Annotated in this window: 49 protein-coding genes (1 of these 49 running past the window's edge); 15 read left to right on the top strand and 34 right to left on the bottom strand. The window is 34.1% G+C overall.

The window, feature by feature from the left end; translation table 11 throughout:
- The 3 genes in view from ABW636_RS18430 to ABW636_RS18420 are tightly spaced (at most 47 nt apart) and all read right to left on the bottom strand, a layout consistent with a single transcriptional unit that may run on beyond the window.
- Positions 1–523: the beginning of an SMI1/KNR4 family protein gene (locus ABW636_RS18430; RefSeq protein WP_367591544.1), read on the bottom strand. The gene continues 881 nt to the left of window position 1, outside the view; the window shows 523 of its 1,404 coding nt (coding positions 1–523); its start codon is at positions 521–523; its stop codon lies beyond the left edge, outside the window.
- Positions 524–570: 47 nt separating this feature from the next.
- Complete coding sequence (gene xerA / locus ABW636_RS18425) at positions 571–1,551, bottom strand: site-specific tyrosine recombinase/integron integrase (RefSeq protein WP_367591543.1); 981 nt, start codon at positions 1,549–1,551, stop codon at positions 571–573.
- Positions 1,469–1,702, bottom strand: a complete 234-nt coding sequence (locus tag ABW636_RS18420) for a hypothetical protein (RefSeq protein WP_367591556.1) — start codon at positions 1,700–1,702, stop codon at positions 1,469–1,471. The genes xerA and ABW636_RS18420 overlap by 83 nt, the downstream gene beginning before the upstream one ends.
- A gap of 81 nt (positions 1,703–1,783) precedes the next feature.
- Here ABW636_RS18420 and ABW636_RS18415 point away from each other — a divergent pair, with 81 nt between their 5' ends.
- Positions 1,784–2,152 (top strand): hypothetical protein, encoded by a 369-nt coding sequence (locus tag ABW636_RS18415; protein WP_367591542.1) that lies wholly within the window; start codon positions 1,784–1,786, stop codon positions 2,150–2,152.
- Positions 2,153–2,533: 381 nt separating this feature from the next.
- Here the strand turns inward: ABW636_RS18415 and typA are convergent, their stop codons facing one another.
- The gene (gene typA / locus ABW636_RS18410; RefSeq protein WP_367591541.1) at positions 2,534–4,333 is read right to left on the bottom strand and encodes a translational GTPase TypA; all 1,800 of its coding nucleotides are present in this window, start codon (positions 4,331–4,333) and stop codon (positions 2,534–2,536) included.
- Between the two features lie 132 nt (positions 4,334–4,465).
- Positions 4,466–5,008 carry a hypothetical protein gene (locus ABW636_RS18405; protein ID WP_367591540.1) on the bottom strand — a complete coding sequence of 181 codons (543 nt, stop codon included), beginning with the start codon at positions 5,006–5,008 and terminating at the stop codon, positions 4,466–4,468.
- Between the two features lie 122 nt (positions 5,009–5,130).
- Between ABW636_RS18405 and kdsA the strand changes: the two genes are divergently transcribed.
- On the top strand, positions 5,131–5,949 hold the full coding sequence (kdsA, locus tag ABW636_RS18400) for a 3-deoxy-8-phosphooctulonate synthase (protein WP_367591555.1): 819 nt from the start codon (positions 5,131–5,133) through the stop codon (positions 5,947–5,949).
- Here the strand turns inward: kdsA and ABW636_RS18395 are convergent.
- From ABW636_RS18395 to ABW636_RS18385, 3 genes are all read right to left on the bottom strand, one after another.
- The gene (locus tag ABW636_RS18395) at positions 5,936–6,301 is read right to left on the bottom strand and encodes a DUF1801 domain-containing protein (protein WP_367591539.1); all 366 of its coding nucleotides are present in this window, start codon (positions 6,299–6,301) and stop codon (positions 5,936–5,938) included. The genes kdsA and ABW636_RS18395 overlap by 14 nt on opposite strands.
- Before the next feature lie 96 nt (positions 6,302–6,397).
- The gene (locus tag ABW636_RS18390) at positions 6,398–6,913 is read right to left on the bottom strand and encodes an ankyrin repeat domain-containing protein (RefSeq protein ID WP_367591538.1); all 516 of its coding nucleotides are present in this window, start codon (positions 6,911–6,913) and stop codon (positions 6,398–6,400) included.
- A gap of 636 nt (positions 6,914–7,549) precedes the next feature.
- The gene (locus ABW636_RS18385; protein WP_367591537.1) at positions 7,550–9,061 is read right to left on the bottom strand and encodes a catalase; all 1,512 of its coding nucleotides are present in this window, start codon (positions 9,059–9,061) and stop codon (positions 7,550–7,552) included.
- Positions 9,062–9,173: 112 nt separating this feature from the next.
- On the opposite strand from ABW636_RS18385, the gene ABW636_RS18380 reads away from it, so the two are divergent.
- From ABW636_RS18380 to ABW636_RS18345, 8 genes are all read left to right on the top strand, one after another.
- Positions 9,174–10,103 (top strand): LysR substrate-binding domain-containing protein, encoded by a 930-nt coding sequence (locus ABW636_RS18380; protein WP_367591536.1) that lies wholly within the window; start codon positions 9,174–9,176, stop codon positions 10,101–10,103.
- A gap of 87 nt (positions 10,104–10,190) precedes the next feature.
- On the top strand, positions 10,191–10,796 hold the full coding sequence (locus ABW636_RS18375) for a hypothetical protein (RefSeq protein WP_367591535.1): 606 nt from the start codon (positions 10,191–10,193) through the stop codon (positions 10,794–10,796).
- Positions 10,797–10,825: 29 nt separating this feature from the next.
- Complete coding sequence (locus ABW636_RS18370) at positions 10,826–11,119, top strand: winged helix-turn-helix domain-containing protein (RefSeq protein ID WP_367591534.1); 294 nt, start codon at positions 10,826–10,828, stop codon at positions 11,117–11,119.
- Positions 11,120–11,188: 69 nt separating this feature from the next.
- Positions 11,189–11,494, top strand: coding sequence for a hypothetical protein (locus tag ABW636_RS18365; RefSeq protein WP_367591533.1), 306 nt, complete (start codon positions 11,189–11,191; stop codon positions 11,492–11,494).
- Between the two features lie 2 nt (positions 11,495–11,496).
- Complete coding sequence (locus ABW636_RS18360; protein WP_367591532.1) at positions 11,497–12,141, top strand: DUF1361 domain-containing protein; 645 nt, start codon at positions 11,497–11,499, stop codon at positions 12,139–12,141.
- Between the two features lie 48 nt (positions 12,142–12,189).
- Positions 12,190–13,539 (top strand): cell envelope integrity protein CreD, encoded by a 1,350-nt coding sequence (gene creD, locus ABW636_RS18355; RefSeq protein ID WP_367591531.1) that lies wholly within the window; start codon positions 12,190–12,192, stop codon positions 13,537–13,539.
- Positions 13,532–13,780, top strand: coding sequence for a hypothetical protein (locus tag ABW636_RS18350; protein WP_367591530.1), 249 nt, complete (start codon positions 13,532–13,534; stop codon positions 13,778–13,780). The genes creD and ABW636_RS18350 overlap by 8 nt, the downstream gene beginning before the upstream one ends.
- An 86-nt stretch (positions 13,781–13,866) precedes the next feature.
- Positions 13,867–14,352, top strand: a complete 486-nt coding sequence (locus tag ABW636_RS18345) for a DUF192 domain-containing protein (protein ID WP_367591529.1) — start codon at positions 13,867–13,869, stop codon at positions 14,350–14,352.
- A gap of 5 nt (positions 14,353–14,357) precedes the next feature.
- Here the strand turns inward: ABW636_RS18345 and ABW636_RS18340 are convergent, their stop codons facing one another.
- The 9 genes from ABW636_RS18340 to ABW636_RS18300 all read right to left on the bottom strand — a co-directional run bounded on the left by ABW636_RS18340 (position 14,358) and on the right by ABW636_RS18300 (position 31,056).
- The gene (locus ABW636_RS18340) at positions 14,358–14,999 is read right to left on the bottom strand and encodes an O-methyltransferase (RefSeq protein WP_367591528.1); all 642 of its coding nucleotides are present in this window, start codon (positions 14,997–14,999) and stop codon (positions 14,358–14,360) included.
- Positions 15,000–15,146: 147 nt separating this feature from the next.
- Complete coding sequence (locus ABW636_RS18335) at positions 15,147–15,545, bottom strand: hypothetical protein (protein WP_367591527.1); 399 nt, start codon at positions 15,543–15,545, stop codon at positions 15,147–15,149.
- A gap of 94 nt (positions 15,546–15,639) precedes the next feature.
- Positions 15,640–15,996 carry a hypothetical protein gene (locus ABW636_RS18330; protein WP_367591526.1) on the bottom strand — a complete coding sequence of 119 codons (357 nt, stop codon included), beginning with the start codon at positions 15,994–15,996 and terminating at the stop codon, positions 15,640–15,642.
- 697 nt (positions 15,997–16,693) lie between these two features.
- Positions 16,694–21,100 carry an N-acetylmuramoyl-L-alanine amidase gene (locus ABW636_RS18325; RefSeq protein ID WP_367591525.1) on the bottom strand — a complete coding sequence of 1,469 codons (4,407 nt, stop codon included), beginning with the start codon at positions 21,098–21,100 and terminating at the stop codon, positions 16,694–16,696.
- Positions 21,101–21,118: 18 nt separating this feature from the next.
- Positions 21,119–26,467, bottom strand: coding sequence for a hypothetical protein (locus ABW636_RS18320; RefSeq protein WP_367591524.1), 5,349 nt, complete (start codon positions 26,465–26,467; stop codon positions 21,119–21,121).
- A 25-nt stretch (positions 26,468–26,492) separates the two neighbouring features.
- Positions 26,493–27,113, bottom strand: a complete 621-nt coding sequence (locus tag ABW636_RS18315; RefSeq protein ID WP_367591523.1) for a hypothetical protein — start codon at positions 27,111–27,113, stop codon at positions 26,493–26,495.
- On the bottom strand, positions 27,100–27,633 hold the full coding sequence (locus ABW636_RS18310) for an OmpH/Skp family outer membrane protein (protein ID WP_367591522.1): 534 nt from the start codon (positions 27,631–27,633) through the stop codon (positions 27,100–27,102). The genes ABW636_RS18315 and ABW636_RS18310 overlap by 14 nt, the downstream gene beginning before the upstream one ends.
- A 113-nt stretch (positions 27,634–27,746) precedes the next feature.
- On the bottom strand, positions 27,747–30,494 hold the full coding sequence (locus ABW636_RS18305) for a CHAT domain-containing protein (RefSeq protein ID WP_367591521.1): 2,748 nt from the start codon (positions 30,492–30,494) through the stop codon (positions 27,747–27,749).
- Positions 30,495–30,531: 37 nt separating this feature from the next.
- Positions 30,532–31,056: a hypothetical protein gene (locus tag ABW636_RS18300; RefSeq protein WP_367591520.1), complete on the bottom strand. Its 525-nt coding sequence runs from the start codon at positions 31,054–31,056 to the stop codon at positions 30,532–30,534.
- Positions 31,057–31,266: 210 nt separating this feature from the next.
- On the opposite strand from ABW636_RS18300, the gene ABW636_RS18295 reads away from it, so the two are divergent.
- Together ABW636_RS18295 and ABW636_RS18290 are read left to right on the top strand one after the other, a co-directional pair.
- Complete coding sequence (locus ABW636_RS18295; protein WP_367591519.1) at positions 31,267–31,827, top strand: RNA polymerase sigma factor; 561 nt, start codon at positions 31,267–31,269, stop codon at positions 31,825–31,827.
- Between the two features lie 7 nt (positions 31,828–31,834).
- A complete protein-coding gene (locus ABW636_RS18290) occupies positions 31,835–32,650 on the top strand; it encodes a tetratricopeptide repeat protein (RefSeq protein WP_367591518.1) in 816 nt (271 codons plus the stop codon).
- Positions 32,651–32,687: 37 nt separating this feature from the next.
- On the opposite strand, the gene ABW636_RS18285 is transcribed toward ABW636_RS18290, so the two are convergent.
- The 10 genes from ABW636_RS18285 to ABW636_RS18240 all read right to left on the bottom strand — a co-directional run bounded on the left by ABW636_RS18285 (position 32,688) and on the right by ABW636_RS18240 (position 42,528).
- A complete protein-coding gene (locus ABW636_RS18285) occupies positions 32,688–33,785 on the bottom strand; it encodes an amidohydrolase family protein (protein ID WP_367591517.1) in 1,098 nt (365 codons plus the stop codon).
- A gap of 122 nt (positions 33,786–33,907) precedes the next feature.
- Positions 33,908–34,435 (bottom strand): 3-hydroxyanthranilate 3,4-dioxygenase, encoded by a 528-nt coding sequence (locus tag ABW636_RS18280; protein WP_367591516.1) that lies wholly within the window; start codon positions 34,433–34,435, stop codon positions 33,908–33,910.
- A gap of 247 nt (positions 34,436–34,682) precedes the next feature.
- Complete coding sequence (locus ABW636_RS18275; protein ID WP_367591515.1) at positions 34,683–35,714, bottom strand: OmpA family protein; 1,032 nt, start codon at positions 35,712–35,714, stop codon at positions 34,683–34,685.
- Positions 35,715–35,811: 97 nt separating this feature from the next.
- Positions 35,812–36,591, bottom strand: a complete 780-nt coding sequence (locus tag ABW636_RS18270; protein WP_367591514.1) for an SDR family oxidoreductase — start codon at positions 36,589–36,591, stop codon at positions 35,812–35,814.
- A 67-nt stretch (positions 36,592–36,658) separates the two neighbouring features.
- Entirely contained in the window at positions 36,659–38,119 is a 1,461-nt protein-coding gene (locus tag ABW636_RS18265; protein ID WP_367591513.1) for an aldehyde dehydrogenase, read from the bottom strand.
- A complete protein-coding gene (locus tag ABW636_RS18260; RefSeq protein WP_367591512.1) occupies positions 38,120–38,887 on the bottom strand; it encodes an IclR family transcriptional regulator in 768 nt (255 codons plus the stop codon).
- A gap of 23 nt (positions 38,888–38,910) precedes the next feature.
- A complete protein-coding gene (locus tag ABW636_RS18255; protein ID WP_367591511.1) occupies positions 38,911–39,327 on the bottom strand; it encodes a RidA family protein in 417 nt (138 codons plus the stop codon).
- 32 nt (positions 39,328–39,359) lie between these two features.
- Positions 39,360–40,757: an FAD-dependent oxidoreductase gene (locus ABW636_RS18250; RefSeq protein WP_367591510.1), complete on the bottom strand. Its 1,398-nt coding sequence runs from the start codon at positions 40,755–40,757 to the stop codon at positions 39,360–39,362.
- Positions 40,757–42,025 (bottom strand): kynureninase, encoded by a 1,269-nt coding sequence (kynU, locus tag ABW636_RS18245; RefSeq protein ID WP_367591509.1) that lies wholly within the window; start codon positions 42,023–42,025, stop codon positions 40,757–40,759. The genes ABW636_RS18250 and kynU overlap by 1 nt, the downstream gene beginning before the upstream one ends.
- Positions 42,026–42,156: 131 nt before the next feature.
- A complete protein-coding gene (locus ABW636_RS18240) occupies positions 42,157–42,528 on the bottom strand; it encodes a DoxX family protein (RefSeq protein WP_367591508.1) in 372 nt (123 codons plus the stop codon).
- A 291-nt stretch (positions 42,529–42,819) separates the two neighbouring features.
- Between ABW636_RS18240 and ABW636_RS18235 the strand changes: the two genes are divergently transcribed.
- Both ABW636_RS18235 and ABW636_RS18230 read left to right on the top strand, forming a co-directional pair.
- The gene (locus ABW636_RS18235; protein WP_367591507.1) at positions 42,820–43,623 is read left to right on the top strand and encodes an aldose epimerase family protein; all 804 of its coding nucleotides are present in this window, start codon (positions 42,820–42,822) and stop codon (positions 43,621–43,623) included.
- Between the two features lie 125 nt (positions 43,624–43,748).
- Entirely contained in the window at positions 43,749–44,549 is an 801-nt protein-coding gene (locus ABW636_RS18230; protein WP_367591506.1) for a class I SAM-dependent methyltransferase, read from the top strand.
- Positions 44,550–44,590: 41 nt separating this feature from the next.
- Here the strand turns inward: ABW636_RS18230 and ABW636_RS18225 are convergent, their stop codons facing one another.
- Both ABW636_RS18225 and ABW636_RS18220 read right to left on the bottom strand, forming a co-directional pair.
- Positions 44,591–45,955 carry an aldehyde dehydrogenase family protein gene (locus ABW636_RS18225; protein ID WP_367591505.1) on the bottom strand — a complete coding sequence of 455 codons (1,365 nt, stop codon included), beginning with the start codon at positions 45,953–45,955 and terminating at the stop codon, positions 44,591–44,593.
- Positions 45,956–46,099: 144 nt separating this feature from the next.
- On the bottom strand, positions 46,100–47,020 hold the full coding sequence (locus ABW636_RS18220; RefSeq protein WP_367591504.1) for a sterol desaturase family protein: 921 nt from the start codon (positions 47,018–47,020) through the stop codon (positions 46,100–46,102).
- A gap of 416 nt (positions 47,021–47,436) precedes the next feature.
- Here ABW636_RS18220 and ABW636_RS18215 point away from each other — a divergent pair, with 416 nt between their 5' ends.
- The gene (locus ABW636_RS18215) at positions 47,437–48,933 is read left to right on the top strand and encodes a S8 family peptidase (protein ID WP_367591503.1); all 1,497 of its coding nucleotides are present in this window, start codon (positions 47,437–47,439) and stop codon (positions 48,931–48,933) included.
- 182 nt (positions 48,934–49,115) lie between these two features.
- On the opposite strand, the gene secDF is transcribed toward ABW636_RS18215, so the two are convergent.
- The 5 genes from secDF to gyrB form a co-directional block, all read right to left on the bottom strand.
- Positions 49,116–52,199 carry a protein translocase subunit SecDF gene (gene secDF, locus ABW636_RS18210; protein ID WP_367591502.1) on the bottom strand — a complete coding sequence of 1,028 codons (3,084 nt, stop codon included), beginning with the start codon at positions 52,197–52,199 and terminating at the stop codon, positions 49,116–49,118.
- A 203-nt stretch (positions 52,200–52,402) separates the two neighbouring features.
- Positions 52,403–53,023: a hypothetical protein gene (locus ABW636_RS18205; protein ID WP_367591501.1), complete on the bottom strand. Its 621-nt coding sequence runs from the start codon at positions 53,021–53,023 to the stop codon at positions 52,403–52,405.
- A 170-nt stretch (positions 53,024–53,193) separates the two neighbouring features.
- Positions 53,194–54,132: a malate dehydrogenase gene (mdh, locus tag ABW636_RS18200; protein WP_367591500.1), complete on the bottom strand. Its 939-nt coding sequence runs from the start codon at positions 54,130–54,132 to the stop codon at positions 53,194–53,196.
- Positions 54,133–54,239: 107 nt separating this feature from the next.
- The gene (locus tag ABW636_RS18195) at positions 54,240–55,226 is read right to left on the bottom strand and encodes a DUF6588 family protein (RefSeq protein ID WP_367591499.1); all 987 of its coding nucleotides are present in this window, start codon (positions 55,224–55,226) and stop codon (positions 54,240–54,242) included.
- A gap of 89 nt (positions 55,227–55,315) precedes the next feature.
- Positions 55,316–57,256 (bottom strand): DNA topoisomerase (ATP-hydrolyzing) subunit B, encoded by a 1,941-nt coding sequence (gyrB, locus tag ABW636_RS18190; protein ID WP_367591498.1) that lies wholly within the window; start codon positions 57,254–57,256, stop codon positions 55,316–55,318.
- Positions 57,257–57,671: the final 415 nt, after the last annotated feature.

Raw genomic sequence — 57,671 nt, 5'->3', positions numbered from 1 at the left:
TATTTACTACTTTTCCTTTGTGTGCTCCATTAAGAATGATACCATGCAAATACGAACACCCTTGGGAACCAATTGGTAAAATACCACCAAATATTTTACCTAGTTCTTTTTCGTATTCGCTATCTGAAATATTATCATTCTCTATTTTTTCAATTACTTTCGACCAATCATCATTTGTCATTTTAGGGCGAAGTATTGACTCATTCTTAATATACTTTTCTGTATTTTCATGAATAAGTTCATCAACACCATCTCCTAATGGATAAATTCCGTAAAACGGCCCAGCTCCTGAATTAGCATATGATTTTCCTCCGTTTCCGATTTGCAATACAAATGATTTATAGCAATCAGGAAGGTCAATCGAATACTTTCTTTCAAAAGTATTTACTTCCTCAATACTAACGGGTTTATGGATATCGTATTTATGACTACCAGCGCCAAAAACTTTAAGGCCTTTGTCCACCTTAGCCGCTTCTAACAGCTTAGATTTTATACGTTCAATTTGAATGGAGTAGTCTTTCATTTCTAATATCTGCTAACAATTGTATAACACACGTATGTGTGTTATTTCTATTGTAAATCTAATGGATTTTTAACGCTTTGCAAATGATTTGTTGCCACATGTGTATAAATTTCGGTGGTTTTACTAGAATTATGTCCTAATAATATCTGGATATGTCGCAAATTAGTTCCATTCTCCAATAAATGAGTTGCAAAACTATGTCGTAAAGTATGTGGAGTAACCCTTTTTTTAATCCCTGCCAATAGTGCTGCCTTTTTGACTATTTTATCTACACTTGTTGTACTATACGATTTACCATTAGGAGCCTCGAACAAAAAAGTTTTTGGCCTCCATTCTTTATAATAATTTCGTAAATCCTTTAAGGCAGTCTCTGATAATAAAGTAAGTCGATCCTTATTACCTTTGGCTTGTTTAACAACTACCACCATTCGTTTGCTATCTATATCTGCTACTTTTAAACTCAAAAGCTCGCTCTTTCTTAGCCCAGAACTGTACAGCAAACTCAAAATGGATCGATGTTTGACATTGGTTGTACACTGCAACATTGTTACAATTTCTTCTTTAGATAAAATAACTGGAAGCTTCCTCTTTTTACGAGGTCTTTCAATACTATAAAACCGATTCGGCATTCCCAAAACAACTTCATAATAAAATTTAATACTGTTAATGGATTGATTAAGATAACTATCTGACTTTTTGAGATGTACCAATCCTTTTAAATAATCTCTAATATCCTCTTCTGTCAGATAATTAATAGACTTGTTGGGAAAAGCATTTATAAACCTTTCAAACATTGTTATATATACTCTACATGTATTTGCAGAATAACACTTTAATTCTAATTTTTCTAAAAAAACTTCTGGAATATATCGAACTCCATTTTTTGGTACTCTTCTTCTATAATTGTTTAATGAGGTAGTATCATGACACCTATCTTTCTTTTCTTTAAAAAAATGATTCCCATGAATCCAAGCAACCCCCTTTAAAAGTATTGAATATCCTATCCAAATTAGCCTTCGAATTAACAATATAGGCCATTTGATAGCGACTACTCCATTTTGGCTTGGGAAGTTCCTTGATTAAAGCCTGAATCACCTTATCAGGGTAAAACTGTAACCCAATCATTTTTTGATTGTTGATTAACAAATGCTTTAGTGTGATATGTTTGGTAAGATTCATGATACAAAAATGCTGTATTAAAAAATCATAATAGCATATTAGTCGTATAATATTCGAATAATATTTGATTAAACTAAAATTATGAATGTTTGCCCTTATTGCAAAAACGAAATTACAGGTAGGTCAGATAAGAAATATTGCTCTGTACATTGTAAATCTGCATACCAATATCAACAACGTAAATCTGAAGAAATTCTCTATTATAAAATTGATAAACAACTTAAAACAAACAGGAAACTCTTAAAAGCTTACAATAAGTCTGGGATGTCAACCGTACGTAAAGAAAAACTTTTATCAGAAGGCTTTGACCCTACTTACTTTACACATTACTGGAAAAACAAAAAGGGACAGGTATATCTATTCTGCTATGAATATGGGTTTTTGCATTTAAAATACAACCAGAAAGACAAATATCTTCTGGTTACGTGGCAAGAGTACATGAATCGTTAACACTTATCCCCTTATACTACGAACTTTTACATTTTTTAACACAATCCTTCAAAGCAACAAAAAACATGTTTTTTATCGACAAAAAATGTATTTTACCGGTAATTTGTTGTTTTTTACAAGTTTGATCTCCAAAAAAGCACTTATATTTGTACTGTAAACAAATTGAAAGAAACATACGGAGGCTTCCCCCTATATAAAATAAATGCACCGTACTAATTACCCCAAATTGTTCCCCCAAAACGTCGAAAAAAAATCCCGAACCTACTTCGGGATTTTTTCATTATATATTACTGTAGTAATACAAATAACCCCAAAGATTTTTAAAATCTTTGGGGTTATTATACTAAGCCTTTCTTTTTACAATAAGAAAAATGCTATTATTTAAACAATTTTATTCCTTTTACGTTCTACTTCTGTAAGGAAAATTTTACGTAATCTTAAATGGTTGGGTGTAACCTCTACGTATTCATCTTTTTGAATATATTCTAAGGCTTCTTCTAACGAGAATTTGATAGCGGGTACAATCTTTGCCTTATCGTCTGCTCCAGCAGATCTTACGTTAGATAATTTTTTGGTCTTGGTGACATTTACAGTCATATCATCCCCTCTAGAATTTTCTCCGATCACCTGACCTTCATAAATATCTTCTCCCGGATCAATAAAGAACTTTCCTCTATCCTGTAATTTATCGATCGAGTATGGTATTGCTGTTCCTTTTTCCATAGATACCAATGATCCATTAATTCTGCCTGGTATATCACCCTTTAAGGGTTGATATTCTTTAAATCTATGCGCCATGATCGCCTCTCCTGCAGTAGCAGTTAATAATTGGTTTCGTAAACCTATGATACCTCGAGATGGAATTATAAATTCACACACCATACGATCTCCTTTGGCTTCCATGCTTAACATTTCTCCTTTACGCATGGTAACCATCTCTACAGCTTTTCCAGATACACTTTCTGGTAAATCAATTGTTAACTCTTCGATTGGTTCACACTTCTTTCCGTCAATCTCTTTAATAATAACCTGTGGTTGTCCTATTTGTATCTCATACCCCTCACGTCTCATAGTCTCGATAAGAACCGACAAGTGTAATACTCCTCGTCCAAAAACCATAAACTTATCTGCACTATCCGTTTCATTAACTCTAAGTGCTAAGTTTTTTTCAAGTTCTTTCTCTAATCTTTCCTTTATATGACGAGAAGTAACAAATTTTCCGTCTTTACCAAAGAAAGGAGAGTCATTAATGGTAAACAACATACTCATTGTTGGCTCATCGATTGCGATGGTTTTAAGTCCTTCTGGATTTTCTATATCTGCTACGGTATCTCCAATCTCAAAACCTTCTAATCCAACCAATGCACAAATATCTCCTGCTTCTACTTTTTCTACCTTTCTTCTTCCTAATCCTTCAAAAGTATGAAGCTCTTTTATTTTTGATTTTTTAATAGATCCATCTCTTTTTACCAAAGAAACTTGCATTCCTTCTGTCAATGTACCTCTCTGTAAACGACCTATCGCGATACGTCCTGTAAATGATGAAAAGTCTAATGAGGTGATCAACATCTGTGGTGTTCCTTCTTCTAACTTAGGAAAAGGTATATGTTCTATCACCATATCTAGTAATGGTTCTATAGAATCTGTTTCCTTTTTCCAATCATCACTCATCCAGTTATTCTTGGCAGAACCATATACCGTAGGAAAATCTAACTGCCACTCTTCTGCACCTAATTCGAACATGAGATCAAATACCTTTTCATGAACCTCATCTGGAGTACAATTTTCTTTGTCTACTTTGTTAACTACGACACAAGGTTTTAACCCCAAGTCAATAGCTTTTTGCAGTACAAAACGAGTTTGTGGCATTGGCCCTTCAAAAGCATCTACCAATAACAAAACCCCATCAGCCATATTAAGTACACGCTCTACCTCTCCTCCAAAATCGGCGTGACCAGGAGTATCTATGATATTAATCTTAGTTCCTTTATAAGTAACCGAAACATTTTTTGAGGTAATTGTAATTCCTCTTTCACGCTCTAAATCATTATTATCCAGAATTAAATCTCCTGTATTTTCATTTTCACGAAATAATTGACAATGGTACATGATCTTATCTACCAACGTAGTTTTGCCGTGATCTACGTGTGCAATTATCGCAATATTTTTTATAGCTGTCATAAACGCCTCATTTTTAAGGGTGCAAAGGTAAGAGTTATTTTGACAGGTTGTATATGAAAAACTCAATTAATAAAAAAGCTTTAAAGTCTACCTTTTAAAACACTAGTAATAAAACCCTTATATGGTAAGTTTTTATTTTCCAAATGTCCATCCCAATCTAAAATTTATAATTGGAGCTATATCAGAATCTAAGTTATCAAATCTATATCCCATTCCTAGCTCTAATCCCAAATTAAAACCTGCTCCATAAGTACGCTGGATCCCCCATACAGGGCCAATTAAACCTATATAATCTATAGCAGTCTCTATTTTACCTATTATAGGATCACCAGAGGCAAAAGTAGAGGTCATAGCTATATAATTTGCTGAATTTTTTGAGATATTTTTACCCTTACTTTCTCTCCTATCAAAATTATAATAGTATCGATATGCCAATTCTGAGGAAAGGAAAATCCCATATCTTTCATTCCCAAAAGTATTACGGTATGCAAAACCAGTTCCTAATCTAAAATCTATGGTTGTATTTTTAGAAACCCCTACTTCGTATTCAAGTCCCGGAGTCAGTAATAAATTTATTTTAAACAAATGATCTGCTACATTTTTAATACTGGTTACTTTTTGTGCAAATAGTGAGATTGTGCAAAAAAAGAAAATTGTGGTAATCGTTTTTTTCATTCCCGAATTAATTTTATGTGAATGCATAGCCAGTAATCAAACTTCTTGCCATAATTACTTTTAGGAATAATTCTTTACTTCAAATAGTAAAACTCTTATCTTTGCTTTTTTTAAAAAATCATATGGATCTTTCTACTATCAAAAAAATAAAAAACCTTGAAGCCAATAACTTTTTTCTTTTAGCTGGGCCTTGCGCCATAGAAGGGGAAGAAATGGCATTAAATATCGCAGAAAAAGTAGTAACGATTACTTCAAAACTTAAGATACCGTATGTTTTTAAAGGGTCTTTCAAAAAGGCTAACCGTAGTAGAATTGATAGTTTTACAGGAATTGGAAATGAGAAAGCATTAAAAATATTGCGAAAGGTTGGTGAAACTTTTGATATACCAACGGTAACCGATATTCATGAAAACAAAGATGCTGCGCTAGCGGCATCCTATGTTGATATACTACAAATTCCAGCATTCCTTGTACGACAAACAGATCTTGTCGTAGCTGCGGCACAAACCGGTAAAACAGTAAACCTGAAAAAAGGGCAATTCATGAGTCCAGAGGCCATGCAGCATGCTGTAAAAAAAGTAAAAGATAGTGGTAATGATAATGTAATGATAACTGATCGAGGTACCATGTTTGGCTATCAGGATATGATCGTAGATTTTAGAGGGATTCCTACCATGAAAGAGTATGGAACCACAGTTCTTGATGTTACCCATTCATTACAACAGCCCAACCAATCTAGTGGCGTTACAGGAGGTAGACCCGATATGATAGAAACTATTGCACGTGCAGGAATAGCGACTGGTGTTGATGGATTGTTCTTAGAAACTCACTTTGATCCCGCCAATGCAAAAAGTGATGGAGCTAATATGTTACATCTGGATTACTTAGAAAAGCTTTTAACAAACTTAGTTGCTATAAGACAAACGATTAACGGTCTATAACCTTTTCTTTTCTATAGGTATATGCCTGTTGGATAATTTCTATAAATACCTGATCATCGATCTGATCTAAGGTAGTATACCTAAGTGACTTTATAAATTTTCTTTTATCAGCAATCATTTTGTCGGCATGAGTAGTAAAATATTTTGCCGACCAAAAGCCTACATCCAAATATCCTTTTTTGGCCACATTAAAATAGCATATAGGGTATTTATCGACATAATAAAAAGGGATTTTCCATTTGTACAGCAATGTAACTTCTGGAATCGTGGTTTCTACCAGTACTTGCAAATGAAGTAACATGGTTTTAAACGGTTCGTGCTGTTTTAATATATAATCTTCTGCAGGATTCACAATATAATTTTAAGACCAAACGCAAGATATCTATTATTTATAGCATTTCCGACTTAAATTTGCTAACAAAGGCATATCTTTTACTTGTAAACAGGTTCAAAATAACAGTTCAATTATTTCTTGATTACCTTGTATGCGGGCATGATCCAAAGCTGTATTACCTCTACTGTCCTGTATCGATATACTAGCTCCATTGTTTAGCAATGTTGTTACAATGTCTTTATGACCAAATGTGGCGGCATAAATTAGAGCTGTTGCTCCATTGTAATTTCTAGCATTGATATCTACTCCCTTTTGAATTAATAAATCAACGATATCCATATAGCCTTTAAAACATGCTCCCATGAGTGACGTATTACCAAACTTGTCTTGTTGGTCGATATTTACATGCTGTTTCAATAAATACCTAACAAGGTTTGTCTGACCATGATATACCGCAAGCATTAAAGGGCTATAACCATAGTGATCGGCACTGTTAACATTAAAACTCTCTGCCTCAATCAATCGTTGTATATTTTGGAGATCACCATTTCTGAAATAATCAAAAACAGCTTCTTGAGATTGTAAGTTCATTGTAAAAAAAATGATAGGTATATAGAGTGTATATTTCATTTCAGGAATATAGTTTATTGTTAACGATTATCCGTTTTGTGTAATAATGATATTTTTATGTCATTCCGAATTTATTTCGGAATCTTATTACATTCATAAGTACTAACTTATAATAAGAACCTGAAACAAGTTGACAATGACGAATTATTGTATATTCCGGACATTCAATTATTGTTATAAGAAGTTTGGAAGGTTTTGCTGAAAATCATTTCCATAAGAATACAATAGGAATGAGATTCTTATATAAGAAAATATCACAATTTAATTATATAGCTAGATCAGTATATAATGTCATCCCAAACTAGATTTGGGATCTCATCATTCTAGGCTGCACATCTGTTAACTAAGATGCTGAATCAAGTTCAGCATGACAAATAATATAGGTTTAACTATAATTTCAAATCATCGATTAAAATAACCAGTAATATAATTCTGGAAAAAAGCAATAGAGATTAGATCATACTTATTTATAATTACATAATCATAAAACACTATTTTATAAATAAATTAATGAAACTTTGGCTATCTATTTATAGTTATAGTTCTTAAACAAGCCATGTCCAAAATCTATTGCTAATTATCCAGGGTCCCCCAAACCATATTTTTTATTATTCTATCTGACCTTACCTAATTGTATTACATAAAATCTTTTTGAGTAAAACCTAATTCTTTTGCTATTCGCATACCGTATTCTTTATCTGCTCGATAAAAATAGGTGATCATTACTTTTTGAATACTGCGATCTTTTACCTGTCCCAAATCTCCTTTTAGATTCTTTATTAAGTTTGTTCGATCCTTTTCAGACAAGCTTCTGTAAAACTCTCCTGCTTGCGCAAAATCGTTTGTCTTAGAAATTTTCTTTTGCGTAATACTTATATTCTTAAAATGAGTTTGCGATGGTTTATATTTCTCATTTTCTTTTAGTGTTACTTTGGTACTAGGTTGATAATTAATGTCTGCATCAGGAAATCTTGAGTTAGAAGCACTTGCATAACTATCTGCATTATAATTAACTACTTTACTTTTTGGTCTATTTATCTCTATCTGCTGGTTATTTGCCCCTAATCGGTGTCGTTGGGTATCAAAATACGAAAACAAACGTCCTTGTAATAACTTATCCTCAGAGGGTTCTACACCGGGTACTAAGTTTCCGGGAGACATTGCAACCGACTCTACCTCTTGAAAGTAATTAACAGGGTTTCTGTTTAGTGTCATCGTACCAATCTTTACTTTTTTTATTTTATCGGCAGGCCAATCTTTTGTAGCATCTAATGGCCAAAAATCATAACTGTGCATATCTTCTGGTTTGATCATTTGCACATACAAATCCCATTGCGGATATTTTTTTGATTTAATATCATCTCGCAAACTAACAGTAGCATGCTGCCAATCTACAGCTTGCTGCTCTGCTGCCTGTTCTAGATCAAAATTATGTTCTCCTTGTTTACTCACCCAGCTATATTTTACATAGGTGACTTCTCCTTTTTGATTCACCCATTTAAAACCATGAACACTACTACCGTTCATATATTGATATCCCTTAGGGATTCCTAAATCAGAATACAATCTGGTTAGCATATGAGTAGCTTCTGGTACATTAGAAAAGAAATCGAAAAAACGATTAGGGTCTTGTTTATTAGTAACCGGAGAAGGTTTTAATGAATGTACCATATCCGGAAACTTAATAGCATCTCTTATAAAGAATATCGGCAAATTATTTCCTACAATGTCATAATTCCCTTTTTCAGTATAGAATTTTACCGCAAACCCTCTTGGGTCTCTCGCCGTTTCTGGAGATCCTTTTCCGTGTATCACTGTCGAAAAACGAACTACCAAATCAGTTTTAGAATTATTTCCTTTAAACAATCCAGCTTTGGTATAGGCAGACATATCTGCCGTACTTTCGAAAAAACCAAAGGCGCCTGCCCCTCGGGCATGTACCACTCTTTCTGGTATCCTTTCTCTATCAAACGCTGCTAACTTTTCGATCAAATGTATGTCCTCTAGCAACACAGGTCCATACTCTCCTACTGTTTTTGAGTTTTGATTATCTCCTATGGGAACTCCGCCGTTGGTAGTTATAATCTCTTGCCCATACATCTTTGAACATAATAGTATAAGTACTGTAAAAAATAGTGTTTTTTTCATTTGTGTGTGTATTTTAAGTTGGTATTACAAAGTAAGCAATGTTGCGAATATTAATCAAATTAATAATATAAATAACTATATTTATAATATCAATAACCCATACTTTTTAATAATGACGCTGCAACAACTAAAATATATCGTCGCATTAGACTACAAAAGACATTATGTAAAAGCGGCAGAAGAGTGTTTTGTGACACAACCCACATTAACGATACAAGTAAAAAAATTAGAAGAGGAGATCGGTACCATTATATTTGATCGCAATAGTATCCCATTAACCCCCACTCCCATTGGAGAAATTTTAATTGCCAAAGCAAAAGTTATCCTTCGGGAAGCCGAAGAATTTGAAGAATTAGCCAGCAATAATGCTTCTAACTTGTCAGGACAATATACCTTAGGTATTATACCAACAATAGCCCCTTACTTGCTACCACTTTTTTTGGAAAACTTTCTAAAAAACAATCCTAAAACCAAACTGGTAATAAAAGAAATTCAAACAAAGCATATTATCAATTCACTACATAATGGCACACTTGATATTGGTATTGTATCTACCCCTCTAGAAGACAAAATGATTCGTGAAATTTATTTATACCAAGAACCATTTTTGGTGTATTGTAAAGACAAAAATGAATTTAGCTCTTCAGAAATTGTAAAACAAGATGATCTCACTCCAGATGAACTACTCCTATTAGAAGAAGGTCACTGTTTTAGAAATCAAGTATTAAACATATGTAAGGAAAATAAAACTTTGAAAAACAAAACTTTTTTATTCGAAAGTGGTTCTATTCAAACCATTAAAAATCTGGTCAAAAAAGGTCTGGGATATACTTTGGTCCCTCAACTATCAATTTGCGAAAAAGAAGAAAAAAACCATCTAAAACATTTTGAAGAACCCAAACCTTCTAGAGAAATAAGTATGGTTGTAAATAACAATTTTACCAAAGAAAGATTAATTGAAAACCTACTGTTAGAAATAAAAAATATACTCCCAAAAGAAGTAACAGATATTAATAACTATATCAAAATTCGTTGGAAATAAAACACATACGTATAACATAATATATTCAAAATAAATTTGCTCAATTCAATTATTAACACTTACTTTGCGTTTCAAAGTACTTTAAAGATGAGTGAAGAGGAATACTTAAAAGACATTGTTGAGATTAAAGATATGATGAGTAAATCATCTCGTTTTTTATCGCTTAGTGGTTTATCTGGAATAATGGCAGGAATCTATGCGCTTATAGGTGCTACACTCACCTATTATTTAGTAAGTACAAGCGGCAGAGATTATCTAATTCTAGACGGAAAAGTATTTACCTATGTATTGTTAATTTTACTTTCTGTAGCATTATTAAGTATCATTACGGCAATATTGTTAAGTACTCGAAAAGCTAGAAAAAACAATGAAACTTTGTGGAACGGCACATCCAAGAGACTTCTTTCTGCTTTTTTGATTCCATTAGTTACTGGTGGTATTTATATACTTATTAAAATATCAAGTCACCACTATGGATTAACAGGTTCGCTAATGCTTATTTTTTATGGTCTTGCACTCGTAAATGCATCAAAATACACTATTGGCAATGTTAAGTACCTGGGCTATATCGAAATTGTTTTAGGTTTGATTTGTGCTGTTTATCCTGGGTATGGATTTTGGTTTTGGGTACTTGGTTTTGGTGTGATGCATATCTTATACGGAAGTTTAATTTATTTTAAACACGATCGATAAACTGTTTTCGTATAAACGAAAATAAGACAATGAAGAATATAATAGGTAATATCAATAAAGCATTTGATCATAGGATTAGACTAGGAATTATGTCTGTTCTAATGGTCAATGAGCATGCAGATTTTAAAACTTTAAAAGAACTTTTGGGGGCTACCGATGGTAATCTGGCAAGCCATACCAAAGCCCTTGAAAAAGAAGAATATATCATCGTAGAAAAATCATTTATAGGAAGAAAACCTAACACGCGCTATAGTGCTACCCAAAAAGGTAGAAAAGCCTTTAGTAAGCATGTAGAAGCTATTGAAAAATTACTGAAACAATAACAATATTTTTTTTAACAATTAACTTTGAAAAACAAAGTACTTTATAAAATATTCAAACCACAGCATATCATGAAATCAATACAGACTTTTTCTCCCAAAACCTTACTTACGGGTAGTATTTTACTAGGAATACTAGTGCTCGTAAGCTTCTTTATTTTTAGTAAAAACACCTCAACAAACCTTGAACTTATCTATATTGTTGTTGTACTAGCCTTAAACGGTATCACAGGTATCGATATCGTCTCAGATTTTATTCAGGAACCGAACAACTTTCAAAAAAACTTAGGAACCATAGCATTAATAGGTATCAACCTTCTTCTAATGCTACTACATACCTTTTTATTAATAACTAATCGTTTTCAACACTACCTATAATTATGAATACTGCAAACAAGCCCCATTATTTTATCAAAGAGCATAGCATTGCTATTGCATTTAGCTTTGCGCTATTACTTATACGATACCTAAAAACAGATTCATTTTTCTATTTGTTTCTTGTCTGGAATCTTTTTCTGGCATGTATCCCCTATCTCATAAGTATTATTGCCACTTTCAAAAAAGGAAATCGCTTTATTTTCTGGTCATGCTTTATTATTTGGTTGCTTTTTTTACCAAACTCACCTTATATCCTAACCGATTTTCAGCATATCAGAACAAGCACCATATCTTCTATATGGTTCGATGTTTTATTGATCTTATCCTTTGCGATTAACGGACTTCTAATTGGTTTCTCATCACTACACATTATGCAATCAATGATGAATGAACGGTTTTCTAAAAAAGTAACCAACTACATGATCTATATCGTTCTGTTATTATGCGGTTTTGGGATTTATCTGGGCAGAGTCCTTAGATGGAATAGCTGGGACATTCTGCAAGACCCTATTGGGCTGTTATCAGATATAGCCAAACGAATACTTTTTCCCACACAACATATAGAGACCTGGGTATTTACCCTGGGCTTTGGTACTTTCTTAATCCTCACATATCAAAGATTATACGCTCTTAAAAAAAGCATCTAATCAATTTCTCGAAAACAAAAAAAGAAAACAAACACTAAATTTTATACCATGGAAAAACAAAAAAAATCTTTTACGCAGTGGTTAGCCACATCGATTACCGTAAGAATGCTAATGGTCGGAATACTAATTCTCGTTCTGCTTATCCCATTATCCTACATCAAAAGCCTCATACAAGAAAGAGCGTATAGACAGGAAGAAGTTGTAAAAGAAATAAATCAAAAATGGGGTAATGAGGTGTTGCTGTATGGACCAGTACTTAAAGTACCTTATCAAACTCATAGTCAAAAGAAAACATGGGATGACAAGACCAAATCTTATATCAAAGAAAATATTACTACAGTAAGGCATGCTTTTTTCTTTCCTAACACACTTGATATCAAAGCCAATGTAGCTTCAGAAACTCTGGGAAGAAGTATCTACGAATCTGTGGTATATACAGCCGATATGGATATAAAAGGATCTTTTATCCAACCTAATTTTGAAACACAGGATATCAAAGCGAAAGATATTTTATGGAATAAAGCAACGGTAATTATTAACTCTACCAACCTTAAAGGAATACGAAGCAATTTAGAATTATCATTAGGTACAGATACGTATCCATTGCAATCTAGGTATACTCAAAATTCATATACCAATACGTTGGAAACAAAATTCTTAAAAGAAGGGTCGCTACCAAAAGAAAATTCAATTGATTTTAGCTTACATCTTAAAATTAACGGAAGCGAACAGCTACGTTTTATCCCTGTAGGAAGAGAAACCAACGTAGCAATGACTTCTAATTGGGCTTCGCCAAGTTTTGATGGCAATTATTTGCCTGATACCAAAACCAAGGAGATTTCTGAAAATGGTTTTAAAGCCAATTGGAAAGTACTGCAAATTAACAGAGAATTCGAACAGGAGTTTTTTGGAGAGTTACCTCATATTAATGCGGCTGCTTTTGGTGTAAAATTATTAATTCCTGTAGATGAATATCAAAAAAGTGAACGTGCAGCCAAATATGGATATTTGGTGATTGCACTTACTTTTTTAGTATTTTTTCTAATTCAGACGATCAGTAAGGTACATATTCATCCTTTTCAGTATCTAATGATTGGTTTGGCACTAACCATGTTTTACACACTACTGGTATCAATTTCTGAACATTCTAGTTTCTTAAAAGCCTATCTTATTTCAGGCTTTGCAGTCGTTACCCTGATATCGATTTATTCTAAAGCCATCCTTAAAAGTTATAAGTTTATGAGCTTTATCGCTGTATCGCTAGCTGCATTATACACTTTTATATTTGTGATCATTCAGTTAGAAAATTATGCCTTATTGGTAGGAAGTATCGGTTTATTCTTAATCCTGGGAACTATTATGATGGTTTCAAGAAAAATAGACTGGAAAAATGATTAAAACCGTTGAAACCATAAGCCGTATTGATCAACTTATTCGTTTGCAAGCAACCGGAACCCCTAAATCATTGGCATTGCGTTTAGGGATATCCAAAGCAAAGCTTTATCGAATTATTGATCTTATGAAACGGTTGAATGCCCCTGTAACCTACAACACAACAGTACAAAGCTTTGTGTATAAAAAATCGGTAGGGTTTACTATCGGGTTTTATGCTACAGAAGATACCATAAAAAGTAACTAAAAATTCATCAAAAGCCATACTTGTATTGAACTCACTTTTACGGTATGGCTTTTTTTAACTACTTTTAGGCCTTTAAAATTAAATTGATGAGACTTCTATTAGCTGCACTAATGACTACCGTTTTGTTTTCGTGTAAAACAGATTCTAAAAACACCAAAAATCTTACCAAAGAAGTTACGTTTACCAAAGAAGGTGAACTTGTTTTACACAGTGTAAATGATTCGGTTACCAAACAGATCACTCAAATAGATATTGAGATAGCAGATGATGAGTATCAGGTACAAACTGGTTTAATGTATCGTAAGTCTATGCAATCAAATCAAGGGATGCTATTTATATTTCCTGAAGAAGCCCCACGTTCATTCTATATGAAAAACACAGAATTTGCTCTCGATATCATTTATATCGATAAAAACAATAAAGTAGTCAGCATACAGAAGAATGCAAAGCCTTATGACGAAACCTCATTACCATCAGAAGGTCCTGCACAATATGTGTTAGAAGTCAATGCTCAACAAACCGACTCATGGAATCTTAAAGCCAGGGATTCAATTTCTTTTACAAAAAATTAGTAAAGCTATACGACTCTACTAATCGTTAACCCATCTCTAATAGGTAACAAAACTGTTTCGACTCTGGTATCCTCTACCAAAAGTTGGTTATAGGCTAGTAGTGCTTTGGTAGAAATATCTTCTTCATTCACTTTTTCTATCACCTTACCACTCCATAAAACATTATCTGACAATATGATACCACCCGGATTCATTTTGTCGATAACCAATTCGAAATAGGTAGAATAATTGGGTTTATCTGCATCTATAAATACCAAATCAAATTTTTCCTCAAGATTAGGGATAATTTGAGTCGCATCACCAATATGCTGGTGAATTTGCTTTCCATAAGGAGATAAATCAAAGTATTTTCTCTGAAAATCTTCTAATTCTTCATTAATATCGATGGTATGCAATGCCCCAGATTTTTGCATACCTTCTGCCAGACATAAAGCCGAATATCCTGTATAAGTACCAATTTCTAAAATATTTTTGGGCCCAATTAGTTTGGATAACATACTTAGCACACGCCCTTGATAAGGCCCACTCAACATTCTAGGTTGTAGTATTTTTTGATAGGTTTCTCTGCTAAGTTGTTGTAACAATTCGGGTTCTTTTTCGGTATGTTGTACAACGTATGTATCGAGTGCTTCTGGTAAAAAATGCATATCCTAACTTTTTTGCAAAACTAGGTATTTTATACCATACAAACACTAGTCATTTTTGTAAAAGACAAGCCCTAAGTAGCTCATTGATTACCCCTACTTAAGACTCGTCGATTAACCTCCCGTATGTAACTTTTCTAATGAACTGGTTTAATCTGAATTTGTAATATAAATACACCTTCTCTCCATAAGGCGTTTAAAATCTATATAGGTAGAGATCGATTGAAAATTGACAGCAAAAAACTCGTGTCGATCATTATTGGGTTTGGTATAGATAATCACCGACTCCCCATCATCAGAATCATCTTTGATCCAAAGTTCATTGATCTCTAAAAAGTTTACACGTACTACCTCATCTCCTCCTTTGGGAAATGACAACAGGGAATCACCTACAGTGATATTTGCCGTATTTCTATTGGCATTTTGTACTTTAAAAAATGAATACCCCACATATAGTAATGATAAAACCCCTAATCCTCCTGTTACATAATAACTATAAGGTGCTTCGAGAAAGCGATGGCTTCGATAAGCGATTGCTGCATTATACATAAAACAATAGCTAGCGAGGCCTAGACAAAGCGTCGGAAAAAGAAAAACCCAATATGAGAATGTATGTCTATACGTAAATATTTGTTGATTCATTTTAACTCTCTTGAATTTCACATAAATAATTTTCTACTTCTTCTGCAACGGCTTTTTGCCCTCCTGATATTATCGCATGTACAATTAATGCAACGATCCCTTTTTGGGTAGCCGAATTGATAAAACTGCTGGGAGCAATAGGATAAATCGCGACAATAGTAGATTCTTTAAACTCGACTTTTGCACCTGCAGCTCCACTCTTTTTTACTACTAGGCATTTTTTACCGGGAGTTAAAATTAATTTACCATCGGTAACCCATTCGTCTGGACGAATAGAACATTCCATATCTGTCTTGGTCGATAGAAATTTTTGTATACGCTCTAACGAATTGTATTCAGCTTTTAATTTTCGTACCATGTTTTACTTTTTTTGTTTTTTCTATTACTAGTTCATCGATTGCTAATTTGTTACCCAATTTGTTTTTTTTAGTTATCCCCCTTTCCATACTAAATTATAAAGTTGGTGTTATGAGTTACTTGTTCGGATTACAAACCTGAGCTATCTTGTTTACTGATACAGGCTATCCGGTCACTTAGATACTTTCTTAATGATGTCCTCAAAAGTATATGCTAAAGCGATTGCCTGAAACACAAAAGCTATATTCGTTGCTTATGAATATATATTCGTATCGATTCCAGTTTTTTTTGCTTTTTCTAATGTGTCAGACATACTATGAAAGTGCAACTATCTTATTTTTTTACCCTACTTTGTTTATAAAAGACAAAACAAATTAAAAAGTAATTATTTGAGGTCTCACTGCTTCTAAAGAGACAACAAATACGGATAGTTTTAGTTTTTTTTGAATATTGGAGATGTATAATAAAAAGAAATCCCAAATCCAGTTTGGGATGACAGGATATAATGATCTAATTATATATTAACCTGAGTTCTTCAATTGTACATTTGTCACCATCTATTTTTGAAAGTGGATATACTTCTCAATTATATTGGTCATAAATGACCTGGATACATTTTTAAATACAACAGCCACATGATGGTTCATGTGGCTGTTGGTTTTGACTTGTTGTATATCTAAAGTTGTAAACTTTCGAATCTAATTTCCATTTACTGCATTAATCGCATTTAAAATAGAAACTCCTTCATTAGGGCTTTTAGATGTTTGAACTCCAATATGACTAAGTACTCTATTATTTTCTACATCATAACTATGTTTTAGTTTTCTAACTAAATAAGCTGTAGATTCTATTTGAGCCGCCGTTGGCGGATCCCAAACACCATTTCCTTGATATTTTCCAACCACTTCGATTCCTACAGAATTATAACTTGACACATTCCCCTGGTATTGAGGTGGCACTGCACTACCACCATTGTGAGTATGCTGTGTTCTATTATTTAAATTAGCGGTTTGTATAATAGTTCCATCCAGAGCAATAAGAAAATGTGTTCCATACGCATTTGGGTTTTCTGATTCATTTTCCCACCACGATATCGTACTTTGATAATTATCTGCAGTTGTTCTATGTAGAATAATATTATTTACATCTTGTGGCCAAGCTCCTCTTTCCAGCCTTGCTATTCTGTGATACCAATCTACCAAATTACTCGCTCCATTAACCAAATCAATACCAGCTGTTACTGTCGCTTCTCCCGACAAAATCAATCCATGACCATCACTAAACCAACCACTTTCGCTATACGTTATATCTCCATATACTTCATGATTAAAAGTATCTCCTACCTTAGGATCATCAGGACAATCTGTACAACGACCATCTGGATCTGTAATACTTATCCAATTATTTCCCATGGCCAAATATGGCGAAAAGAACTCTTTTGCCGGGTCTATAGTTAACCAACGATTAATTCTTTGATCATATAGTCTCGCTTCAAAAGCTACTTTACCCGTTTCTTTGTCAAACTCCTGACCCTGGTAGTTATAACGATAATCACCTATCAAATTTCTTCCCGGCATACGCATCCCTCCTGGATAATAATCTGCGGCGTCAGTTACTTCATTCGAGCTTCGTGCTACCACTGCACGCACATTCCCTAAATGATCTGTTAATTGATATACATCCTGATTATTTTGCTTGTAATGTACTCCTATTCGTTTACCTCCATAAATAGGGTATTCGACCAAATTTGCCATCTCTGTTGAAGAGTTTCCTCCAACAGGTTGAAAATGATTGTACGTTGCTAATACATTTCCTTTTAAATCTAAAACATAAAAAGTCGTTGTAGTAGTGTTACCTCCAGAAACTGTTTGTATTACTTCTTTTCGAACTCTATGCCCTCTATCGTTATAATAAAAATTAACCATCATAGAATCATCCATAGCTTTTACCGAAGTAACCAATCCAGAAACATTATAGGTATATCTAATTTGATCGTCATTATTTTGTATCAATTGCCCGATACTATCGTATATATAATTATCTGGTTGCTGGTCTTTAATATCATCGGTTCCAGCATTACCAATCACCGCATCATCAATATGGGTTAATTGATTGGATCCTACCTTATAATTGTAGGAAAGTCGATCCATTGCTCCTCCCAAGTTGGTTGCACTATTTCTATCTAAAGACAGTAAATTTCCATTTCGATCATAGGTTAAATTGCTTACCAAATATTCTTGTCCAGTAGTAATTACCCCACTGTTGGATGTATTACCAAAGGCGGCCTGATTCAAATAATTGCGATGATCATATTGATATAATTGTCCATTTTGAGAACCGGGAGTATGAATCCCTTTGGTTGACCAACGGGTAGCTTTGATATTTCCATTATATTGATTGGTTCCACTGGTAGAAGTAGTAACCGGTGTGGGGGTATTGCTCCTATTATAATCCCCGGTAAAGTAATCGATGGCAAATCCAAAAGCATCGTTAGTATCTCCTCCCGGATCATTAGCTACTTCTCTAGAAGGATGATTAATTTGCTTTAATTGTCCTGCCAGGTTATAGATATAATCCATTCCCTGTAATCCTTCTGCCAATACAATTCTCTTTAATTTTCCCGTTTCATAATACTCATAACGTGCTTGTTCGGTAAATGTATTTCCATCTTCAGAGGTTTCTACTTTTACCAATTGGTTTGCATGGTTATAAGTATATTGGTGAACAAAAAGTTCATTAGCATTGTGTTTTTGATATAAAACTTTGGTCACACTTCCCGTAAATGGATCATATTCATAATCAATTGTTTTGGTTCCTAACCCCTCAATCTTTTGTACGATCCATGCCACGCGACTATAAATATCATAACTATACCAGGTAGTGGTGGTAGCTGGACTTAATGTCCATGTTTTAGACACATTCCCAAAGACAAAATGTTGAGTTTGATAATGAGATACAGCTATCCCTGATGCTTGTAATGCCTGATGTAACCCTGCAATATCCGATTCATCATACATCGTAAAATTACGTTCTTTACAATGACTTGGGTCTAAAGCAGTATCTTCTGGAATTGGAAATGTTGAAACATTGGTATACACCCCACTCTCTACTGGTCTTCCAAAAGAATCGTAATTAGTATATGAAAGCTCATTATTTTCGGATTGTAAAGTGTTTTGCGAAAAACGTATTTGTCCATCTTTTCTATAGACAAAACGTGATGTTCCTTCATCTGGGCTTGTGGTTTCTTTTACCTGCCCTAAATCATTGTACACAACCGTTGTTTTCATTCCGTGATTGGCATTTTCTACCATCGAACTCAATACAGCTTCATCAAAACCAAGTGGTTGTACTGTAGCAGTCAACCTACCTGTTTTATCATAGTAGTTTAAACTGAAATCATGATAGTTCACTTTATATCGAATCCCTTTGGCATTTGGATTTGTCGATATCACCCCCGAAGAAGCAATGGTTATTAATTGATTTGGATTCGAGCTTAGAGATATACGATAGAAATGCCCTCCATTCATTTCTGATGGCGATACCTCTTGCTCTGTCCTTAAATCATAAATTGTATAGTTATCATTTCCTAATAATTGAATATCTGCATTGGTAATCCCGTTTGGAATATGTACATCAACATATCCTTGTTCTTTAATAAGAGATACCACTTCGTATTTTTGAGTTCCGCCTGATCTTCCTGCAGCTAGGATGTTTCCTTCTCCATCTGTAATTACCATGGTCTCTTGACCATGGGTATCTACCGCAACTGTTTTAAAGAATTGTGTATTATCAATTTGAAGCCCGTTTACATAAGGCACCCCAAAATGACGCCTTCCAAACAAATAAAATACTTCTTGTGCTGCAGGTACTGTATATGAAAATCCGTTAATCCACTCGGCTCCGTTTCCTCTATCTTTTTTATTTCCTCCAATCGTCTTTAATACTGTCCCTGGATTCAAGGTACTATAAATAGCTCTTGTAAAAGGATATTCGGTAACATCCTGATAGGGTTCACTAGTATTATCTTCACTATAATACCATCCCAATGTGTTTTCCTGGTTTCCTACTACAGTAGGGTTCTGTGGATCTGTCTCAAAATCAGACCTCACATAGTTTCTACCATTATTTTTTCGCATAAAATCAAATTTATACGAAAAGTATCCCTCATTAGTAATAGGTGCTGACAAAGTTTGTACCGCTGCTCTACCATGACTGTCATATTTTGATTCTGAAGCCCATACTTTACTTGTTTTTACATCTAGAAATTGGGTTTGAACATTATTGCTTAACTCATCATAATACGCTTTGCTGCGTGAGGTGATATTGCCTTCAACTCCATAGGTTGTAGATGTAATTGTATTCCAAGGTTCTGAAACATCTTCTTCAATGCCTGGGCAGCCATTATTTACAGATTCTCCTGTATTATCTGGGCATTGATCATCTGCATTTTGCACCCAATCTCCAAAGGGTTGCATACAGCCTGTTTTGATTTCATTAGGGTCTCCTAAACCATCACCATCCTGATCTTTATACCAGGCATATTGCTGAATGCTGGAATCGTTATCGTTACAATCCCCGGCAACATTCACATACCCCATGGGTTGTAGGCATTCTCTTTTGGTTAGATAAGATACTCCAAATCCATCTCCATCAGCATCTCTATACCAGATCAAGTCATTATGTATTTGTGGATCGGTATCATCACAATCTCGATTATTGGTAACATAGGTGTTACCATCATTAGGAGGATAACAACTTGCTGGACCAACGGCCTGAAATTGCCCATGACCATCATTATCAGTATCTAGATACCATTGTTTGGCAATGGTCACTGCTGGATTACTATCATCACAATCTGGTGCTTTTAATACAAAGCCATCCATAGGAAAACAGGACATTCTATAAAAATCAGTATTCCCGTAACCATCACCGTCTGCATCTCTATAATATCGTTGAGGGAAGTCACAATCCTTTCCTCCCCCATCGCGATCATCTGGGATTAATATTCTACTTCTGGTTTGGGCTTCGATAGACAATAACCCTCCTAACCATAGTACAATAGCTAATAGTACTATTTGATTAATTTTCTGATTATATGTATTCATTGTATAATTTCTTATTGATTATTGTTCTCTTAGATCTGGTAGTATTTCATCTCTTCCTCCACCACTATCACAGTTACGTAAATGATTTCCGGTTCTTTCTACAATAACACCGGTAGTGATGTCTTTTACTTCACATTTATAATACATTCTGCCATTAGGACATCTTGAATGGAAAGAAATACTATTAGAAGCTCCCCAATTTCCATAGGACAAGGAATTGACATTTAATCCTTGCGCCCAACGATATTCATAATTACCACTACCCCCACTGGTGTTTATTGTCACCGTTACATAAAATGAATTGGGATCACTAATAGATAGAGATGCAAAAATTGGATCATAAAGTTCTACGGGATCAATAACCCCATTACTGTTGGCATCAATTTCAACTACTTTTTTGTAGTTATATACATTTTCACTATACTTTTTAAACCCGCCTATAAGGGGTCCATTATCTGCAATTTCCTGATAGGTTCTAACTAACCTTCCGTCGGTATCATACTCAAATTGTGTGGCAAGATTATTGGCTCCCAGAATGTGGGTAAGTTCATTCCAATCATTATACACATAACTTTTCATAGAAGAGGCTATAGGGCTCATTCTATAGTCATCAAAATAAATTGTCCCCGCATTAGAGGTCATAAATACCGTTTTGGCATTCGTAGATACCTCAAAGTAATGATTTAACTGTACCCAGTCTCCTGCAGATATTATTTCCCCATTAAAAGTTACTGATCCGTTTCCTGTATGGATACGGGCATTGGTATAATTTGCCTTATCTACCCATACTGATACTTTATATCGACCACCACGATGCTCATTTGCTTTTAATTCGGTTCTAAAAGCCTGTAATCCTAAAGTAGCTTTTACCGAATATTTACCTGTATGTGCCTTGTCTGAAGATCTACCAATAGAACCAATCTCCCCATCAAAATAATTGCTATGGTTTTTATCAATATATTCTGCCCCGCTATAAAATAATTCATGATATCCTGCATTTCCAACCGCTATGACTTTACGGGCATCATCTCCTTTTTTGGTAGTTCCTTTATTCCCATTAATATCCAGAATTTCTAGTGGTACGCTATACCGATCATACAAACTTATTTCCGAAGTTTTACTCCATTTTGGATTCGTTTGTACTGCTCCTGGAATCCAGTTAAATTGATCGTCGTTATTTTCATCATATCCTACCAATATTCCGTCAACGGTACGTTCTCCTTCCCAGCGATAGATCGCTTTTTTACGCCATATTTTTTCGGCTTCATTAGTAGGGATATGTTTACTTCCATCTCCATTTCTATATGTCCAATCATTACTCCAGGTAGAAATCCCAACTCCTATAGGCTCCCAAAAACGCTGTTCGTTTAGTAAATAACTATAACTTGCCGCTTGCTGGGTAAGCATATTTTTGTTTGAAGGATCATCTACTTTAGTTCCCATAGATGGGTATTTATGATAAGCAGGAATGGTTCTTGATTTTAACTCATCTCCTTTACTAGAAGTAGAAAGCGTTTCTAGTGCTGATCCGGTAACTTCATCAAGCTTACCAAATTCTGTTGTATACCTATGATTTGCTTTATACTCTGTCGACGATTTAAGCAAATTAGGATATCGAACTCTTGATGAAGACGTTGCAAACACTTTATCTTGTTTATCGGTATAATCGATCGTTTTGTAACTCTGATATGACTCTTTGGTTACCCCTACCATATTTGGCGTTTCTTCTGGTAAATAATACTCGTTGGTAATCTTACTCATTAGTTGCCCATGAGTATTATAAGAAGCTACCTCTAATAATTGTCCAATAGATGCTAGATTATCTTTGATTGTATGCTTTGCGAGAGTAACCTTATTATAAGGAGCATTTGCATCGCTAAAGGTGGTTTTATCCTTTATCACTTCGTAGAAATTACCAAACTTAATCTTATCAGGGTCTTTTTCCTTAAGCACATTAAACTTATATACCGTTTTACCCATAGATTCATTATTGGTATCTAAATTCTCCATAGATACATATTCATACATTACCTTAGGAGCAGGAAGTTCCTGACTATAAGGTAATTCTTTATCCAATTCTGGTGCAAAAGGAATGTAACTTATACATCCTATACCGTTTTCATTTTCTCCGTAGTTATATTTTGAAGTAAAACTATTTACTCCTCCATCGGTAGTAGTGATTTCTGCCACTCGTATTCCACCAAAATTTTCAATTGCCCCCTCTAATTTATATTTTGCAGTTAAGGATTCTGAAACTCCAGAATTACAGCTATTATCTCCTTGAAAAGAACAATAAAAACTATCGATTTTAATTAGATAGGTTAATGGAGCTGTTTGAGAAGTTACTGTAGCTATCTTATTAAAATCGCATGTGTTTTTTTCTACTCCACAAGGACCATTACAATTATAATCATCTTCAAAATAACAGGAGTAATCATAGCTTACCTCTAGCTGATCTCCTATTTCAATTCCTATATTTTTGGTTGATTCTATTTTATAGGTTACATTATCTATTTTGGTGATTTTATAATCATTATTATGTTGAGCCTTTGTAAATGTAATTTCAGCCCCAACTATAGGTTTAAAGTTATGATGCGCATATTTTATATTTATTTTACCTCCTTGTGGAGTGGTAATTTCATTTAACGACCATATCTCATTTTGATCTTTTTTATACCCAAAAGCGTCTTTATCTTCAATATCAAAAGACACATAAGCTGGATTGATATATCCAAATTTGTATGGCGGTGTTAATTGAACTCCAGATTTTCCTTTAAAATTAACTGCTTGTAATGATAATCTACCCTGTATTGAGCTCTCGGTATTAGGAGCTCCTTTGACAAGGTTATAATCGTAATCAAAATCGATTACTTTAATGGCTTTAGGGATTATATCGGAAACATTATCCGATACATCGATTACATTATCTTTAAGATTATACCCTGCATTCTCTCGTTTAGATGCATCTATATAATAAATGTCTGCCACAGATTGATTAGAAACTCCATATGCTGGATTCACATTATCATCAGACTCTTTAAGTAATACAATACGATCTAATCGTAAAGTGTTTTGACTAGGTATATTAAATCGTCTTACAAATGCGCTCGAATTTTGATTAATATTACTTTTATGTCTTACCGATTTATAATCCCATGGGATTGATTTAGAGTCTGAGCGTTCTTTTTTTATAAAAAGTGCTTTATGAGTACGGGTAGCCACCTTATCCAGATAGTACATATCTTTTCTACCTCGAATCGATGTTTTAACATCTTTTTCATCAGAGCTTTCTATATACTCTTTACCAAATGGAGCTTTCCATACAAAGGCTTCGGACCATTTTCCATACTCAAAATTCACCCAATACCCATAGTCTTCTTTATCTGCAATGCCATTATTATTGGTGTCAAAAAAGTCTGGCCCGGTTACCGCTGTTAACAACCAGTGTGTTGCATACGGTTCTAACTGTCGTTTTTCAAAGTATGAGTCTTTTTCAAGTTTAGGGTGTCCTCCTGATTTTATCACTCCTATGGTTCTAGTTACAATTTCGTGGTTATACACAGGTAAGGAATAATGGTAGGTTTTACCATCTACCGACGTTATTTTAAAACCACCTATACCATTGGCGGGAGTCTTATCTTGATCAAACCCATTGCCAATAGGTTTTAAATATCCTTTGGATTTAACCACTGAATAACTATTTGAAATTTCATCATTGGTAAAATGTTCTATATAAGATGCGTTTCTATTTCTAGGTTTGGCAGCCGATTCTACACCACCAGCATAAAAGGTACCCTGGTTAGAGTTCTGATCTAAATTAGCTTCTTTTACATCTATAAAAGAGCCTATCTCATTATCAAAGTAAAAGTGAGGTTTTGTATCAAATTTGGCATGATCAGGAACGTTATTGGTCGCTCCGTCGATCATATGTTCTAGTGTAAAATCCTGATTACTTTCTTTATTAGATAACCCGAACAAGGTCCCATTCTCATACAATCTAGACGACATCCCTCCTGATAACCCTTGTGCCTGTACATTATACTTATCATAACTTGGAAAAACGGCATTATTAAACTCTGGCTTGGATACATCAGACAAGTTCTGGTTTACCAATGCTACTTCATAACTATCCATAAACGTTTCATAAGTTCTGATTTGATCCATCTCACACCTACAATCATCATGATCTGATCCCTCATTTTGCGAGGCATATGCAGAAGCTTCTTCATATGATTCAAAAGTTCTTTCTCCACAATTCTCCCATTCACCATAATAGTCCTCATAATAACAGCTTACTCGATATTGTCCTCCGTTTTTAATATCATCAGAAAAATACATGGGTCCGTAAACAAAGTTATTTTCTCTTTTCCCCAGAAAATATCGAAAAGTGGTTTTCCCAAAAGACGCTCCAAAAACACCGATTTTTGTTGGGATAAATAGAGGAATCATCCAACCCGAACTTCTTGTGCTGTAATCTCCCATATTTAAGGTATTGGTAAACTGTGTCTGTAATCCGATCCCAGCACCACCATTAACTTCATTTCCTGTTGTATTTACAACGCTTGCATTAATACTAGCACCTCGAGAGGACATTGAAAAATCCAGAGAATAGGAGTTTCCATTTTCTGCGGATTTCCCTATTTTGAAACTATTAGTAACGGTTCCTTCTGAAGACAAACCTATAGTATAACCTCCTTCGTTATTATTAAATCCAGCTTTTCCTCCATACGAACCATTAGAACTTGCATTGGCTCCAAGTGTTAATCCCGAAGCCGAGGTATAACCAACACCTACTCCAACTCCATTTGTACCTATTCTTAGACTCCCTTCAAGCTTACCTTCTCCAACAGGTATCCCATAACCAACACTTACATATCCTCCTAAGCTACGGTTACTCCCCCAGGAAAGCCCCAATCCTACAGAACCTCCACCATAATGAGTATAGCTTAACGATGCCGAATAAATCGATTCTTGCCCTCCTTCATCATAAAAAAACTCTGATAATTTTGAAGATCGATAATCATCTGGGTATCCATTTACAGACCGGTTAATAGCTCCAGGGTTTAGATTCCACCCTAATCCTACCCAGGAAGCTTCTTGATCCATGGCAATCCCAGCGTGATATGCCAGTGATAAGGGATACCCTCCTTCTGGAGAAGGGACATTTAATAAGGGTAATACATAACTCATATCCCCTGTGGCCAGATTGACCATATCTGTTGCATCTACCGGTTCAAAACTCGCCGCTTCGGGAGATTTTGGACCATTATTAGACGCAAAGACATAATTTACCGGTAAAATACCAGGTAACATGGTGAGCAAAAATACCATTGCCCACACTCTGTGTGAAGTCTTAGTTTTTGTCATTGTTTAGTGATTAAAAAAGTGTTTATTAGTTGTTTTGAAATGCTATTTCTGGTTGATGTTGTAGTTTATCAACAGGAATTTTAAATTTTACTTCGCCCGTGGCAAGTCCTAAATCCTCTATCGTGAGATTAATTGTTGTATCGTTTAGCAACCGTTCATCTCTGGGATATACGAACAAAAGACTCGTACTATTACTCATCCCATACATTCTGGGATAATTGTAATCTGCTAATGGTACCGTATCTTTTTTAGAGTTGAACAAGTGTACTTTTTCTCCCATATCAAAGGATAATTGCTGTACCATAGCACCAAAACTTTGCCTATTTCTGGCTAAACTATTTAGTACTTCCTGATTATTTTTTGACAGAGTTACTGTAAAGTATAGGTGCTTACTATATCGATCTCTTAAGCGAGTCAATTCTTGTTGATCATATGACAATGATAATTCCTGACTGACCATTAAATCTGTAGGACGATACATCATAGAAAAATCTACTCCATTAACCGATTTGGTCTGTGAATACCCATTTTCTTTATTGGTTATAAAAGTTAGGAGCTCTTCTTTAGAATCAAATTGCTTAACAGTAGTACAAGAAGTTAACAAAAAGATCCATCCCAAAAGCAGTAGTATACTAGTTGATTTCATACTCGGTATTTAGGCCATCTAATACTTCTGTCGTCAGATCTGCCGTCTCATCGGCAAACATAATGTTACCAGATCCACTGGCGCCCAAAATGATTTTATAACCATTTTCTTTACCATATTCTTTGATATAATCGTTGATATCATTAACAACGGTTTGGGTCATTTTCTGGTCTTCTTCCTGAATTTGTTTTTGAATAGCCTGTTGGTAGTTATTGATTTGTTGTTGTTTATTAGCCAATAACTCTTTCTTAAGTGCTACTTCTTTTTTAGATAACGAAGTACGTTCTTTTTCGTAGGCTTTTAATTCTGATTGCCAATTAGTGATCAAACTATCTACATTGGCTTTAAGTGTATTCGCTTTTTTCTGAAAAGCTTCTCGCTCTACCTTAGTCCGGGTATATCCGTCGATAAGTTGGTTTACATCTACATATACCTGCGCAGAAGAATGTTTAAAATTGATAAAAGAAAATATTGAAAATGCAATTGCTATAGTGGATAGCAGAATAGTAACTTTGTTCATTGTTTACGTTAGTTTTTGAATATGAATTCTGATTTATATTCAATAGTTCCAACGCTTATTTTCTGTTACCCAAAAAAGAACTATTTTTTTGAAATTTTAAAACGGAAAATAAATTATACAGTTTCTGAATTTTTATTTCTTCGATTTTTCAGAAACCAAATAACAACTAATAACAATAAAAGCACAACGATAAGTGCCCAATACAACCAAGATAAAGATGAAGATTGAATCCCTCCTGAATCGCCAATTAATACCAACGAAGACCAATAATAGGGTGAAGTTTCACTAAGTGAATGATTCTGGATATAGTCTAGTTTTGCCAGACGAAGTGCTTCAGATTTGGTTTTTCCTTCTTTTAAATGTTTATAGAAGCTAGTCATGATATAATAACCTGATTTATCATCAACATTCCACAAAGATGAAATCACACTATTAGCACCGGTGTAGAAAAAACCTCTGGCCAAACTCATTACCCCTTCTCCCGATCGTACCTTTCCAAGAGATGAATTACAAGCACTTAACACTACCAATTCTGCTGTGTTATTCGTTGTATATAATTCATTCAACGTTAGCTTTTTATCTTTAAAAGCAATCCATGGAGTAATCGAATCGATTGCATCAGCGTGCGTTGATAAATGAATAATTTTTGAACCTCTGGCATTGTTGATAAAACTGTCTTTGGTTGCTTCTTCATCAAGAAACAGCTTACCAGAATACTGATGTTTAGCTTCTTTAACTTCTAATCGGCTCCTTTTTAAAACTGAAAGCCCGTCATACTCAAAATTGATCGGAGCAAAACCTGTAAAATCAATAGTATGTTCTCTTGAGATCTGTCGATTTTCTTCTAAAAATGATAACGAATAAGCATAGCCTATCTCGGCTGTGGTGATGAGATAAGATTGGTAAGTTTCTTTTAAATTAGTATCTGACTGTAATGCCTCAAAAGGAAAATTTTGCAAGGTATAATCAGGAACAATGGTCATTTTTTTATGAGCTAGTTGCGCTCTGTCTTTAAACGGAAACAACTCCTTAAACAACAAATATCCTAATTTACGATAGGCTTCAAAATCTTCTTTTGTCACCAATGGTGATGCAATTTTTGTTTTAAACCCTATAATATTTTCATTGAGTTGCTTTACATCTTTTAATTCAGAAAAATTGGCTCCCTCCTTTTTAACAAGAATAGCATATCCCTCCTCTTCATTCAGAATATACTCGACATATATCTCATTTTCTTGCAATCCTTTCTGAACTTGTTTAAGAGCTAGTACGTTCGATGGTTTTCTATAGTTATAATATTCTGGATAATCAACTTTTAAAGAATCTATAAAATGTTGGTATTCGATTTTTGTAGTAGATATAACATCTACCAAAGAATCTTTCTTTTCTCCGGTATGTGCTGCAAACGCATCTTGTAATTGGTGTAAACTCTTTTTTATACGTTCTTCTCTAAGTACTATTGTAGCTGGTAAGTTTGCATTTTTTTTCAATGCTTTATCGGTAACATCTTTTAGTAGCAATAGCGCCTTATTTTTTTCCATAAAATAAAAGGCTTTTTCTACGTTACCCGATAAATACGCTGTTTTTACCCCATTTTGATATAACTTAGAAGCTTGTTCTTGCCAATACAACTTAGATTGTCGATCATTACTTTCAAACCGAATATGTGCCAGTAATTTTTCTGCAACCTTGATATGATTAAAGGTTATCGTTAATTCTTTTTCTGACCTTGAAATATGGTTTTGGTATTTGATCAGATCAATAAAACTATCTAGAATCAAATTTTTATTTATAGAAGATTCATATATGGTTACCGGGACCTTTAAAACATCTGATTGCCCTTTATAATTGGCATATAGAATAATTGATTTGCTTAAAAACTGCCTCGCCAATTCATAGTTTCCTTTTTTAAAATAGCAGTTTCCAATATTATGAGTAAAAAGCCCCTGATTATAAGAATCTTCGGATTTTTCTAATCCTTGCTTATAATATTGTAATGCTTTTTCTACATCTTGTTTAAGGTAAACATTTCCTATATTATTATTGATTGTTGAAATTGCATAAAAATCGTCTCTTTGCTTTGCTATTTCTAACCCTTTAAAGTAGTAATACAACGCTTTTTCCTGATCATCCTCCACATCCTGATTGTATAAAACCCCTAAAACATGATACACATCTTGCTTGTTTTTACTTGTAAAACTTAAAGAAGCTTGTTTCCCTAATAAATCATTAAGTATTTTTCTTGCTTTTAAAATACTTTTTGAACCCGAAATTTCTTTATACGTCTGTGCAATAGACACCGAAGTTGATATCATACCTCTATGATAATCGACCTCTTCATACACTTTAATCGCATTTTTATAATACTCTAACGCTGCATAATAATCTCCAACATCATTTTTAATAGCACCTAACTTATAAAAAGCTCTTCCTCTGTATAGATCGACATTGGATTGATTAATCACTTGTAAATAAAAGGTTTGAGCAATATCAAACTGATTGTCTAGGTAATGAAATAGTCCTAAATTACATAAGGCTCTTCTATATTTTAAAGAGTCGATAGGCCTTTGTTCTATAACAGCTTCAAGAAAATCCTGACCATAATCTATCGCTTCTGCATATTTTTCATGTTTAAAAAAAAAGACAGAAGTTTTTAACATCATATCAGAAAAGTGCAGTTGCCCTTTATCTCTTAACAATACATTAATCGATTCTCTTTTAGACTGAAAATCTATCGGTAACGTTAAGATAGAATCTAATGACTTTATATTCGTTTGTGCAACAACACATTGTGCCAATACTAATAAAAGGAAAAAGCTACTTTTATAAACCATTGCAGCAAAAATACAAAAGGAGGGCAAATTGCCCTCCTTTTAACTTTATCTTATTGTACTTTTTTTAAAACAATGTACAGTCGAACTCTGTAGTTACATAGTCTACTTCAATTCGTTCAACATAATTCATAAGTTTTAGAACTGCCGTACTTGGTTTTAAAACACCTATTGCTTTGGTTTCATGATCACCAGCAGCTTTACCATCATGTGCACCTCTAATAATAATTATATCAATATTATCTCCCTCAGAATATCTAACCGTCCAATGTTCTACATCATCGCAATCTGTTTCCTCAACACTTAGGATCTCAAAACCATAATTCCCGGTTCTAAGCTGTTCTCTAGCTTTATCTGAAACATCACTTTTAAACCTTACAGTGATCACTGCCTCTATATATTTTTCGAACTCTTTTCCTTTACCAATTCCCTTTCCTTTTTCCTTAGTAACTCCTTTTTTAGATACCAATTTGAGACTTGAGAAATTAATTTCTTCTGTACTATTTTCGATCGTAGATTCTTGATGATCATCATCAACAGAACATGCAGTAAATAAAATAATCAAAGACAAGTAGATAAATAGTTGTTTCATAATTTTTGTTTCATTAATTGTTTGCAAAATTACCATAATAATTCAATTGTAAAACCTTACTTTTTTAAGTTTACATTAACTAGTTCAAGCCATCAAATTTTGTTACCCATTTTTTACAATAAAATTTATGCATTTGATTGAAGCATGAATTTTATTAAGAATTTCAAAATGATTAGTTTTGCGCTCAATCCCTTTTACCCTAGCTTCATAATGCAAGACAGTAATTACTATATTCAAGGAATTCTTCACTCTGATGAAACCGTGATTACCCAAATCTATAAGAACTTTTTTCCCAAAGTTTTAAAGTTTGTTTGCGAAAATAAAGGACAATGTGAAGATGCCGAAGATGTCTTTCAAAAAGCTTTATTACAAATTTCGGCGAGAATAAAGCTTAAAAAATTAGAAGTGATTCACTCTACTTTTGAAGCCTATATCTTTACCTCTTGTAAAAATTTATGGAGAAGAGAATTAAATAAAAAGAAGAACAGGGTAACAAATCTTGAAGTTAAGGAACTGGTAAGTGAAGAGTCTGATATGGCTTATGCATTATTAGAACAGGAACGATGGGAGTTACTTAGAGAAAAGTTAGATGGATTATCAGATAATTGTAAAAAAATACTTGGCTTATTCTTTAAAAAAGTATCGTATTCTGAAATTGTAAAACAGTTGTCTTATTCTTCTGAAGTCGTTGTACGCCAACGCGTTTTTAAATGTAAAGCAAAATTAATTAGTAACATTAAAGCTGATAAGCGATTCAAAAACTTACAATAAATTAAAGATGAGTACCAATGCTGAAAAATATTATAATCAAATAGATGCTTATCTAAGAGGTGCGCTTACCAATGAAGAAAAAGCAGTATTTGAAAAACTACTACAAGAAAATACTGGGTTACGTAAAGAATTATCTCTGCACAAAGAATTGTATGCACAATTTGATGATACCGACTGGGTAGGACATCAATTTGAGGGTAAAAACATAGATTTCAAAAATGCAGAAGCTTATTTTAGAAGCGAAGAGGCAAATGCCTTTAAAGAAGTAATCGAAAAAGCTGAAGAGAATTACAAAAATAAAAGTCAAACCCGTTTCCTCTCTACCAAAAAAATAATCGTGTTATTGGCAGCAGCATCTGTAGCGTTACTATTCGTTTTTACTACACTTTTATCAAAAGACACTACAGAAGAATTATATTCACAATACAATGATTGGCAAGATTTGCCTTCATTAACAAGTAGAGGAAATACGAATACGAACTCTCTATCTAAAGGACAGGTTTTATTTGAAGAAGGTAACTATCAACAAGCAAATACTATTTTTGAATCAATTGTTACTACCGAAAAGGAATTACCTATTAATGTATTAATTTATGCAGGAGCCACTGCTTTAGAATTAAAGAATTACACAGAGGCTATTGGGTATTTTGACAAAATAATTGCATCTAATGCTATAGATCATTCTAAAGGATATTGGTATAAAGCTATGGTCTACCTAAAACAGGGCAAAAAAGAAAAAGTCATAGAAACTTTAGAAATCATTACCCAACTGCAAAACAATTATAAATATAAGGAAGCCATTGAATTATTGAATAAACTCTAATAATGCATAGTAGTTTTTATTCAATTCTTTTTACGCACTAAACCTTCATTTCTGTTCCTAAAATCTTATTCGAAAGATCTTCTTTGGCCTGCTGATCATCACCAAACAACCATCTTAATACATTATCATCCCAAATTTCGTCATATTCTGTTTTGCTGATAATATCTCGTTCTATGGCCAAATCCAGTATTTTACCAGGATAAGAAGATTGTGGTTCACTTTCCATTTCTCCTAAAGGATATGGGTCATCTAATCCCATTATGACTTGTTTACTTCCTTGTCGCTCTACGGTCAGCTTTAAGGAATCGGTATCATGTACCAGCGTATCAAAATATATATTAGGATGGCCTACTGCTTTTCTTGGATGCTGTTTTCCTTTAAACAAGTCTGGTCTGCCATCAAATCCTTGTATACGTCTACCTAAATTCATTTGGGCTAATTGCCCCCCATGTGCAAAACAAGTTCTGATATTAGGGTATCTTTCTTGCATACCGTTAAGGGTATAAAAATGATACGCATCGCCACATTGTGCCAACATCCAAACCAAATGAAAACGCCACGCTACATTTTCTAGTTTAATCATTTTATCTCCATCATAAGGGTGTACTTCTATTGCCAATTTGTACTTGTTGGCTAGTTCAAAAATAGGGTCATTCTCTTCATCAAAAATACAGCGCCATTGCCCTATAGAATCCATAAAATGTGTAGGTAAGCAGAGTACTTTCATTCCTAGTTCTTCGACACAACGCTCCATTTCCCATAATGCACCATTAATAAACCCTGGATGCACTACAAAACCGCAAGTAAACTTATCCGGATTTTCATGCTGTATACGTGCATTAAAATCATTCTGAAACCTTAGTGCGTGCTTCATTTCTTCTAGACGTAATCCATTACCATATAATTGAGATAGATTTAATACCACAGCATGATCAATCTTAAAGTGTTCCATCCATTCTAGTTTATCGTCCAAAAAGAAGCTAGAATGAGTTACCGGGCGTTTCCAACCTTTTTGCAACATATACTTGCGTTCATCATCGACCCAAAAGATCTCTTTTTCCTTCATGAATTGAGGGATTTCTTCGGGGTAAGGAAGTAAATGTGAATGACCGTTGATACGAAGTTTTCTTTTCATCTCTTTATATTTTGGTTTTACATCGTTGGATGACATGTTCATTTTAGGCTCATAAAAACCTGTAAGGGGTGTTGGTTTTATTTCATAACAACCTATTTTATGTTAATTCAACTTATTAAATATTATTTTTTCTTTTTAGGTGCTTCCATTACAGCACCACAATTAGCACATGTACATTTTTCTTTATCACTATAATATGTATCAAAAATGATAGGCATATCAGTTTCTATATTATCAAGAGCAAATTCTTCTCTATACAATTGTGTATTACACTTTTCGCAATACCACTCTAAGGCATCCATCATTTTTTCTGCTCTAGGATACTCGATTACTAAGCCCACAGTATCTTTTCCTCTTTGTGGAGAATGAGGAACCTTAGGAGGTAATAAATAGATTTCTCCTTCTCTTATATGTACATCTTTTGGTACTCCTTTGTCTATAATTTTTAATACAATATCTCCTTCTACCTGATAGAAAAATTCTGGGGTTTCGTTATAATGGTAATCCTTTCTATTATTAGGACCACCTACTACCATCACAATAAAATCGCCATCTTCCCAAACACACTTATTACCAACAGGAGGTTTTAGTAAATGGCGATGTTCTTCTATCCAGGCTTTAAAATTTAATGGTGAAACTAACTTACTCATAACTTACTTTTATTAAATTGTTCCTTCTTATCTCAAAGAAATGCTTTTATATACATTTACTACCAATTATAAACTAAAACGAACTTAATAGTTTTGTTCATTTCATTTATCACTTCCTTGTTCCTATTTTTTGTAACGCTGCTATAAAAAACAATCATAGCTTTGTAATAAAAGGAAGTAACTTTGTCTCTTTTAGCTCTTTTTAATTCATAATTGGTATAAGATTTATTTTTAGACAGAAAACATCTTATATTTTTCTAATTTCAACGCGTCGGTTTTTGGCTTTCCCTTCATCGGTTGCGTTATTTTCAACTGGCTTTGAAGCTCCAAAACCATTACTTTGTAATCTACTTTCATCAATATTCTCGTCTGTTAATGACATAAGAACCGATCTAGCCCTATTTTTTGATAATTTTAAATTAGACTCTTCATTACCTACATTATCAGTATGCCCCTCGATACTAATTTTTAAATCAGGGTTAGCTTTCATCATTTTCACAATTTCATTCACAATTTCATATGATTCTGATTTTATTCGTGATTTACCTGTTTCAAAATTTATATGTAAGGTTGCAAAACCGTTTGTATTAATTTCTGATAACATCTTGTCCGCGGTAATTTTTTCTATTGTCTGCTTAAAATCTTCCATTTCTACAACACCTATAATGCTAGAGTCTGAAGAAACTTGAAAACCTATCTTTTTATTTGAAGTTTTAAGAACATACATACTAATTGGAAGATTAACAACATCTCCAGCATAAAATTCGTGCATATGCTCATATATTTCATTAGGAGTTTCTCCCCATTTTTGAGTTAATTCATAAGGAAACTGATCATTATAAATCATTTTAGCTCCTATTGATTTTAAATATTCTGACACACTTTTATCAAAGAAATATTGTTGCCATTCTTTATCTCCATCCATAATTATTTTCATCCTTTCCACTTTACCTTCAAGAACAAAAAATGAATTTCCATCATACATCTCTAGTTTATCAAAATCATAAGATTTCGTAGCACTTGTATTTTTATCAACGATCATTCCTTTTGGCGGAGTAATATAAGGGTATGCACCAATATCTACTGTAGACTCCTGAATATCATCCCAAGAAAATTCTTTTATTTCTTTTTTAACAACATTTACCTCTTCTTTCTTTTCTGGTTCTGATTGGATAGAATCTTCAGTTTCTGAATTAGAAATAGCTTTTGTTTCCTCCTTATTTTTACATGATGATATCATAAGAAGAATTAAAAGGCTTGTGATTAATTGGTTTTTCATTTTTAAATTGTTTTCCCGGTTTTTATTTAGCTATAATATTTCTGTTATGATATAAAATTAGCTCTTTTATAGGTATTTAATACTATCTAATAATCAACTATAATGATTTTGTTCTTCCTCCATCTACAGGAAGATTGATTCCATTTATATATGACGCCGCCTCTGAAGCTAAAAACGCTATGGCATTTGCGGTTTCTTCGGGTTGAGCAAATCGCTTTGCAGGAACTTCATTCTCCATTTCTCTTATCACTTCTTCAATCGATTTTCCTGTTTTTGCCGCCTTATTATTAATTATTTCATTTAATCGTTCTGTCGCAGTTGATCCTGGTAATACATTATTTACAGTGATTCCAAATGCTCCTAGTTCATTTGCTAAGGTTTTTGACCAATTCGCTACTGCTCCTCTAATGGTATTAGAAACTCCTAATCCTCCTAATGGTTGTTTTACAGAGGTAGAAATCACATTGATAATTCTTCCAAAGCCTTCTTTTTTCATTCCGGGTACTAATGCTTGTACCAAAACATGATTACATTTTAAATGCTGCGTAAAGGCACTTTCAAACTCACCTAAAGTAGCATTAAACACAGGGCCTCCTGCCGGACCACCTGTATTATTTATTAAAATATGAAAAATTCTTTCCTCTTGTAAAATCTTATTTTTCACATCTTCAGGATTCTGAAAATCGGCTACAATGTAGCTATGCGCCTGACCATGATTTGTAGCTAGTTCATCCACAACCTGCTTTAACTTCTCTTCATTTCTGGCCATCAAAACAACAGTAGCTCCCAATAAAGACAGCTCTTTTGCAGAGGCTTTCCCTATCCCTTTTGTACTGCCACACACCAATGCATTTTTGTTAGTAAGATTTAAATTCATTTTTCCTTATATTTTTATGTTATAGCTACACTTTCTAAGACAAGTGCACCATTTATTGTTGTTTATTCTAAAATTGTATACATACATTTTTGGGTTCTGTAAAAAACCGTAAAGCTTCGAAGCCTCCTTCTCTGCCAACTCCAGAATCCTTTACTCCTCCAAAAGGAGTACGAAGATCACGCATCATCCAGGTATTTACCCATACAATACCTGCTTCTATTTGTTTTGCCATTCGCATACTTCTGGTTAGGCTATCTGTCCAAATAGTACATGACAATCCATAGCGTACATTGTTTGCCAAAGTCAAAGCTTCCTGATCGGTATCAAACGGCATAATCGTCACCACAGGACCAAAAATTTCTTCCTGTACCAATTTGCACTGAGCATCATTTACTTCGATAATGGTAGGTTGCAGATAATATCCTTTTTCATAACCTGCTATCGTTACATATTCGCCTCCACAAAGAATCTTACCGTCTTCTGCAGTTGCACTATCAATATAACTTTTTACTTTTTCTAAATGAGTTTTGGACACTAAAGCTCCAATATTGGTATCCTTATCCATAGGTTCTCCTACTTTTAATGCCTTGGTTTTTGTAACAAAATCTGTTTTAAACCTTTCATAGATACTTCTTTCTACCAAAATACGAGAACCACAAAGGCATATTTGTCCCTGATTAGAAAACGAGGATTTTAGTGTTGTTTCGAGCATACGATCATACTCGCAATCGGCAAATATGAGATTTGGGTTTTTACCGCCTAATTCTAATGACAATTTCTTAAACATAGGTGCGGCTATTTTTGCTATATGAGCCCCTGTAACCGTTCCTCCTGTAAATGAGATGGCTTTGATATGTGAATGCGCTACTATTGCCTGACCAACAGAAGTACCTAATCCATGTACAATATTTAACACTCCTTTTGGCAAACCCGCCTTGGTACATATCTCTCCTAGCAAATACGCAGTCATAGGGGTAACCTCACTAGGTTTTGCAATTACAGTATTACCAGCAGCTAATGCCGGAGCTATTTTCCAGGTAAATAAATATAATGGTAAATTCCATGGTGAAATGCATCCCACAACCCCTATAGGCTGTCTTAAGGTAAAATTAATAGCATCAAACCCCTGGCTTTCATGAGCCTCACTTGCAAATTGTGTGATCGCATTCGCAAAGAATCTAAAATTATCTGACGCTCTGGGGATATCTACACTGCGAGCTAAGGTCAATGGTTTCCCATTATCTATTGCTTCTGCCATTGCCAGTTCTTCGAGATGTTCTTCTATCAGGTTTGCAATTTTAAGCAAGATAGCACTACGTTGCTGTAAAGAGGTTTCTGACCAACCTATAAAGGCTTTGGATGCAGCTTCATAAGCCAATGCTACATCTTTTGAAGAAGAGTCTGGTGTCTGACTATACACCTCCCCTTTTGCTGGATTATAATTATCCAACCACTGGTTTTCTTGCGGTGGTATATATTGTCCGTCAATATAATTTTCAATCTTTTCTATGGTACCTATATTCATCATTTACCCAAAAATGTGTTTTAACTGATTTGCTGTATATTTTAAATCACCTGTATAGGTTTGTATTTCATTTTTATTAAATCTGGCAGAGGGGCCAGAAGTACTTATTGCTGCAATGCATTTTCCTTTGGCATCAAATACAGGAACTGCAACACACACCAAGCCAATTTCATTTTCTTCAAGATCTAATGCAAAACCTATATTTTTGATTCGTTCTATTTCTTCTTTTAATTGTGCTTTATTGGTTAAGGTATTTTTGGTAACGGCTTCGAGAGTACTGCTATCAATTACTGATCGATACTCGGGTTCTGCAAAAGCGAGCATCACTTTACCCAAACCTGTACAATGCAGTGGTTTTTCGCTTCCTATTTGCGAATTTATTTGTAAATCATGTCTACCTACCACTTTATCCAAAAAATACACTTTCTTATCTTTATAGATCGCCAAATGTGCCGTTTCTCCCGCTCGTTTGACTAAGTCTTCCATAAAGGGTCTGGCTTTGGAAATAAAATTTTTATGGATGCTTACTTTTTGCCCTAATTCGAATAATTTAAGGCCTAACCTATATTTTTCGTTTTCGGGATTTTGCTGAATCACATTCAAGGCTTCCATAGTAGCCAACATTCGATATACCGCACTTTTATTAGTACCGATTTTATGCGCTATTTCTGTAACACCCAACTCTATTTTTTCTGTAGAAAAACAATTCAAAATCTTGAATGCTTTTTCTACAGAGGTATTTAGAATTTTTTTATTTGTAGTGCTACTCATTGTATCATTATTCTATAAAGACGTTAATCTACTTTTTTGTACGCTATTGCTTTAATTTCTATTAATAAATGCGGGTGTGGTAACTGGTGTACGGCAACAGTAGTTCTCGTTGGCCCATCATAATCAAAATACGTTGCATATACTTCATTATACCCCCCAAAATCATTCATATTTACCAGAAAAGAAGTAATATCTACTACATCTTTCAAACTTGCTCCTTCTTCCTTTAAAATATCATTGATATTTTCTAAAACCGCTTTTGTTTGTGCTTTAATATCCAGATTAGTAGTCCCAAACTCATCTACAGCTACACCTTCGAAAGTGTTGTCTGATCGTCTCGAACTCGTTCCTGAAACATATATAAAATCACCTACCCGTTTTACATGAGGAAATTTACCTCTAGGAATTGCTTTTCCTTCTATTAGTTTTCCTTTATTCATGATTTCAACTATTACTATATCTATTAAACACTTTATTTTAATCCTGCAACCTTATCTTCTTGCAAAATTTCATTGGTTTCTTTTTGTATCTGTTTTAGCACTTCTTTCAGATCTTTATCAGTATTGATTTGTTCATCTGCTATAAGGTTTAATAAGGCCTTGTCCTGTGCTCTTCCTATTTGCATAGCCTTGGCATAGTTTATATCTTCATTGAATGTAACCATAGAATACTTTGAAAAATACTCATCTGGAAACACTTTTTCAAGATCCATTTCTAATTTTCTTTTTTGTTTAAAAATAGGATTAGATACGTGATCACGCATTTCATAATAATTATCAATAGCAAGATCTGCTATTGCATCAGTATCTTCTTTTCTTACTTTCTCATATGCTTTGAATGTAGCCGTCCAATCTCCTTTATTTTGTTCGAGAATTTCATCAAACACAACCACATCTTCAAAAGAAGCATTCATCCCCTGACCATAAAACGGTACAATTGCATGTGCTGCATCCCCGATTAACAATGTTTTTCCTTTATAATACCAGGGAGAACATTTTATGGTACCTAAAGCTCCTGTTGGGTTATTAAAAAACTCGTCATGAATATCTGGAATGAGTTGCAATGCATCTGGAAATTGTTTTTTAAAAAATTCTGTTACTTGATCTGGTGTCGTAAGGTTATCAAAATTATATACTCCATCACTATAGGATAAAAACAGGGTTACTGTAAAACTACCATCTAAATTTGGAAGTGCAATAAGCATATATTCTCCTCTGGGCCATATATGTAGATGATCTTTGCTTATTCTATGGCTTCTGTCCTTATTCGCAGGAATCTCTAATTCTTTATATCCGTGTGTCAAGTAATTTTGAGAATAGCTAAATAAGAATTTTTTCTTTAGATAATAACTTTTTCGAAGTGCTGACCCTGCTCCATCAGCTCCAAAGATAATATCTGCATCTACTGTTATCTCTTTTTTGGTGGTATAGCATTTAAACATTGCTGTAGTGGCATCAATATCCACATCGATACATTTTTTATTAAAATGTATGGTAACATTTTCATGCTTTTCTGCTTCGGAAAGTAGCAATCCATTTAACCCTCCTCTGGACACCGAATTAATGTATTCACCTTTTCTACCAGAATAGTCTGAAGCAAAGGTATTACCTTCAAGATCATGTATTAATCGACCATGCATAGGAATGCATAAAGAGGTTACTTTATCTGCAATTCCGACCATTTTCATTGCTTTTAATCCTCTATCTGACAAAGCCAGATTAATAGATCTCCCAGAAGAAATGGCTACAGTTCTTACATCGGGTCGTTTTTCATACACCGTTACTTTATATCCCCTTTGAGCCAATCTAAGTGCCAAAAGAGAACCGCAAAGGCCGGCTCCTATAATGAGTATATTTTCTTTTTTAGACATTACAATGCTTTTTTAAAGATCTCGACCATGTTAAATACATCTTCAAAACTGGTATAGAGCGGTACAGGTGCAAAACGAATTACATCTGGTTCTCGCCAATCGGTAATAATATGATATTCTGTAAGATATTGATGTAAACTCTTATCGGCATTTTGCACCTGGATAGATAATTGGCACCCTCTTTCATCGGGATGAGACGGCGTAATGATCTTTATTCGATCCGTATCTATTTCCTTAATCAAAAACTCTAAATATCCGGTTAGCTTTCTGGATTTTTCTCGTAATACATCCATTCCTATCTCATCAAAAATATCTAAAGATGCTTTGATCGCTGCCATAGACAAAATAGGTGGATTACTTAACTGATATCCTTCTGCGCCTGGCATTAGATCAAACTCTTGTCTCATATTGAAGCGAGTTTTTTTATTATGGCTCCACCAACCCGAAAAGCGCTTTAATTCTTTGTTATGTGCATGTTTTTCATGAACAAACAATCCTCCCAGACTACCCGGGCCAGAGTTTAGGTATTTATAGGTACACCAAGCTGCAAAATCTACTCCCGATTTGTGCAACTCTGGTTGTATATTTCCGACTCCATGTGCCAAATCAATACCCACCATACATTGATGCGCATGCCCTAAATCACTAATTTTTTTTAGGTTGAGATATTGACCCGTATAATAATTTACTCCTCCGATGAGCAGCATGGCAATTTCATCACCTTGCTCTTCTAGAATAGCCTGTAAATCTTCTATTTCTAATAGTTCTTTTCCTTTAGGTGGTTTCCATTCGACAATACCTTCTTTAGGGTCAAACCCATGAAAATGCAACTGCGATTCTACAGCATATCGATCAGACGGAAAGGCATCACTCTCTATTAATATTTTATATTTTGTACGAGTTGGTCGATAAAAAGACACCATTAACAAATGTAAATTGGTAGTCAGCGTATTCATGATCACCACCTCTATAGGTTTAGCACCAACTACCCTAGCCATTGCACCGGTTAAAAATTCGTGATAAGGCATCCATGGGTTTTTTGCTTCAAAATGCCCTTCTACCCCCAAATTTGCCCAATCTTTTAACTCCTGATTGATGTATTGTTCTGTTTTTTTTGGTTGTAACCCTAGCGAATTACCGCACATATATATCCAATCCTTACCGTCAACGTCTTTTGGGATATGAAATTGATCACGATAATCAGAAATGGTATCTTTTTTATCTAGTTCTTTAGCAAATGCTAAACCAGTTTTAAATGCAAGTGGCATTCTTTAATGTTTTAATAATTGAAACAGTGTTTTACTAATTTAAAGCAAAAAAGCATTCGAAACAAGTATTTAACGTTATATTAAACTTGTCTCAAATGCAGCATAAATATCATTTTGAATAAAATTTTCTTTTAAAAGAATTTGACTTCTTTTCTTTTAATCCAAAGAATTATTGTACTTAACACAAAGGTTACAATAGCAACAACAAACAAGGTTCCCCCATCATTATTGACTTCTATGCCGAGTTTGGTTAAATGCATCATGATAGCTCCTCCGATAGTGCCCAAGGTAATCATCGCGCCTATCCAAGCTGTTTTGGGAATTATTAATAAAATTCCTGCTATTAGTTCAACAATTCCTGTTCCTATTCGACCATAAGGTTCCATTCCAACTTTTGTGAATATATACACACTGTCCGGATGGGCCGTAAACTTAAATCTAAGTGTCTGAATCAAGATCACTGCTACGATTACACATAGCAACTGAGGTAAAATCCTTTTCATACTGAGTAATTAATTAGTTTTTAAATTATGACGATTGTGTTACAAATACTTACAAAAAAGTATCCAATTTTCCCTTTTCATCAATAAATGTATAGTTTCTTTAAGAGAAATACAATTTTTTACTAGTAATATATTGTAAAAACTCATTAACCCCCCATTTTATCTTAACTTCGTTGAAACAAAGTTGTTTACATAAATTTTAAGCTTTTACCAGAATAACTTTTGTATGTTATCAAACACAAGTTTAGAATAGAAAAACAATCATATAATCACTAAATACCCTCTCCTTATATGAGTTTAGAAATTGAACTAAAAAGTGAAGATAATCACTCCAAAGTCTTAATACGTGACGGGCAATTATGCAATTATCAATTTTTAGAAACCGAAATCATGCATCAACAAGGAGATCCCGGCTGGAGTAACACCGAAATTGAAATGTTTCCTATTATCGGTGCCACAAAAGGAAATAATTTTTCTGTTGCAACTCCAAAAAAAGAAGCAAAACTGGATCAACATGGTATTTTAAGAGCAATGAACTATTCTTTAAAAAACACAGCCACCCCAAATAGTGTTAGCTTCTACAAAGCATATACTGCTGATACTTTAGTAGCAAATCCTAAATTTCCAGAAAAATCGACTTTAGCATCTTTAAGCTGGCCCTATAATTTTGAATTTACCAAAACCTTTAAATTAACTAATACATCCCTACGAGTCACTTTTGAAATTCATTCAGAAGAAGGGATGCCTTTTATGATAGGGTTTCATCCTGCATTAAAAATTTACACCAGCAACCCCTTGTTCGAATTTAAGGACAAAAAAATTCCTTTAACTGATGTTTTAGAAACAGGATCAACCGCGTTTCCTGTCCAAGATTGTGATGACCTAACCTTATCAAATAACGGTAAGGTAAATGTAAATATAAAATCACCAGGATTTAAACACCTAATGCTATGGAGTCCATCCTCTAACATGGCTTGTATAGAACCTATCACATTTTATCCCGCCAGTGTTTCTGAAAAAAACTTATACAAAGGATTTGAATATAGTTCTGGACATGAAATATTCGAAACAATTATTTCTCCTTCAGCATCATAGACCTATAAACAGAAATACCATGTTCGTATTCAGAAGGTTTACGTTTGACAAGTAGTTTATGAGAAGTAAAAGAATCTACCAAACCTATTTATTATATTTACGAACCAACATAATTATAAAAAGTAATGACTCCCGATTTTAATGAATATTTTAAAACCAATAAAGACACTTGGAATAAAAAAGTAAACATCCATGCATCGAGTGATTTTTATAGTATGGATCGGTTTAAGTCGGGAGAAACCTCATTAAACTCATATGAATTAGATGCCTTAGGTGATGTTACTAACAAATCGTTACTACACTTGCAGTGCCATTTTGGGCAAGACACACTTAGTTGGAGTCGAATGGGAGCAAAATGTACTGGTGTTGATTTATCTGAAGAAGCGATTAAATTAGCCACTAATTTAAACCAAGAATTAAACCTAGACGCAAAATTTACTTGCTGTAATGTGCTTGATACTTCGCAATATATTAAAGAGAAATTTGATATTGTTTTTACCAGCTACGGAGTTATTGGATGGCTACCTGATCTGGCACCTTGGGGAAAAATGATTTCAGAACGACTAAAGCCTGGAGGAATTTTTTACATGGTAGAGTTTCATCCTATTGTTTGGATGTTTGATTACCTAAAAGAAACACCAGAGTTAACTTATGGCTATCAACAAGAAGAAGTTATTTATGAAGAATATCAAGGGACATATGCTGATCCTAAGGCAAATATCACCAGTAAAGAATATGCTTGGAACCACGGACTAGGAGAAGTAATTTCTGCACTTACCAATGCTGGGCTTTCTATTAGCTATCTAAACGAATTTGATGCATCTCCTTATGAAATTTTTCCTGGGTTGCTTAAAGACAAAAATGGAATGTTTGTCACCAAAGACAAATTGTATCCATTGGTTTTTGCTATTAAAGCTACACTATAATCAATATTTTTTTTCTAAATAGCACCTAACTTTTGTTGTGACTATTCTAAAATTCGCTTAAGCCATTTCATTTTACCCGAAGAGTAAGGAGAGTATTTCAAATTTAACTCTATCCAAAATGGTTTTTGAATAATACTTTTATAGTGTGAAAAAGTATCAAATCCATATTTACCATGATAACTTCCTATCCCACTATCTCCAACACCTCCAAAGGGAAGTGATTTTTCTGTAAAGTGCATCATCGCATCATTTATAGCTCCTCCTCCAAAAGAAATCTTCTTCAAAATTTCTTTTTTAACCGTTTTGTTCTTCGTAAAAACATAACATGAAAGAGGTTTTGGTAACTTTTTGATTTCATCTATCGCTTCTGTAACAACATCGAACGTTATGATTGGCAAAATAGGTCCAAAAATTTCTTCTTGCATTATCGTATCCTCAAAAGTAACATCGGTTAAAATAGTTGGAGCTATCATACGTTCTTCTTTATTAGTACTTCCTCCAAAATAGATCTTATTCACATCGATCAGATCACACAATCTATCAAAGTTTTTTTCATTTATAATTTGTGTATAATTATCATTATCAATCTTATAATCAGCACTATTAATATGCTTTTTCATTGCTTCTAAGAGTCTGTCTTGTATACTTGACTCTACCATAACATAATCTGGCGCTATACACGTTTGCCCCGCATTAAGAAACTTTGCCCATACCAATCTTTTTGCTGTCATATCTATATTTACGTCTTTGGTAATAATTGCCGGACTTTTTCCTCCAAGCTCTAATGTCACTGGAGTAAGAAATTTTGCAGCTGCCTGGTAAATAATTTTTCCTACCGAGACACTTCCTGTAAAAAATATTTTATCAAACTTGACCTCTAACAATGCTGTTGTTTCTTCTACTCCACCTTCTATAACTTTAAAAAAAGATGGGTCAAAATTCTGATTAATTAATTGCGTCATCATAGCAGAAGTATGATGTGACACTTCGCTGGGTTTAAGAATTACAGTACATCCAGCTGCAATAGCAGCAACCACAGGAGCCAGCGATAATTGGTAAGGGTAGTTCCAGGCGCCTATCACCAAAATGGTTCCATACGGTTCTGGAATACTATAACTTAAACCAGGTAAATTTAATAACCCTGCAACTTTCTTCTTTACTTTTGCCCATTTCTTAACATTCTTAATTGCGGTATCTATTTCATTATAAATTACTGATAATTCGGTCGCGTAGGTTTCATATGAAGACTTTTTGAAATCTTTATAAATTGCTTCAAAAAGAATATTTTCGTTCTTTTTTAAAACGTTTTTGAGGCGTTTTAATTCTTTTATTCGAAAATTAACATCCTTGGTTGCATGCGTATCAAAAAAAACTCGCTGTTGCTCTATTACCTTATTATAATCCATAGTTAGTACCATATTTTACCTCACTAATTTTCATTAAAATCATCATCTTACTAAATTGCATCAAAAAATATGATGCGTACTAAAAAAATAGCCTGAAAAAATATACGATTTTCAGGCTAATTCTTAATAGATAATATGATTCATTTAACTTTTTAGTTGCAATTCTTTCTGCATTTGTTTCACAGTCAATGTGCTTCCGTCATGACTCCAACCAGGAGGACCAAAAATATACATAAACTTATGATACCAATTTCTTGATTTCTTTGTATCATTCCAGATATCCCTGTATTCATGAGTTAGAATTACCCATGGATTATAGGAGTTAGGGGCATGCGTTACCCCGTATTGTATATCTATATTTTCATCTAATGGTTTCCAGGTACCAAATATTTTATCAAAAACATTCAAAAACCCACCATGATTCTTGTCCATATACTCCACATTCTTGGCATGGTGTACCTGATGCATTGTATGCGTATTAAATATTTTTTCAAGGATCCCAAGTTTGGGAATGTATACCGAATGAAGCTGAAATTGCCATAAAGCCTCAATACCTAAGCACACTACCACCATTTCTGGAGGAAATCCAATAGCTGGCATCCACATATAAAATAATGGTTTGTACAAAAGTGTAAACCACCCGTTGCGCACGGCGGTTCCTAAATTAAAATTATCAGAAGAGTGATGCACAATATGAGCTGCCCACAAAATTCGAACCATGTGATTTTCTCGATGAAACCAATAATAGGTAAAATCATCAGCTAATTGACATAAAAGCCAAACATACCAAGCATACCCAAAAGAAGTCCACCCCATAATATTTGTTCGAACGCCATCAATTTCTGGGTTAAAAAGCTCATAAACAAAATGAAAAAGTACAATCGAAAAAACAGTTTTAATTAACGGTCCTAACAATGCAGACCCAACTCCCATCGTTAAACTTGCTGATAGATCTTTCCAATTATATAAACTTTTATGATCATGAGTTTTGCTGTATGTTAGCTCTAATAATATCAGTCCCAAAAAGCAAGGTACGCCATAGACCAAAGGGTTGGTAAAATCCATTTTTCTTAAGTATTTTTTTTAGGGGGAGAATATATGAAGAATTTTCAGTAAATCATCCAGAAATTCTACGCAAAGTACTTCAAACACCTATCATTCTAGTTAAAAACGCTAAACATAGAATAATATTACTAAAATAGGCCTTATAATTTTTTATAGTCATGCTACCTCATATGTAATTCTCGAACCTCGATTACCACATCTTACTAGTAATTCAAATTTAACTTATACCTGTAATATACCAGCCTCAAATATGTACCTTACTACATATATTTGTATATTTGCACAGTTTTTTAATGACCACGTGATTTTGACAAATAAATAATTTTATTGCAGCAATTAGATAAATGTTCTAACCCATTTAAGCAATCGCTGTAAGTATTATTAATTTTTTATATATTCTTAAAACCAAAACCAAAATGAAAAAAGTCACTCTTATCACCATACTATTTATGGTATTTTCCTGTAGTAAAGAAAATCTAAACGAAACTACAGCACCAACCACCAATCTTTATGAATCAGAAAAACTACTTTCTATCACAGAAATCAATAAATATATTGCTGGTGAACTAAAACAACATCGTGATGTAAACTGGGCCAAAGCTCCTTCAAATGTGTTATGGAGTGCCGTTGTGCATGGAGGAGAAATCCTGAGTGTTGGATATGGAGAAAAAGGAGAAAGTTTCTCCATTCAAAAATCTCCACGTCTTAAAAACGCACAAGAAAACATTTACAACATTGTTCAGTCTATTGAAAGGACTGATAAATCAAGTACAACAACTTATGCAGATAAAATACTTAATGTAGTGGATGTAAAAGTTACCAAATTAGAAACCATAAAAGCGTTACAAAATGCTGATCAAATTAGATATTTAGATCCTATTGGCTATGGTTTTTATTTAGAGCGTGACAATTCTACTCATCAAAAATCTGCCGGCTGCAGCAAAAGTGGCGAGAACATTAATAGTGCAGATTACTCTGTAATATCTCCAAATGCACACTTACCCTGGAACTATAATATCCACAAAATATCACAGGCCTGGAATTACAGTACAGGAGCTGGCATTACTGTAGGATTGATTGACACAGGAATCTCTGCAAGCCAAAACCTTTTAGGAAATGGTTTTAACGATGGAGCTTCTAGCGGTAGAACCGTTCAACGATACGGTAACTACATCGATTCTATATGGCCCTGGTCAAATAATGTTGACGGTCCTAATGATAAATGTGGTCATGGTACTCAAATGGCTTCTGTTATTGCTTCACCACGTAATAATGATTACATGCCTGTAGGAGTAGCCTACAATTGTAATTTGATCGCATATCGTAGTACAGCAGATGTAATTCTTGATGACTATCACGAACGCAAGGGAGTAAGTAATGCATTAAAAGCTCTTGGAAACAAAAGCGAAGTGAAAATTATTTCTATGTCGATAGGGTATCCATGGTCTATTGGAAATGTAAAAGATGCCGTAAAATATGCATACTCTAAAGGAAAAATGATTTTTGCTGCAGGAGGTACTTCTACTTCATTTACCAATTGGGTAGGAGTTATTTTCCCGGCTAGTATGTCTGAAACCATTGCTGTTACCGGAATAAAAGATAATGGATACAAGCAATGTGATATTTGCCATGACGGTGAAGAAATAGATTTTACCATCGTTATGCAACGTGCCAATGATGGAAACAGAACGGTACCTGCCTTAGGCTTTAATACAGGATCCAGAACATATGTGGGTGGATCTTCTGTAGCAACTGCTACCACTGCAGGTATTGCCGCTTTGGTATGGGCGCGTAATCCATCTATGACCAGAGCACAGATTCTTGATAAGTTAAAAAGAGCTGCAGAGTTTTATCCAAATCGCGATGAAGATTACGGCTACGGAAATATTGATGCTTTAAAAGCTGTACAATAGCAACACTTATAAAAATACTGGTTAGAAACAAAGTAAAAAGGATGTCTGAAAAATCGGACGTCCTTTTTTATACCTATTCATATTTGAATTTATAGACGCTCATTATCAAAACTCTGGAATAAACAAAAAAGGAGCGTCTAACTATTTAGACACTCCTTTTTTAAGGTTTTCTTATCAAAGAATTAAGCAAGAACTTCTTCCTTTTCTTCTTTTTCTTTTTTCTTTTCTTCTTTTAAACCTACTTTACTAATCGTATCATGCATTATTGGTGTTGCAATAAATAGCGACGAGTAAGTACCTACCAATACCCCAATAATCAAAGAGAACATAAAGCCTCTTAATGGTACTGCAAATATGAAAATTGCAATAAGTACTAATAAGGTAGTTAATGAGGTGTTTAAAGTACGGCTTAATGTACTGTTTAGAGCTCCGTTTACATTATCACCCAATGACCAACCAGTATGCTCTCTAAAGAACTCTCTAATCCTATCAAATACTACCACCGTATCATTTAATGAATATCCAATCACAGTAAGAATTGCTGCTATAAAAGCCTGGTCAATTTCCATGTTAAATGGCATAAACTTATAGGTTAATGAAAACACACCTAATACAACCAAAACATCATGGAATACTGCAGCCACAGCACCTAAACTAAACTGCCATTTTCTAAATCTTAGTAAGATATACAAGAACACTACTATAAGCGAACCTAAAACAGACCAAAATGCCGCTTGCTTAATATCATCGGCAATAGTAGGACCTACCTTCATAGAAGACATCACTCCTACCTGCTTATTATCATCGCCATAAGCAAACTGATCATAAGTTAAACCTTCTGGTAAATAGGTTGTTAATGCATTATATAATTTGTTCGAAATTTCTGCATCTACCTCTTCTCCCGTTTCATCGATCTTATATTTCGTAGTTATCTTTAATTGATTTTTGGCTCCGTACGTTTTTGCTTGTGCACTTTCGAATACTGCTACAAGGTCTTTCTCTACTGTTGTAGGAACTACATCTTTTGCAAAACGAACTGTATAGGTTCTACCTCCTACAAAATCTACTCCATAATCCAGTCCTTGTGTAAACAATGATGATAATCCTGCCAGGATTAATACCCCAGAAATTGCATAAGCAACTTTACGCTTCTTTAAGAAATCAATATTGATGTTTTTAAACAGGTTTTTGGTAGCTCCGGTAGAAAACGCAAGTTCTTTACCATTTTTACCATATCCGTCGATAAACAGACGTGTTACAAAAATTGCAGTAAATAAAGAAGTTAAAATACCGATTAATAAAGTAGTCGCAAAACCTTTAATAGGTCCAGTACCAATAACAAGTAAAATAAGACCTGTTAAACCGGTAGTAATATTCGCATCAAGAATAGATGACAATGCATTATTAAAACCATCTTTGATAGCATCTACCTGTGATTTTCCTTTTGCAAGCTCTTCTCTAATTCTTTCGAAGATAAGTACATTTGCATCAACAGACATACCAATCGTTAATACAATACCTGCGATACCAGGAAGTGTTAATACTGCTTTTAAACCTGCCAATACTCCAAAAATAAATAGAATATTAACAATCAATGCAACATCTGCAAAAGCACCTGCCTTACCGTAATAGAATATCATCCAGATTAGGATCAGTACCAATGCTATAATAAAAGACATGATACCACTATCGATAGCTTCTTGTCCTAATGATGGTCCTACTACCTCTGCCTGAATAATATCTGCAGATGCGGGTAATTTACCAGCTCTTAATACATTTGCTAAATCCTGACCTTCTTCGATAGAAAAATCACCAGTTATTTCACTTCTTCCTCCGCTAATCGCACCAGTTGTAACTCCTGGAGCAGAGTATACAATATCATCTAAGACTACTGCTATTTGACTTCTTTGGTTAAATGCTCTTCCGGTCATTTCTTCCCATTTCTTAGCACCTTTACCATCCATTTGCATCGTTACTGTTACAACCCCTACCTGGTTATATTCTTGTCTGGCATCTGTAATTACACCTCCACTTAATTCGGCTTCATTACTACGATTTCCTTTAATCGCATATAAATCTAAAAACTCAGAGTCTTTAACCGCTTTTCCCCAGGCAAACTTCACAAAACGTTGTTCTGCTGGCAATAGTGCTCTTACCTTAGGATCATTAAGATAAGCCATAAATTGCTCTGCATTTTTTCTCTCTACAGTTGCAATTACCGGCCCTCCTTGTCTTCCTTGTCCTGCAATAAGATCAAATAATGGATTTACCTGTGCTTCTACTGCTGTAGAATCTTCTGCGTTTTCTAATAAATCATCGATTGAGGCATCTTCTTGTAAATTTGTTGAATCTACCTGAGTACTATCTGTAACAGCCTCTTTTTCTTCACCTTCAACAGCCTCTTTTTCTTCTGTAGCTTCCTCTACAGTTTCTTCTACTTTCTCTTCTTGTTTTTTAGCACTTTCTAAGTTTTCTTTCAGTAAATTATTAGCCGCTACAAGGTGTCCGAAAACTTCTTCCATTTTATAAACGTCCCAAAATTCTAACTGCGCAGTACTTGTTACCAAGTTTCTTACCCTGTCAATATCTTTGGCTCCCGGAAGCTCTACCAACACTCTTCCTGACTCTCCTAATCTTTGAATATTTGGCTGTGTTACTCCAAACTTATCAATACGCTTACGTAATACCTCTACAGCAGAAACAACCGACTCATCTATTTTTCTTTTTAAAATAGGACGAACCTGATCATTAGTCATATCATACGTGATATCATCGCTTAAGTTTTTGTTTGCAAAAATATCTGGTGAAGCCAGTTTTGCATCTGGTATTTTTTCGAACTCAGTAAAGAAATCATCGATATAATCATTCTGGCTATCTTTTTGAACCTCATCGGTTGCTAATAACGCCTGATTAAATGAAGGGTCCTTAGAATCGTTTGCCAGTTTACTCAAAATATCTTTTACAGAAATCTGAAGAATAACATTAATTCCTCCTTTAAGGTCAAGCCCTTTATTAAGCTCTTTCTCTTTTGCTTCTTTATAAGTAATCCCAGCAAAGATTTCTTCATTACCGATAGAATCTAAATAAGCACCTTCTGCCAGCTCTCGTAATTTAGAATAGTCTTTTACAGTTTCTGGATATTTCTGTTGTGCATAAACTTCTGCTTCTTTTTCTTTTGTATTGGTTAAATAGGTGTATGATAATTGATATATACACACCAATCCAAACAATACTGCAAATACTCTTACAAGTCCTTTATTTTGCATTGTTAATTGTTTTAGGTCAAGCCCAGATTTTATTCTGACTTGACAATTATTTGTTAATTATTAAATATGATTTATGAATGCTCCTGAATTAAACCATCAAGGGCATTTTTGCAAAAGTAAAATAGCTTTTTAAGAATACGATCTATTTTTACTTTTAACAAAGACGAGAAAATTATAGGAATCTGTATCGTTAGATATCCTACTTAAGAAATAGGTCCAGCTCTCACTTCTGGAATATTATGAGAAGTATTATCTATTGCAATTGCAATATTTGTATGAATTCTTTGCGCTACCCGAATGAGTTCATCCAACTCATCAGTATCAATTCTTGAAATGAAACTATACGAAAAACCTGTAGAGCGTTTTTGTTTTTGTTTTATTTCGAGAGGGTATTGTCCTGTAAAACCAGTATCAAAACCAGTATTTTTTTGAAGTTCATGAACATCAAGATTATAGGCTTCAAAATCATTATTTACAGGAGGAAGTTTATCTTTCTTTTGGTTTTGATCTAAGACAAGGTGCTCTAGTGCGCTGTTTTGTTTTTTAGAAAGTATTTTTTTGATACTTGCTACATCAGCATCACTATAATACGTAATTTTTAACGTACCATCTTTTAACTCTTTAGAGATTCTAACATTTTTAACCCCTATAGCATGCAATTGCTTTTTTACAATTGAAATTGCATTTTGAGCTTCTGGGGAGGTTATTTTGGTATTAGCAAATTCTAATACAATCTCTTGATTAGGCACAACGGTTTCCTGTTGCATTGCTACCAACAATGCAAGTACAGCAATTAAAGTCCCGAAGTACCATTTTTTAGTCATCTCGCAAATATAGAAAAATTAAAATTGCATTTACGATGTCTCTAGATAAATATCTAATTCTCTTTTCCAATCGTAATTATCAATTCAAAGAACTTAAAAACAGAGCCAATATTGTATTAAAACAACAAAAGCCGCAATAAAGCGGCTTTAATATCAATATCATAACAGACTTAAGAGACTTTACTAAGCTCTAACAATCCATTTGTCTTCTTAACTCCTTCTGCACTTTCTGCAAGTTTTGCTTTTTCTGCTTCGCTAAGTTCTATATCTACAATTTTTTCTATACCATTTCTTCCTAATACAACAGGTACACCAATACATAAATCATTTAATCCATATTCTCCTTCTAATAATGTAGAACAAGGGAATATTTTTTTCTGATCACAAGCAATCGCTTGTACTAATCCAGAAACAGCTGCACCTGGTGCATACCATGCTGATGTTCCTAGTAACTTAGTTAATGTAGCTCCTCCTACTTTAGTATCTGCAGCTACTTGCTCTAAACGATCATTAGCGATAAATTCTGAAACCGGCACACTATTTCTTGTTGCCAATCTTGTTAAAGGCACCATTCCTTTATCACTATGCCCTCCAATTACCATTCCGTCAACATCAGAAATCGGAGCTTCTAGTGCTTCAGCTAATCTATACTTAAAACGAGCACTATCTAAAGCTCCACCCATCCCAATAATTCTATTTTTAGGAAGATCTGTAGTCTTATGTACCAAGTAGGTCATAGTATCCATAGGATTACTTACCACAATAATAATTGCATTTGGAGAGTGTTCTATCAAACTTGAAGATACTGATTTAACAATACCTGCATTAATACCTATCAGCTCTTCACGAGTCATACCAGGCTTACGAGGAATACCAGACGTAATTACAACAACATCACTACCCGCAGTTTTAGAATAATCTCCTGTCGTACCAGTAATTTTAGTATCAAATCCATTTAAAGAAGCTGTCTGCATAAGGTCCATTGCTTTACCTTCTGCATATCCTTCCTTAATATCCAACAGCACTACTTCTGAAGCAAAATCTTTTATTGCTATGTATTCGGCACAACTTGCACCTACTGCACCAGCACCTACTACTGTAACTTTCATTATTTATGTCTTATTTTAATTAATATTTAGCCCTGTACTGAAATGATTTCAATACTTGCGCGAAAATACAAATTCTTTAGTGAATTAATTAACAAATAACACGTTAATTACCAGCCAAATTTAAGTCCTAAGGAAAGATTTCTATAGTTTTGAAAAGAATAGTCCATATTGGCTTTAAATACACCAAACTTTACTTCGGTACCAAATGTTGCCTTAATACCTCTGCCTTTATTTTTCACATTAATAGGATCTACTATGGTTTCTTCGATACCACTCAAATTTTGAGCTTGGTATACTCCTAACACTTTTGCTCTGCTAGATCCAAAATAATAACCCAACCCGCCATAAAAATTTAACACCGGTAATTTTGTAGAAACAACCCCAGACAACAACCAAGAATTTGTATTTACAGTAACTTCTTGATTTGCATTTGCATCAATATCATAAAATCCTTTTACATTGGTGTATCCTAGTAAACCAGAAAGTCTTACCGGCCATCTTTTTAAAGGGAATACCCAATCTGTAAATTCATGCTGAAATGCCACTCCATACAACCGTATTTTAGAACCTTTTACCGCACTGATTTTTGGCAAAAAACGTACTTTTATCTCGGTACTTTTTATCAAACCTACAGATCCCTGAATAAATCCACTGGGTAGTGATTTCACCTCAGAATCTCCAATTCCATTAGGCAAAACAACTTCTAATTGAGAGACTTGCCCTTGATTAATTACCACAACAACATCTTCTGAGTTAACTCCTACGGCATTGGCTACCTCCCGCCTCGTTTGTCCATCCTGAAAAGTTACGTCTGTATACTCTCTAGTATCTAATATAAAGGACCTTTTATCTTTTCTTATGAATGAAAGATTTCCTACAATCCCTACCTCAAAATGCCATAGTTTTTTAGTCTTTCCTGAAGTATACCAACCATTAGACATGATATTCACCAACGATTCTCCTGCTGGCTCAAAATAAGCTTGACTAAATGTATGGGCATTATCAATACCTATATCCAGAATACGATCTATATCGGTTTGCGAAACTGCGGTATATCCAAAAAGTAGCACTAAAAGTAGGGTACATTTTTTCATAAGATTTGGGCTTAATGGGAGTTGCAATATAAAAAAAATCTGCTACACCGTATGGCATAGCAGATGTAAGCGTATTTTAAAAACGTATATTATGCATCAATATTGGCATATACTGCATTCTTTTCTATAAACTCTCTACGTGGTGGTACTTCGTCTCCCATTAGCATAGAGAAAATCCTATCTGCCTCTACCAAATTATCGATAGTTACCTGACGCATTGTTCTATATTCTGGATTCATTGTAGTATCCCATAGTTGCTCTGCATTCATCTCTCCAAGACCCTTATATCGTTGTATTTTAGAATTTTCTCCAAATTCTCTAACGATTTGATCTCGTTGATCATCATTCCATGCATATTGTTTTTTAGCACCTTTTTTCACCAAATACAATGGTGGTGCAGCAATATAAATATGCCCTGCTTCTATCAATTCTTTCATATATCTGAAAAAGAATGTAAGAATCAAAGTAGATATGTGACTACCATCAACGTCGGCATCACACATAATTACAATTTTATGATAACGTAATTTTGACAGATTCAACGCTTTACTATCTTCTTCTGTACCTATTGTAACTCCTAAAGCAGTGAAAATATTCTTGATTTCTTCATTTTCAAAAACTTTATGATGCATTGCTTTTTCTACATTCAGAATTTTACCACGTAGTGGCAGAATTGCCTGAAACATTCGATCACGACCTTGTTTTGCTGTACCACCTGCCGAATCTCCCTCAACAAGAAACACTTCGCACAATGCCGGATCTTGTTCAGAACAGTCAGAAAGTTTACCTGGCAAACCTCCGATACTCATTACCGATTTACGTTGCACCATTTCACGTGCTTTTTTTGCAGCGTGACGTGCCTGTGCAGCTAGTATTACTTTTTCTACTATTGTTTTAGCATCACTCGGGTTTTCTTCTAAATAGTTCTCAAGCATTTCTGAAACTGCCTGAGAAACCGCAGAAGTCACCTCTCTATTACCTAACTTGGTTTTTGTCTGACCCTCAAATTGAGGTTCTGCAACTTTTACCGAAACAATAGCGGTTAATCCTTCTCTAAAGTCATCTCCTGCAATCTCGAACTTAAGTTTATCCAACATTCCAGAAGCATCTGCATACTTCTTAAGCGTGGATGTCAACCCTCTTCTAAAACCAGAAAGATGGGTTCCTCCTTCATGCGTATTAATATTATTCACATAAGAATGTAAATTCTCTGCATAAGAATCATTATAAATCATAGCCACTTCTACAGGGATGTCATTTTTTTCACCTTCCATAGAAATTACATGACCAATAATAGGATTACGGCTTGCATCTAGAAATCTTACAAACTCTTTAAGTCCTTCTTCAGAATGAAATACTTCTGAAACAAACTCTCCTTTGTCATCCTTATTACGTTTATCGGTAAGCGTTATCCTAATTCCTTTATTAAGGTACGCCAATTCTCTCATACGACTAGCCAGCGTATCATAACTATACTCTGTAGTTTGCTGAAATATGGATGTATCTGGTCTAAAAGTAACGATAGTACCTCTAAAATCAGTTGATCCCGTAGATTTAACTGGATACAATGGTTTCCCTCTTTCATACTCCTGCTCCCATATTTTACCATCTCTATGTACATAGGCATGAAGGTGATCTGATAATGCATTTACACATGATACACCAACACCGTGTAAACCTCCAGAAACTTTATATGAATCCTTATCGAATTTACCTCCGGCACCAATTTTGGTCATTACAACCTCTAATGCAGAAACTCCTTCTTTTTTATGTATCTCTACTGGAATCCCTCTACCATTATCCTGTGTTGTAATAGAATTATCTTCATTTATTGTAACCTCTATAGTATCACAATGACCGGCAAGAGCCTCATCAATAGAGTTATCCACGACTTCATACACCAAATGATGCAATCCTCTTACTCCAACATCTCCAATATACATCGATGGACGCATACGTACATGCTCCATTCCTTCTAATGCCTGAATACTATCGGCAGAATACTTTTTCTTATTTGTTTCCTCGCTCATAAACCAGCTTTATTTTTTATATATAATTTTGGTTAACGAACAAATATAAAAAATCACACAAAGGATAAAAGTATTTTACTAAAGATGATTTAAAGAGTTATTAACAATTAGTTAAGAATACAGCCGGAAAAGAAAAAAGCTCCTTAAAAACGCTAAAAACAGCCTTAAACGCAAAACAAGCAGAAAAACATTTTTACGCCATTTTCTATTTTATCAAAATCGTGCATTAAAACAGCGCTATGCACGTAAAAATATTATAAAAATTAAAGGCTAAGTTCTAAAATAAATATGTTTTATCTTTGAACTATTAAATTTCAGCTATGATCCCAGAAGATTTTAAAGATTATTTTGTGAATTGCGTTCACACAGAGCAGCAATCGATTATTTCATCACTATTGTCTATGTCTACTACAAC

The organism is Aquimarina discodermiae (genome assembly GCF_040786235.1).
Lineage (GTDB): Bacteria > Bacteroidota > Bacteroidia > Flavobacteriales > Flavobacteriaceae > Aquimarina.
Note: the sequence above shows the minus strand (reverse complement) of the source record. Positions and strands in the feature narration are given on the sequence as shown.

Excerpts from the sequence above, each read along its gene's own strand:
- ABW636_RS18320 (WP_367591524.1), bottom strand. The coding sequence starts at position 26,467 with ATGACAAAAACTAAGACTTCACACAGAGTGTGGGCAATGGTATTTTTG.
- ABW636_RS18250 (WP_367591510.1), bottom strand. The coding sequence starts at position 40,757 with ATGTCTAAAAAAGAAAATATACTCATTATAGGAGCCGGCCTTTGCGGT.
- kdsA (WP_367591555.1), top strand. The coding sequence starts at position 5,131 with ATGGATCTTTCTACTATCAAAAAAATAAAAAACCTTGAAGCCAATAAC.
- ABW636_RS18385 (WP_367591537.1), bottom strand. The coding sequence starts at position 9,061 with ATGAAAAAAACACTATTTTTTACAGTACTTATACTATTATGTTCAAAG.
- ABW636_RS18295 (WP_367591519.1), top strand. The coding sequence starts at position 31,267 with ATGCAAGACAGTAATTACTATATTCAAGGAATTCTTCACTCTGATGAA.
- ABW636_RS18255 (WP_367591511.1), bottom strand. The coding sequence starts at position 39,327 with ATGAATAAAGGAAAACTAATAGAAGGAAAAGCAATTCCTAGAGGTAAA.
- ABW636_RS18325 (WP_367591525.1), bottom strand. The coding sequence starts at position 21,100 with ATGAATACATATAATCAGAAAATTAATCAAATAGTACTATTAGCTATT.
- creD (WP_367591531.1), top strand. The coding sequence starts at position 12,190 with ATGGAAAAACAAAAAAAATCTTTTACGCAGTGGTTAGCCACATCGATT.
- ABW636_RS18310 (WP_367591522.1), bottom strand. The coding sequence starts at position 27,633 with ATGAACAAAGTTACTATTCTGCTATCCACTATAGCAATTGCATTTTCA.
- ABW636_RS18370 (WP_367591534.1), top strand. The coding sequence starts at position 10,826 with ATGAAGAATATAATAGGTAATATCAATAAAGCATTTGATCATAGGATT.
- ABW636_RS18380 (WP_367591536.1), top strand. The coding sequence starts at position 9,174 with ATGACGCTGCAACAACTAAAATATATCGTCGCATTAGACTACAAAAGA.
- ABW636_RS18420 (WP_367591556.1), bottom strand. The coding sequence starts at position 1,702 with ATGAATCTTACCAAACATATCACACTAAAGCATTTGTTAATCAACAAT.
- ABW636_RS18230 (WP_367591506.1), top strand. The coding sequence starts at position 43,749 with ATGACTCCCGATTTTAATGAATATTTTAAAACCAATAAAGACACTTGG.
- ABW636_RS18340 (WP_367591528.1), bottom strand. The coding sequence starts at position 14,999 with ATGCATTTTTTACCAGAAGCACTCGATACATACGTTGTACAACATACC.
- secDF (WP_367591502.1), bottom strand. The coding sequence starts at position 52,199 with ATGCAAAATAAAGGACTTGTAAGAGTATTTGCAGTATTGTTTGGATTG.
- ABW636_RS18275 (WP_367591515.1), bottom strand. The coding sequence starts at position 35,714 with ATGAAAAACCAATTAATCACAAGCCTTTTAATTCTTCTTATGATATCA.
- ABW636_RS18280 (WP_367591516.1), bottom strand. The coding sequence starts at position 34,435 with ATGAGTAAGTTAGTTTCACCATTAAATTTTAAAGCCTGGATAGAAGAA.
- typA (WP_367591541.1), bottom strand. The coding sequence starts at position 4,333 with ATGACAGCTATAAAAAATATTGCGATAATTGCACACGTAGATCACGGC.
- ABW636_RS18205 (WP_367591501.1), bottom strand. The coding sequence starts at position 53,023 with ATGACTAAAAAATGGTACTTCGGGACTTTAATTGCTGTACTTGCATTG.
- ABW636_RS18335 (WP_367591527.1), bottom strand. The coding sequence starts at position 15,545 with ATGTATAATGCAGCAATCGCTTATCGAAGCCATCGCTTTCTCGAAGCA.
- ABW636_RS18360 (WP_367591532.1), top strand. The coding sequence starts at position 11,497 with ATGAATACTGCAAACAAGCCCCATTATTTTATCAAAGAGCATAGCATT.
- ABW636_RS18290 (WP_367591518.1), top strand. The coding sequence starts at position 31,835 with ATGAGTACCAATGCTGAAAAATATTATAATCAAATAGATGCTTATCTA.
- ABW636_RS18235 (WP_367591507.1), top strand. The coding sequence starts at position 42,820 with ATGAGTTTAGAAATTGAACTAAAAAGTGAAGATAATCACTCCAAAGTC.
- ABW636_RS18265 (WP_367591513.1), bottom strand. The coding sequence starts at position 38,119 with ATGATGAATATAGGTACCATAGAAAAGATTGAAAATTATATTGACGGA.
- ABW636_RS18300 (WP_367591520.1), bottom strand. The coding sequence starts at position 31,056 with ATGAAACAACTATTTATCTACTTGTCTTTGATTATTTTATTTACTGCA.
- ABW636_RS18415 (WP_367591542.1), top strand. The coding sequence starts at position 1,784 with ATGAATGTTTGCCCTTATTGCAAAAACGAAATTACAGGTAGGTCAGAT.
- ABW636_RS18330 (WP_367591526.1), bottom strand. The coding sequence starts at position 15,996 with ATGGTACGAAAATTAAAAGCTGAATACAATTCGTTAGAGCGTATACAA.
- ABW636_RS18270 (WP_367591514.1), bottom strand. The coding sequence starts at position 36,591 with ATGAATTTAAATCTTACTAACAAAAATGCATTGGTGTGTGGCAGTACA.
- ABW636_RS18350 (WP_367591530.1), top strand. The coding sequence starts at position 13,532 with ATGATTAAAACCGTTGAAACCATAAGCCGTATTGATCAACTTATTCGT.
- ABW636_RS18195 (WP_367591499.1), bottom strand. The coding sequence starts at position 55,226 with ATGAAAAAATGTACCCTACTTTTAGTGCTACTTTTTGGATATACCGCA.
- ABW636_RS18390 (WP_367591538.1), bottom strand. The coding sequence starts at position 6,913 with ATGAAATATACACTCTATATACCTATCATTTTTTTTACAATGAACTTA.
- ABW636_RS18220 (WP_367591504.1), bottom strand. The coding sequence starts at position 47,020 with ATGGATTTTACCAACCCTTTGGTCTATGGCGTACCTTGCTTTTTGGGA.
- ABW636_RS18365 (WP_367591533.1), top strand. The coding sequence starts at position 11,189 with ATGAAATCAATACAGACTTTTTCTCCCAAAACCTTACTTACGGGTAGT.
- ABW636_RS18315 (WP_367591523.1), bottom strand. The coding sequence starts at position 27,113 with ATGAAATCAACTAGTATACTACTGCTTTTGGGATGGATCTTTTTGTTA.
- ABW636_RS18405 (WP_367591540.1), bottom strand. The coding sequence starts at position 5,008 with ATGAAAAAAACGATTACCACAATTTTCTTTTTTTGCACAATCTCACTA.
- ABW636_RS18225 (WP_367591505.1), bottom strand. The coding sequence starts at position 45,955 with ATGGATTATAATAAGGTAATAGAGCAACAGCGAGTTTTTTTTGATACG.
- ABW636_RS18215 (WP_367591503.1), top strand. The coding sequence starts at position 47,437 with ATGAAAAAAGTCACTCTTATCACCATACTATTTATGGTATTTTCCTGT.
- ABW636_RS18240 (WP_367591508.1), bottom strand. The coding sequence starts at position 42,528 with ATGAAAAGGATTTTACCTCAGTTGCTATGTGTAATCGTAGCAGTGATC.
- ABW636_RS18345 (WP_367591529.1), top strand. The coding sequence starts at position 13,867 with ATGAGACTTCTATTAGCTGCACTAATGACTACCGTTTTGTTTTCGTGT.
- kynU (WP_367591509.1), bottom strand. The coding sequence starts at position 42,025 with ATGCCACTTGCATTTAAAACTGGTTTAGCATTTGCTAAAGAACTAGAT.
- gyrB (WP_367591498.1), bottom strand. The coding sequence starts at position 57,256 with ATGAGCGAGGAAACAAATAAGAAAAAGTATTCTGCCGATAGTATTCAG.
- ABW636_RS18375 (WP_367591535.1), top strand. The coding sequence starts at position 10,191 with ATGAGTGAAGAGGAATACTTAAAAGACATTGTTGAGATTAAAGATATG.
- ABW636_RS18260 (WP_367591512.1), bottom strand. The coding sequence starts at position 38,887 with ATGAGTAGCACTACAAATAAAAAAATTCTAAATACCTCTGTAGAAAAA.
- ABW636_RS18285 (WP_367591517.1), bottom strand. The coding sequence starts at position 33,785 with ATGAAAAGAAAACTTCGTATCAACGGTCATTCACATTTACTTCCTTAC.
- mdh (WP_367591500.1), bottom strand. The coding sequence starts at position 54,132 with ATGAAAGTTACAGTAGTAGGTGCTGGTGCAGTAGGTGCAAGTTGTGCC.